This is a genomic window from Fructobacillus sp. CRL 2054, assembly GCF_028764065.1.
GTDB lineage: Bacteria > Bacillota > Bacilli > Lactobacillales > Lactobacillaceae > Fructobacillus.
Genome location: NZ_JACOFN010000007.1, coordinates 1 through 57,671, shown reverse-complemented (window position 1 = coordinate 57,671; position 57,671 = coordinate 1). Strand labels below are relative to the sequence as shown.

The 57,671-nt window shown below is 45.5% G+C and carries 58 protein-coding genes and 1 pseudogene (1 of these 59 running past the window's edge); 4 read left to right on the top strand and 55 right to left on the bottom strand.

Features of this window, described 5'->3' with window-relative positions; translation table 11 throughout:
• From spxB to H7198_RS04280, 14 genes are all read right to left on the bottom strand, one after another.
• On the bottom strand, positions 1–1,342 hold the 5' portion of the coding sequence (gene spxB, locus H7198_RS04345; protein ID WP_274458560.1) for a pyruvate oxidase. 476 nt of this gene lie to the left of the window's left edge; 1,342 of the gene's 1,818 nt are visible here — the first part of the coding sequence; the start codon lies at positions 1,340–1,342; the stop codon falls past the left edge of the window.
• 98 nt (positions 1,343–1,440) lie between these two features.
• Positions 1,441–1,701, bottom strand: a complete 261-nt coding sequence (locus H7198_RS04340; RefSeq protein ID WP_274458559.1) for a hypothetical protein — start codon at positions 1,699–1,701, stop codon at positions 1,441–1,443.
• Entirely contained in the window at positions 1,676–2,086 is a 411-nt protein-coding gene (locus H7198_RS04335) for a hypothetical protein (RefSeq protein ID WP_274458558.1), read from the bottom strand. Before H7198_RS04335 ends, H7198_RS04340 begins: the two co-directional genes overlap by 26 nt.
• Positions 2,079–3,413: a Y-family DNA polymerase gene (locus H7198_RS04330; protein WP_274458557.1), complete on the bottom strand. Its 1,335-nt coding sequence runs from the start codon at positions 3,411–3,413 to the stop codon at positions 2,079–2,081. The genes H7198_RS04335 and H7198_RS04330 overlap by 8 nt, the downstream gene beginning before the upstream one ends.
• Positions 3,414–3,518: 105 nt before the next feature.
• Entirely contained in the window at positions 3,519–4,067 is a 549-nt protein-coding gene (locus H7198_RS04325) for a 5-formyltetrahydrofolate cyclo-ligase (RefSeq protein ID WP_274458556.1), read from the bottom strand.
• A 33-nt stretch (positions 4,068–4,100) separates the two neighbouring features.
• Positions 4,101–5,333, bottom strand: a complete 1,233-nt coding sequence (gene glyA / locus H7198_RS04320; protein ID WP_274458555.1) for a serine hydroxymethyltransferase — start codon at positions 5,331–5,333, stop codon at positions 4,101–4,103.
• Positions 5,334–5,430: 97 nt separating this feature from the next.
• Complete coding sequence (locus tag H7198_RS04315) at positions 5,431–6,396, bottom strand: asparaginase (protein ID WP_274458554.1); 966 nt, start codon at positions 6,394–6,396, stop codon at positions 5,431–5,433.
• Positions 6,393–7,184 carry a DNA repair protein RecO gene (recO, locus tag H7198_RS04310; protein WP_274458553.1) on the bottom strand — a complete coding sequence of 264 codons (792 nt, stop codon included), beginning with the start codon at positions 7,182–7,184 and terminating at the stop codon, positions 6,393–6,395. Before recO ends, H7198_RS04315 begins: the two co-directional genes overlap by 4 nt.
• Positions 7,185–7,264: 80 nt before the next feature.
• A complete protein-coding gene (gene era / locus H7198_RS04305; protein ID WP_274458552.1) occupies positions 7,265–8,176 on the bottom strand; it encodes a GTPase Era in 912 nt (303 codons plus the stop codon).
• A gap of 3 nt (positions 8,177–8,179) precedes the next feature.
• Positions 8,180–8,734: a diacylglycerol kinase family protein gene (locus H7198_RS04300; RefSeq protein WP_274458551.1), complete on the bottom strand. Its 555-nt coding sequence runs from the start codon at positions 8,732–8,734 to the stop codon at positions 8,180–8,182.
• A complete protein-coding gene (gene ybeY, locus H7198_RS04295; RefSeq protein WP_274458550.1) occupies positions 8,712–9,194 on the bottom strand; it encodes an rRNA maturation RNase YbeY in 483 nt (160 codons plus the stop codon). The genes H7198_RS04300 and ybeY overlap by 23 nt, the downstream gene beginning before the upstream one ends.
• Complete coding sequence (locus H7198_RS04290) at positions 9,194–10,195, bottom strand: PhoH family protein (protein WP_274458549.1); 1,002 nt, start codon at positions 10,193–10,195, stop codon at positions 9,194–9,196. The genes ybeY and H7198_RS04290 overlap by 1 nt, the downstream gene beginning before the upstream one ends.
• 92 nt (positions 10,196–10,287) lie before the next feature.
• On the bottom strand, positions 10,288–11,694 hold the full coding sequence (gene pyk / locus H7198_RS04285; RefSeq protein ID WP_274458548.1) for a pyruvate kinase: 1,407 nt from the start codon (positions 11,692–11,694) through the stop codon (positions 10,288–10,290).
• Positions 11,695–11,789: 95 nt separating this feature from the next.
• Positions 11,790–15,182 carry a DNA polymerase III subunit alpha gene (locus H7198_RS04280; protein WP_274458547.1) on the bottom strand — a complete coding sequence of 1,131 codons (3,393 nt, stop codon included), beginning with the start codon at positions 15,180–15,182 and terminating at the stop codon, positions 11,790–11,792.
• Positions 15,183–15,376: 194 nt separating this feature from the next.
• On the opposite strand from H7198_RS04280, the gene H7198_RS04275 reads away from it, so the two are divergent.
• Positions 15,377–15,559 (top strand): YjzD family protein, encoded by a 183-nt coding sequence (locus H7198_RS04275; protein WP_091501581.1) that lies wholly within the window; start codon positions 15,377–15,379, stop codon positions 15,557–15,559.
• Positions 15,560–15,626: 67 nt separating this feature from the next.
• Here H7198_RS04275 and pepT read toward each other — a convergent pair whose 3' ends face one another.
• From pepT to H7198_RS04220, 11 genes are all read right to left on the bottom strand, one after another.
• Complete coding sequence (pepT, locus tag H7198_RS04270; protein WP_274458546.1) at positions 15,627–16,862, bottom strand: peptidase T; 1,236 nt, start codon at positions 16,860–16,862, stop codon at positions 15,627–15,629.
• Positions 16,863–16,872: 10 nt separating this feature from the next.
• Positions 16,873–17,664 carry a Nif3-like dinuclear metal center hexameric protein gene (locus tag H7198_RS04265; protein WP_274458545.1) on the bottom strand — a complete coding sequence of 264 codons (792 nt, stop codon included), beginning with the start codon at positions 17,662–17,664 and terminating at the stop codon, positions 16,873–16,875.
• Positions 17,661–18,350, bottom strand: a complete 690-nt coding sequence (locus tag H7198_RS04260) for a tRNA (adenine(22)-N(1))-methyltransferase (RefSeq protein ID WP_274458544.1) — start codon at positions 18,348–18,350, stop codon at positions 17,661–17,663. The genes H7198_RS04265 and H7198_RS04260 overlap by 4 nt, the downstream gene beginning before the upstream one ends.
• A 113-nt stretch (positions 18,351–18,463) precedes the next feature.
• Positions 18,464–19,228, bottom strand: a complete 765-nt coding sequence (locus H7198_RS04255; protein WP_274458543.1) for a ribonuclease HII — start codon at positions 19,226–19,228, stop codon at positions 18,464–18,466.
• Positions 19,221–20,066, bottom strand: coding sequence for a ribosome biogenesis GTPase YlqF (ylqF, locus tag H7198_RS04250; RefSeq protein WP_274458542.1), 846 nt, complete (start codon positions 20,064–20,066; stop codon positions 19,221–19,223). Before ylqF ends, H7198_RS04255 begins: the two co-directional genes overlap by 8 nt.
• 13 nt (positions 20,067–20,079) lie before the next feature.
• On the bottom strand, positions 20,080–20,307 hold the full coding sequence (locus H7198_RS04245; protein WP_274458541.1) for a YozE family protein: 228 nt from the start codon (positions 20,305–20,307) through the stop codon (positions 20,080–20,082).
• Complete coding sequence (locus H7198_RS04240; protein WP_274458540.1) at positions 20,297–20,872, bottom strand: YpmS family protein; 576 nt, start codon at positions 20,870–20,872, stop codon at positions 20,297–20,299. Before H7198_RS04240 ends, H7198_RS04245 begins: the two co-directional genes overlap by 11 nt.
• Positions 20,873–20,894: 22 nt before the next feature.
• Complete coding sequence (locus tag H7198_RS04235) at positions 20,895–21,746, bottom strand: DegV family protein (protein ID WP_274458539.1); 852 nt, start codon at positions 21,744–21,746, stop codon at positions 20,895–20,897.
• A gap of 9 nt (positions 21,747–21,755) precedes the next feature.
• A complete protein-coding gene (locus H7198_RS04230; protein ID WP_274458538.1) occupies positions 21,756–22,256 on the bottom strand; it encodes a dihydrofolate reductase in 501 nt (166 codons plus the stop codon).
• Between the two features lies 1 nt (position 22,257).
• The gene (locus H7198_RS04225) at positions 22,258–23,460 is read right to left on the bottom strand and encodes a CCA tRNA nucleotidyltransferase (protein WP_274458537.1); all 1,203 of its coding nucleotides are present in this window, start codon (positions 23,458–23,460) and stop codon (positions 22,258–22,260) included.
• An 86-nt stretch (positions 23,461–23,546) separates the two neighbouring features.
• A complete protein-coding gene (locus H7198_RS04220; RefSeq protein ID WP_276057348.1) occupies positions 23,547–24,818 on the bottom strand; it encodes a tetratricopeptide repeat protein in 1,272 nt (423 codons plus the stop codon).
• 252 nt (positions 24,819–25,070) lie between these two features.
• Between H7198_RS04220 and H7198_RS04215 the strand changes: the two genes are divergently transcribed.
• On the top strand, positions 25,071–25,622 hold the full coding sequence (locus H7198_RS04215) for a helix-turn-helix domain-containing protein (RefSeq protein WP_274458536.1): 552 nt from the start codon (positions 25,071–25,073) through the stop codon (positions 25,620–25,622).
• A 54-nt stretch (positions 25,623–25,676) separates the two neighbouring features.
• Here H7198_RS04215 and H7198_RS04210 read toward each other — a convergent pair whose 3' ends face one another.
• The 7 genes from H7198_RS04210 to H7198_RS04180 all read right to left on the bottom strand — a co-directional run bounded on the left by H7198_RS04210 (position 25,677) and on the right by H7198_RS04180 (position 35,131).
• A complete protein-coding gene (locus H7198_RS04210) occupies positions 25,677–26,486 on the bottom strand; it encodes a hydroxymethylpyrimidine/phosphomethylpyrimidine kinase (protein WP_274458535.1) in 810 nt (269 codons plus the stop codon).
• 70 nt (positions 26,487–26,556) lie between these two features.
• Complete coding sequence (topA, locus tag H7198_RS04205; RefSeq protein ID WP_274458534.1) at positions 26,557–28,653, bottom strand: type I DNA topoisomerase; 2,097 nt, start codon at positions 28,651–28,653, stop codon at positions 26,557–26,559.
• Between the two features lie 126 nt (positions 28,654–28,779).
• On the bottom strand, positions 28,780–29,400 hold the full coding sequence (locus tag H7198_RS04200; protein WP_274458533.1) for a pyridoxamine 5'-phosphate oxidase family protein: 621 nt from the start codon (positions 29,398–29,400) through the stop codon (positions 28,780–28,782).
• A gap of 78 nt (positions 29,401–29,478) precedes the next feature.
• Positions 29,479–30,723, bottom strand: a complete 1,245-nt coding sequence (codA, locus tag H7198_RS04195) for a cytosine deaminase (protein WP_274458532.1) — start codon at positions 30,721–30,723, stop codon at positions 29,479–29,481.
• Positions 30,720–32,090, bottom strand: coding sequence for a cytosine permease (locus tag H7198_RS04190; RefSeq protein ID WP_274458531.1), 1,371 nt, complete (start codon positions 32,088–32,090; stop codon positions 30,720–30,722). The genes codA and H7198_RS04190 overlap by 4 nt, the downstream gene beginning before the upstream one ends.
• 123 nt (positions 32,091–32,213) lie before the next feature.
• Positions 32,214–33,155 carry a DNA-processing protein DprA gene (gene dprA / locus H7198_RS04185; protein ID WP_274458530.1) on the bottom strand — a complete coding sequence of 314 codons (942 nt, stop codon included), beginning with the start codon at positions 33,153–33,155 and terminating at the stop codon, positions 32,214–32,216.
• A 65-nt stretch (positions 33,156–33,220) separates the two neighbouring features.
• The gene (locus H7198_RS04180) at positions 33,221–35,131 is read right to left on the bottom strand and encodes an ABC-F family ATP-binding cassette domain-containing protein (protein WP_274458529.1); all 1,911 of its coding nucleotides are present in this window, start codon (positions 35,129–35,131) and stop codon (positions 33,221–33,223) included.
• Between the two features lie 87 nt (positions 35,132–35,218).
• Here H7198_RS04180 and H7198_RS04175 point away from each other — a divergent pair, with 87 nt between their 5' ends.
• Positions 35,219–36,067 (top strand): N-acetylmuramoyl-L-alanine amidase, encoded by an 849-nt coding sequence (locus H7198_RS04175; RefSeq protein WP_274458528.1) that lies wholly within the window; start codon positions 35,219–35,221, stop codon positions 36,065–36,067.
• Between the two features lie 46 nt (positions 36,068–36,113).
• Here H7198_RS04175 and H7198_RS04170 read toward each other — a convergent pair whose 3' ends face one another.
• The 4 genes from H7198_RS04170 to xerC form a co-directional block, all read right to left on the bottom strand.
• The gene (locus H7198_RS04170; RefSeq protein WP_274458527.1) at positions 36,114–38,123 is read right to left on the bottom strand and encodes a KUP/HAK/KT family potassium transporter; all 2,010 of its coding nucleotides are present in this window, start codon (positions 38,121–38,123) and stop codon (positions 36,114–36,116) included.
• Between the two features lie 242 nt (positions 38,124–38,365).
• Positions 38,366–39,271, bottom strand: a complete 906-nt coding sequence (locus tag H7198_RS04165; protein WP_274458526.1) for a hypothetical protein — start codon at positions 39,269–39,271, stop codon at positions 38,366–38,368.
• Positions 39,272–39,316: 45 nt separating this feature from the next.
• A complete protein-coding gene (locus tag H7198_RS04160; RefSeq protein WP_274458525.1) occupies positions 39,317–40,192 on the bottom strand; it encodes an aldose 1-epimerase family protein in 876 nt (291 codons plus the stop codon).
• Between the two features lie 71 nt (positions 40,193–40,263).
• Positions 40,264–41,187 carry a tyrosine recombinase XerC gene (gene xerC / locus H7198_RS04155; RefSeq protein ID WP_274458524.1) on the bottom strand — a complete coding sequence of 308 codons (924 nt, stop codon included), beginning with the start codon at positions 41,185–41,187 and terminating at the stop codon, positions 40,264–40,266.
• Positions 41,188–41,317: 130 nt separating this feature from the next.
• On the opposite strand from xerC, the gene H7198_RS04150 reads away from it, so the two are divergent.
• On the top strand, positions 41,318–41,566 hold the full coding sequence (locus H7198_RS04150) for a hypothetical protein (RefSeq protein WP_091501532.1): 249 nt from the start codon (positions 41,318–41,320) through the stop codon (positions 41,564–41,566).
• Between the two features lie 403 nt (positions 41,567–41,969).
• Here the strand turns inward: H7198_RS04150 and H7198_RS04145 are convergent, their stop codons facing one another.
• The 19 genes and pseudogenes from H7198_RS04145 to H7198_RS04065 form a co-directional block, all read right to left on the bottom strand.
• On the bottom strand, positions 41,970–42,299 hold the full coding sequence (locus H7198_RS04145; protein ID WP_274458523.1) for a type II toxin-antitoxin system YafQ family toxin: 330 nt from the start codon (positions 42,297–42,299) through the stop codon (positions 41,970–41,972).
• Complete coding sequence (locus H7198_RS04140) at positions 42,296–42,574, bottom strand: hypothetical protein (protein ID WP_274458522.1); 279 nt, start codon at positions 42,572–42,574, stop codon at positions 42,296–42,298. The genes H7198_RS04145 and H7198_RS04140 overlap by 4 nt, the downstream gene beginning before the upstream one ends.
• Before the next feature lie 129 nt (positions 42,575–42,703).
• Positions 42,704–44,047 (bottom strand): PFL family protein, encoded by a 1,344-nt coding sequence (locus tag H7198_RS04135; protein WP_274458521.1) that lies wholly within the window; start codon positions 44,045–44,047, stop codon positions 42,704–42,706.
• 26 nt (positions 44,048–44,073) lie between these two features.
• Complete coding sequence (locus H7198_RS04130; RefSeq protein ID WP_091501529.1) at positions 44,074–44,343, bottom strand: ACT domain-containing protein; 270 nt, start codon at positions 44,341–44,343, stop codon at positions 44,074–44,076.
• 83 nt (positions 44,344–44,426) lie between these two features.
• Positions 44,427–44,870, bottom strand: a complete 444-nt coding sequence (locus H7198_RS04125; protein WP_274458520.1) for a nucleoside 2-deoxyribosyltransferase — start codon at positions 44,868–44,870, stop codon at positions 44,427–44,429.
• Positions 44,871–44,991: 121 nt separating this feature from the next.
• The gene (locus H7198_RS04120; protein ID WP_274458519.1) at positions 44,992–46,161 is read right to left on the bottom strand and encodes a hydroxymethylglutaryl-CoA synthase; all 1,170 of its coding nucleotides are present in this window, start codon (positions 46,159–46,161) and stop codon (positions 44,992–44,994) included.
• Between the two features lie 61 nt (positions 46,162–46,222).
• On the bottom strand, positions 46,223–47,848 hold the full coding sequence (locus tag H7198_RS04115; RefSeq protein WP_274458583.1) for an ABC-F family ATP-binding cassette domain-containing protein: 1,626 nt from the start codon (positions 47,846–47,848) through the stop codon (positions 46,223–46,225).
• Between the two features lie 96 nt (positions 47,849–47,944).
• Positions 47,945–48,328, bottom strand: coding sequence for a hypothetical protein (locus tag H7198_RS04110; protein ID WP_274458518.1), 384 nt, complete (start codon positions 48,326–48,328; stop codon positions 47,945–47,947).
• 108 nt (positions 48,329–48,436) lie between these two features.
• On the bottom strand, positions 48,437–49,183 hold the full coding sequence (locus tag H7198_RS04105) for an RsmE family RNA methyltransferase (protein WP_274458517.1): 747 nt from the start codon (positions 49,181–49,183) through the stop codon (positions 48,437–48,439).
• A gap of 9 nt (positions 49,184–49,192) precedes the next feature.
• The gene (prmA, locus tag H7198_RS04100; protein ID WP_274458516.1) at positions 49,193–50,083 is read right to left on the bottom strand and encodes a 50S ribosomal protein L11 methyltransferase; all 891 of its coding nucleotides are present in this window, start codon (positions 50,081–50,083) and stop codon (positions 49,193–49,195) included.
• A 55-nt stretch (positions 50,084–50,138) separates the two neighbouring features.
• The gene (locus H7198_RS04095) at positions 50,139–51,359 is read right to left on the bottom strand and encodes a zinc-binding alcohol dehydrogenase family protein (RefSeq protein ID WP_274458515.1); all 1,221 of its coding nucleotides are present in this window, start codon (positions 51,357–51,359) and stop codon (positions 50,139–50,141) included.
• Positions 51,360–51,502: 143 nt separating this feature from the next.
• Complete coding sequence (gene lepA / locus H7198_RS04090; RefSeq protein WP_091501517.1) at positions 51,503–53,356, bottom strand: translation elongation factor 4; 1,854 nt, start codon at positions 53,354–53,356, stop codon at positions 51,503–51,505.
• 216 nt (positions 53,357–53,572) lie between these two features.
• Positions 53,573–53,662, bottom strand: a pseudogene (locus H7198_RS06975) (putative holin-like toxin); the annotation flags it as partial.
• A gap of 677 nt (positions 53,663–54,339) precedes the next feature.
• Entirely contained in the window at positions 54,340–54,447 is a 108-nt protein-coding gene (locus H7198_RS06970) for a putative holin-like toxin (RefSeq protein WP_441316743.1), read from the bottom strand.
• Positions 54,448–54,637: 190 nt separating this feature from the next.
• Complete coding sequence (locus H7198_RS04085; RefSeq protein WP_274458514.1) at positions 54,638–54,889, bottom strand: hypothetical protein; 252 nt, start codon at positions 54,887–54,889, stop codon at positions 54,638–54,640.
• A gap of 47 nt (positions 54,890–54,936) precedes the next feature.
• Positions 54,937–55,134 (bottom strand): hypothetical protein, encoded by a 198-nt coding sequence (locus H7198_RS04080; RefSeq protein WP_274458513.1) that lies wholly within the window; start codon positions 55,132–55,134, stop codon positions 54,937–54,939.
• 442 nt (positions 55,135–55,576) lie between these two features.
• Positions 55,577–56,044, bottom strand: coding sequence for a hypothetical protein (locus tag H7198_RS04075; RefSeq protein ID WP_274458512.1), 468 nt, complete (start codon positions 56,042–56,044; stop codon positions 55,577–55,579).
• On the bottom strand, positions 56,045–56,608 hold the full coding sequence (locus H7198_RS04070; protein ID WP_274458511.1) for an ImmA/IrrE family metallo-endopeptidase: 564 nt from the start codon (positions 56,606–56,608) through the stop codon (positions 56,045–56,047).
• Positions 56,609–56,757: 149 nt separating this feature from the next.
• A complete protein-coding gene (locus H7198_RS04065; RefSeq protein WP_274458510.1) occupies positions 56,758–57,489 on the bottom strand; it encodes an HNH endonuclease family protein in 732 nt (243 codons plus the stop codon).
• Positions 57,490–57,671 lie beyond the last annotated feature (182 nt).

Genomic DNA, 57,671 nt, shown 5'->3' with positions numbered 1-57,671 from the left:
TCATGGAGAAGGCACCATCCCCCGCCACTTGGATAGCTTGACGGTTTGGGAAGGACAGCTTAGCAGCTAGAGCACCAGGCAATCCGGTTCCCATAGAAGCAAAGAGTGCTGAAATAACCATCTTTTGGCGCTTACCAACATGCAAGTGTCGGAAGGCGTTAATGATATTATCCCCGACATCAATTGAGAAGATGGCATCGTCTTCAGCGATTCGGTTGACCTGCTGGTAGACGAAGGCGGGCTTGATTGGGTTCACAGCCCCATCTTCCTGCTTCTTCATGTAGTCACGCCAGTTCAAATTATCGGCAATCGCTGCTTTCATGAATGGACGCTCTTCGACTTGATCCGCTTTGGTCAAGACAGCCTTTACAAACTCGGTTGCATCCGACCAAATACCCAAGTCAAGATTGTGGTGACGGCCTAATTCAACACGGTCGTTATCAATCTGAATAAACTTCATTGGGTGCGTTTGATAAATGACGTCAGCGAATGGGAAGTCCGCACCGACGGCAATCAACAAATCCGCTGAAGCCATGATTTCATCGGCTGCCTTATGGGCGGCACGGTTCGACATGCCGAGGTTACCTTCGTAACTCTCATCGACATAACCCTTGGCCAATCCAGTCATAACAATTGGAATTTGTAATTTCTTAGAGAGGTCGATGATGGCATCCCCACCATCCTTAATACCACGTCCAACGTGTAGGACAGGACGCTTTGCCTGAGAGACAAGGCGTAAGAACTCTTTGACCTCTTGGTCCGTTGGCTGCACCTTAGGGGCGACTTTATCGTCACTGGCACTGTGTGAACCGTATGGAAGGTCTGGAATTTGTTCGAAACCTAAGTCATTTGGGATAATAACAACGGCCACGCCCTTATTCTTATAGGCCTGGCGAATAGCCTGGTCCACAACGTGTGGCAAACTCTCTGCCGTCATGATGGTACGGCAGTAGACAGACACATCTTCAAAAATTGGATCTTCATTGAACTCTTGGAAGAAGTTCGTATTCATTACCGAGGTACCGGCCTGCCCAACCAAGGCCAAAACTGGCGCGTGGTCCTCACGGGCATCGTACAAACCAGTCAATAAGTTGGTAGCACCTGGGCCAGCTGAGGCAAAGGCCACACCAATCTTACCCGTCAATTTCGCATCGGCGGCTGCCGCAAAGGCACCGACCTGCTCGTGACGAATCTGAATGTACTTCAATCGATCTTTTTCCTCGGTTAGAGCGGACAAAGTGGAGTTGAATGATCCACCGGGATAACCATATACGTGGTCAACACCCCATCCTTCAATAACCTTTAACATTGCGACGCTTGCTGCTACAGTATTCTCTGACATAAGACATCTCCTGTTCTTTGCTTACCCCCAGTATAGTCTTATTATTTCATATATGTAAACTATTTAGAAAAAGTTCAACAGATGTCAGATTTTGTTCCTTAGTCAACACGGATGGTGATTGGCAGGCGCTTTTCTAATTCCCTTTGAAAAGTCATGACCTGGGCCAACCCAACGTGATGAACCGCCTTAATCTGCCGGGATATAGTGGCATGACCAATTCTTCCCCACTCAAAGAAAATATTCATTTGATCCGCAAAGGGCTGGTTAACGATGTGAATTTCGTAAATGACATTGGCCTTCTTTTTAAAGAGCGGTTCAATACTTTTGATTACTTCAGTAATTAATTCTTGATTTTCCATTTTTTACCTCCGCATACCGTACTTCGCCCCAATCAATGGCTTCACCCTCTAAGTAAAAGCCATCCGCATAAAAGTCCGAAACCTTTCCTAAAAGCGGTAAAGGAATTCGGTTATCACAATCGACCTGGTTCTTTTGGACCGTGAGCACAAGTGAGTGCTCGTAAGCCGAATAAACCTGCTGCTGGATATGCTCCAGCGAGCTGGCTTCTAACCAAACCGCCTGGTTAGCCGCTTGCTCCTTTTGATTCTTCCCCTTTAGCTTGGCTGTATGATCAGACAAAAAGAAGCCGTTCCACTTTACCTTACCTCGCTCCCGATAGTCCTTTTCAAAGTACTGCTGGACCATGGCCAACCAGTCTTCCCCTTCTAAGAAATCCTTACTCATAGGTGTTCCCTCCGTTGTGCCCGCCAACTAAGCCGGCGCGTTCAATCGCCCGGGCACCGTGCTCCAAGGAGTGGGAACGAACAATGGCAGCAGAACCAAAACGCTTTCGCAGTTGATCGACCACTTGGTCAACCGGGTCCTGTTTTTCCTCTGCTGCTTCTGGTGCTGGTTCAAAAAGCGAAAGGGTCTGTACCTTATCTGTCCCTAAGTCTGCCATCGTCACCCCCACGTGACGAACCGGCTCCCCGTTCCAGTACTGGTTAAAGAGCTTTTCTAAGACCGCCATCATGGTAGCACTTCGATTACTAGGCTCAATTCGAACGGTCTGATGGAGGCCCGTTCGACGACTATGCCGCTCGTCAAAGTCAATCTTCTCCTCAGCGTAACCGAGATACAGGCTAACCAGGCTGGCCCGGACCCCATGTGAACGCAAACGGGAGGCCACTTGGTCGGCCATTTCTAATATCACGACCCGGATTGATTCCCGGTCGCGGTAATTATAAGGCAGCACCTGGGAGTTACCGTAGGACTTATTCTTCGTTTGAACTTCTTCTGCTAGGTCGGACCGGTCAATTCCCCAGGCCAAGGCAAAGAGTTGCTCCCCCATGAGGCCCAGTTTCTTCTTCAAGACATAGGGATTGTAGTGGGCCAAGTCCCCAACCGTATTAATTCCCCATGCCTGCAACTTCTTAGCAGTCTTACGACCAATCGACCAGACTTTTCCGAAGTCACTAACCGGCCATAGCACTTGAGGCAGATTCTCATAGTGCCATTCGGCTAATAAATGGGGGTCGGACTTAGCAGCTAAATCCAAGGCTAATTTTGCCATCACTGGACTATCACCAATCCCGACCGACAGGTAAATCCCCGTTTCTTTTAGGACCTCTTTTTGAATGCGTTGAGCCACTTCCTTGGGGCTCTTTCCGAAAAGTTTCCAAAAGTCGGTGACGTCCAATATTGATTCATCAATGGAATATGCCAGCAAGTGCTTTTCATCAACGTAGCGCTGGTAGATACTGTTAATTTCAAGGTTCTTTTGTATGTATAAGTTCATGCGTGGTTCGGCTTTAACCAGGTTCGGTATGTCCGGTACGTCCTTTTGCCGGGTCACGTTCGAAATGCCCAGGCGTTTCTTTGCCATCGGTGAGGAAGCTAAGACCAAGCCACCCTTGAGGTTCTCCTGGTGGGACATCACCACCAGCATCGCTTTTAAAGGATTCAACCCCCGCTCCACGCATTCCACGCTGGCATAGAAGCTTTTTGAGTCAATTAAAAAGACAACCCGCCGCTTTTCATTCGCATAAATATCTTGAATTGTTCTTGCCATCGTTCTTACCTCATACAAAATACCGTGCTTTTTTATTATACGAACAGATGTTCGCTTTAGCAAGAAAAAAAGAAGATGGATTTTCACCATCTTCTTTGAAAAGTTTTAATTGATTATTTCTTGGACAGGTTGATCGAAATCGTCTATCATCCAGTCAGCGCGGGCCTGTTCAGCTAGACATAAGGCGACGCTATGTCCTGTAAAAACCTTTAAGATTCGGTCATAATAGCCCCCACCAAAGCCCAAACGTTGACCGCTTGCACAGTCAAAGGCCAGACCAGGTACGAGCATTAAATTGATTATCTCGAGTGACAGTACCTGGCCGTCTAGCGGTTCAGTCAAACCCATTCGATTAGGTTTCGACCAAGTCGTTTCTGGACTAATTTGGACAAAGTCCAACTGCCCCGCTTCAGCCACTCGCGCCACCGCCACCGTCTTGTTTTCCCGCCAGGCCTGTTCAATAATCACTGCCGTATTCAACTCGTATGGGAGCGATTTAGTCACGGCTACTACATCAGCCGACCGCCAACCGGCCGAAGAAAAGAGCTTACGATAAAGCTTTGCTTCCTGGACGACTTTATCAGCTGGATGATGATCCGCTAACTCTTTCAAGCAAGCCTTTTGCTGCACTCGACAGTCTTTTTTACTAAACAATTCAGTCATTTTAGTATAAAAACATAAGTTGACTTATGGCATTGGGTGCTGCATAGCAAGATGTTCAGCATCACGCTTAATTTGCTTCAAAACTTTCTCGTCATTTGGATTTTCAAGGGCGCCAACGATCAAACGGGCCACCTTACGGCTGGCGGCTTCGTCAAAGCCACGGGTTGTGATAGATGGTGTTCCAATTCGGATACCCGATGTCACGAATGGTGAACGCTGTTCGTTAGGAAGTGCTTCCTTATTCGTTGTAATGGATACAGCATCCAAAAGTTCCTGGGCTTCCTTACCAGTCAAACCAGTGGCTGTTAAGTCCAAGTTGAAGAGATGGTTGTCAGTACCACCGGCAACGACGCGAATGGTGTCCGCTTCGTTGAAGACTTCGACCATCGCCTTGGCGTTGGCGATAATCTGCTTAGCATAGTCCTTAAAAGCTGGCTGCAAAGCTTCTCCAAAGGCCACGGCCTTGGCAGCAATCACGTGCTCCAAAGGACCACCCTGTGATCCAGGGAAGATGGCTGAGTTAATCTTCTTGGCATACTTCTCTTGCGACAAGATAACCCCACCACGTGGGCCACGCAAAGTCTTGTGCGTCGTTGACGTTACAACGTCGGCGATACCCACTGGGTTCTGGTGCAAGCCAGCGGCAACCAATCCAGCGATGTGAGCCATGTCGACCATCAAGAAGGCGCCAACTTCGTCAGCGATTTCACGGAACTTCTTAAAGTCAATGAAACGTGAGTAAGCAGAGGCACCAGCGACAATCATCTGTGGTTGAACGGCCTTCGCCTTTTCCAAGATGGCATCGTAGTCCAATTCTTCTGTTTCTGGGTCCAAGCCGTAAGATTCAGAATGGTAAACCTTACCAGAGAAGGAAACCTTGGCACCGTGAGTCAAGTGGCCCCCGGCTTCCAAGTCCATCCCCAAAATCGTGTCGCCTGGCTTTAAGAAGGCCATGTAGGCAGCCGCGTTGGCCTGTGAACCTGAGTGTGGCTGCACATTGGCATATTCAGCACCGAAAAGTGCCTTCAAACGGTCAATGGCCGCTTGTTCAATGATATCGACGTATTCAGTTCCACCGTAGTAACGCTTGTATGGGTAACCCTCGGCGTACTTGTTCGTCAAAACTGAGCCCTGGGCCGCGCGAACGGCTGGTGAGGCAAAGTTTTCAGAGGCAATCAATTCAATGGTGCGGTTCTGACGAGCCGCTTCCTGTTCGATTCCTGAGAAGACCAATGGGTCTTGTTGCATAAATGTCATGTGCTTTTCTCCTACGTGTATGTGATCCGGACTATTAACTACGCACAATTGCCATAGTTATGTAAAAAGCTTTACCAAACTATTATAGCGCGCTTCCTTAGAATTCGTTCAAAAAGTCTTTCAAGGCCTTCTTTGAAAGGCCGTTTTCGAGTCCAATTAACAGCTTCAAACGGGCCTTTTGCCCATTTACTGCCCGGGCAAAAATTGCCCCTTCGCGTTCCAATTGAATTCCCCCGCCGAGGTAATCATAAACAGGTTCAGCCAATCCGTTAAAGGAACGGGAAACAATAACAACGGGGATGTCGGCGTCCAAGAGTTCCTGTACCCCACGGGCGGCGTCTTCACCCAAGTTTCCGGCTCCCAGCGCTTCAATGATAATCCCGTCGATGTGCTCGGTTTCAGCAAAGAGCGAAAGAATCTGTCCGTCCATTCCAGCGTAGGCCTTCATAACGGGAATCTTCTTAGTAACCGAGGCAATTGGGTAGGTCATGGTCTTTGGCAAATCGTAGAAGAAGATAATCTGCCGCTTGGTGATCATACCCATTGGTCCAGAGATTGGGGATGCAAAAGTCGCCACGTTCGTGGCGTGGGTCTTGGTGACAAAGCGAGCAGCGTGAATTTCATCGTTTAGAACGACCATCACCCCACGATTATCCGCCTCTTCATCCATGGCCACGCGCAAGGCTGACTGGAAGTTATAGAGACCGTCAGAACCCAGTTCGTTAGAAGAACGCATGGCCCCGGTCATGACAACTGGAATGGTCAAATCAAGGGTCTTATCCAAGAAAAAGGATGTTTCTTCGAGTGTGTCCGTTCCATGCGTAATCACAACGCCGTCATAGTCCTTCTCAGCGTCTTTTAAACGATTGTAGAGTGTGAGCATGTGTTCTGGTGTAATGTGCTCAGAGGGGATGTTAAAGGGGTTCTCAATCTCTAAATCAACGGCAGGAAAATCAAACTGTGCTTGATTCAGTGGATTGATTGAGCCAACCTCTACGTCACCATCTTCTGCAGCATGCATGGCGATGGTTCCACCGGTATGTAAAACTAAAATTTTCTTCATGAGTCACTCTCCTTCTTACGTGGCTTAATCTGTAATTGTCCCTCAAAGGCTGCCATTTTTTGAATAAAACGTTTTTCTTTTGGTTGAAAGCCGACCTGCTGGTCGTATAAATAATCGACAACGCGCTGAATACCTCGTTTGGTCATCGGCGATAGCGTCACCGAACCTAACTTGCTAATATCAATGGTCGAAAAGAGTCGTAAATAGTAGACCGTCTTCTGGTCCAAGTGCAGCCGGTGGTCATCCATATCAAAGTGGGATTTCTCGATAATCCCGTTGTACTTATCGGAGTAATCAAAGTCCCCTGTCTCGGCACCGGATAAGGGGTCACGAACCCAGTTCGGTGAAACCCCAAAAACCGGTAGTAACTGCAATTCCATAATGTTAGCCACCACCTGTGGGTCCTTTTTCGCATTTAACTGCTTAAAGGCTGCCAGGGTCTTCTCATACCATTCAGGCTGGGGAACGTTCTCGTCAAATGCCACGGTTAAATCCTTGGCAATCAGTGCCGCGTAAGCCGCAGCCGTTAAGTCCGTCACCACGTTCTTATAAATTCGACTCTCTTGAATGGAATTGATAAAGCCCAGCCCCTGCTGGTTCTTCGGATAGATACCGTCAAACACCACCCAGGTGAAGGCCTGTCCAACAGGTGCTAACTTGGACTTTTGCTTCTTAGCACCCCGGGCCATGGCCGTGATAATGCCGGCGTCTTTGGTAAAGACTTTGACCAGTAAATCATTGTCCCGGTAGGCGGTTGTATGTAATATTAAGCCTTCAATCAGTGCCATGACCCTCTCTTCTTCCTTTTAGCATGTTTATGTACGAAAAAGCGGCCAGTTGTGCGACCAGCCGCAAAATCTTATATCTTTTAAAAGTCGTCCTTACGGTAACCCAATGATTGCAAAGCTTGAGGGCGGTCACGCCAGCGCTCTTCAACCTTGACCCAGGTCTCCAAGAAAACACGTGAACCAAGCAAACGCTCGATGTCCTTACGGGCACGAGTTCCGATTTGCTTGATCATCTTTCCTTGCTTTCCAATCACGATGTTCTTCTGTGTTGGACGTTCAACGATGATGGAAGCTTGAATATGAACAATGCCATCGTCGGCCGTTTCAATCTTATCAATAACGACAGCCACCGAATGAGGCACTTCCTGCTGTGTTAACTGCAAGACTTTTTCACGAATCAATTCTGAAATAACGAAACGCTCAGGGTGATCCGTTAACTGGTCAGCATCGAAGTACTGAGGCCCTTCGTCCAAGTCCGCGATAACCGTGTCCAACAATTCAGGCACGTTGTCACCTTCTGTCGCAGAAATTGGGAAAATTTCCGTCCATTCGGGCGCATCTTCCTGATAAGTCTTGATAACTTCAAAGAGTTCTTCCTTTTTAAGTAAGTCCACTTTGTTAATCAACAAGAAGATGGGCGTATTCGTAACATCCTTCAAACGGTTAATGATGAAGTTGTCACCAGCGCCACGTTTCTTAGAAGCATCCACCACAAACCAGATAGCATCGGCTTCGTGCAAGGCAGAGAAAGCTGACTTAACCATGTAGTCACCCAATGAGTTCTGGGGCTTGTGAACACCCGGTGTATCAATGAAGACCACCTGTGCGTCATCGGTCGTATAAATTCCCTGAATCTTGTTACGAGTTGTCTGGGCCTTGTTCGACATGATGGCAATCTTTTCACCAACAATACGGTTTAACAAAGTCGACTTCCCGACGTTTGGTCGTCCAATAATAGCAACGAAACCTGATTTAAATCCTTCTTTAGTCATGAATTATCCTTTCAAACGGTGAATGAAGCGTGAGAAATCTGTTTCGATACCGAAGAAGTGCCAGAGGTGTGGCTGGAAGATTAAGAATAAAATAACCATTTCAGCAGCCACAGAAACTAGCACCATACCGGCTGACACATCTTTAACAAGACCTGCCAAGGGGTGGTAGCGTTTATCCACCATCAAATCAATCACCGCTTCGACAACGGTGTTAACAAATTCGCCATAAATGGCTAAGAACACGCCAATCACGACCCAGAGCCATTCCGAACGGTTCAACCCCAAGTAGAGCCCACCGGCTAGCACAATCAAGGCAAAGCCAACGTGGAAACGCATGTTTCGTTCACGGACAAGGACTAATAAAATCCCCTTAATCGCGTTAAAGAGCGATTTAAAGAAGTTTCGGTTTCGTCCCGTTTCCCGTCCGTGTTCATCAGAAATTTCTTTCTGCTGACTTTGCTGTTGAACCTTCTCCGATTGATCTAACTCATCTTGAAAGCGAGCCAGTTCGTCACGTTGTAGGTTTTCGCTGCGTTTAGCGTCGGAGTCCATAGTCATCTAAAATATTCCTCTGCAAATCAAACATTTCTTTTTCTTCTTTTTCGCCAAGCATGTGGTCGTAGCCATTCAGATGCAAGAAGCCATGAACAACCAAAAAACCTAGTTCACGTTCAAAGGAGTGTCCAAGGTACTCTGCTTGGCTCTGAATAATATCAACTGAAACCAAGATATCACCAATGTTCTTCGCAATCTCAGCATCCATTTCTTCATCAGCTAAGACAGGACTATCATCACCGTCTTCTTCGATGGCAAATGAGATAACATCCGTTGGCTTATCTAAACCACGGTAGTCACGGTTATAGGTCTGAATGGCATCGTTATTCATAAAAGTCACAGACATTTCCGTGTTGTCTGGCAGTTCTAGATACTTACCAGCATAATCTAAAACGTAGGTAACCAGGTCCTTGTGGAACTGTGTCACCCCGTCCTTGGTTTGATCAATAATCGCTAAATCCATTATGATTTTCCTTCTTCACGTGCTTTTTTCAATGCTTTTAATTTTTCGTCTGCTTCTTCGTAGGCCGTCACGATTTGACCGACCACTGGGTGACGAACAACGTCTTGGCTGTCGAAGTAAACAAATTCAACTCGGTTCAATCCCTTGAGAATCTTTTTCGCGGCTAATAAGCCGGACTTCACACCCTTTGGTAAATCAATTTGAGATGGGTCGCCGTTGACGACCATCTTCGACTGGAAGCCCAAACGGGTTAGCACCATTTTCATCTGCGAGTTCGTCGTGTTCTGCGCTTCATCGACGATAATAAAGGCATCATCTAGTGTACGCCCACGCATGTAGGCTAAAGGCGCAATTTCCAATACGCCACGTTCAATTAAACGCTCCACGTGATCCGCACCGATTAAGGTGTTCATGGCATCGTAAATAGGTCGCATGTAGGGGTCGACTTTTTCTTTCAAATCACCAGGCAAGAAACCAAGTGACTCCCCCGCTTCAACGGCTGGACGGGCAATAATAATCCGTTCAACCTCACCCTTTTTCAAAGCAGCTACGGCCATGGCCACTGCTAAGAAGGTCTTACCAGTACCGGCAGCACCAATTCCAAAGGTTAAATCATTATGCTTAATCGCCGAAACATACTGACGTTGTCCGTAATTTTTAACACGAACCGCACGGCCCTTATTATCTCGAATAATCGATTCCTGGTAGAAATCTAAGAAGTACTCCAAAGTTCCCTTCTTAGCCATGGTTGTCGCTGAAACCACGTCAGCTGGACTAATCGAAACCTGCTTCTTAACAAGCTTAGACAAGACATCCAAAACGGCATAGGCCTTCGTTAGGTCGGCCTCTTCTCCGGCAATGACTACCTGTGAACCACGAACATGGAGAGAAACGTTCAGTGCTTCTTCAATTAAGACGAGCAGCTGATCGTTAGCGCCGGTTAAAACGCTTTGCTGCTCAATATTCTGAAAGGTAAAAATCTTTTCACTCTGTTTTGTCAAAAATCATATCCCTCATTTGCTTGGAACTTTCTTAATTTTAACACAAAAAAAGCCCGACAGAGTCGGACTTTTGAGTGAAACAGCTTTAAAAATTAAAGAGTTTCAACTGAAACGTTGTTTGCTGACTTAGCAACAGACATAACAACAATCTTGTCACCTGAAACGGCAACGCCTTGTTCCTTAGCAACGTTCTTAGATTCAGCAACCAATTCGTCAGCTGACTTGATAGCGTTCTTTTCCAAGATTGGGAATACGCCGTTGTTCAAAGTCAAACCACGTTGTACACGTTCTTCGTTAGTCAAAGCGAAGATAGGTGCCATTGGGCGGTGCTTTGAAAGCATACGTGCTTCGTAACCTGATTCAGTCAAGACAACAACGGCCTTGGCATCAACAGAGTCAGCCAAACGTGCAGCTGAGTAAGCAGCAGCTTCGATGTCGTCGTTTGGATAGAAAGTATCCTTGTGACGGTTGTACTTAGGCAAAACAGTTTCTGCCTTTTCGTCCAACTTAGCCATCATTGTAACGGCTTCAACTGGGTATTCACCGTTAGCTGATTCACCTGACAACATAGTAGCATCAGTTCCGTTCCATACGGCGTTGGCAACGTCAGTTGCTTCGGCACGTGTAGGACGTGGGTTATCTTCCATTGAGTCAAGCATTTGAGTGGCAGTAATAACTGGCAATCCACGCTTGTTCATGTTTGCTGTCATTTCGTTTTGCACAAGAGGAACATCTTCTGCAGGAATTTCAACACCCATGTCACCACGAGGAATCATCAAACCATCAGATACGTCCAAGACAGCATCCAAGTTATCGATACCTTCTTGTGATTCAATCTTAGGAATGATTTGAACATGTTCCATGTTCTTTTCCTTCAACAAGGCACGGATATCCAAAACATCTTCAGGCTTACGAACGAATGAAGCCGCGATGTAGTTGATTTCGTGATCCAAACCGAAGCGGATGTCATCGGCATCCTTTTCAGTAATACCTGGCAAGTTGATTGAAACACCAGGTGCGTTAACACCCTTACGTGATCCAAGCAATCCGTGGTTGTCAGCCTTTACGACCAATTCACGGTTTGCGTCATCCTTTTCCATGATAGTTGTTCCAAGCAAACCATCATCAAAGAGAACCTTTCCGCCAACCTTAACGTCATCATACAAACCTGGGTATGTAACAGCAATCTTGTCGTGTGTACCTTCCAAGTTAGCATCCATAGAGATACGGAATACGTCACCAGTGGTGAATTGAATCTTACCATCAGCTTGCTTAGTTGTACGGATTTCGGCACCCTTAGTGTCAAGCAAAAGTCCAACTGTCTTGCCAGTAATCTTTTCAGCTTCTGCAACCTTTTGCATACGGCCCAAGTGTTCTTCGTGATCACCGTGGGAGAAGTTGAAACGGAATACGTTAGCACCAGCTTCAATTAACTTCACAATGGTATCTACATCGTTTGATGAGGGACCAAGTGTTGAGACGATTTTCGTCTTTTTCATGGGTAAATCTGCTCCTTTGATATCTTGGTGAGTTGCTTCAAACAACTTCCTAAAGACATTGTAATACACAAGGCAGCAAATTCACAAGCTAGAATCTAAGCTTTTTGTTTAAAAACGACATTTTTTTCGCCCAAAAGCGCTTTCAAAGCCGCCATAACAGTACTTTTACCAGCTAATCCAAATTGGATTGGCAAATTTTGCCTTTTTTTCGTAGCCGACCAATAAAGGGTCACTAGGTTCGGACCGGGATGTTTTTTCATCAGCTCCCAAATGGCCGCCTTCTGCTCAACCTCGGACTTTTCATCGGTCAAACGAAGGAACCAAGTTCCCTCTGAAGGCTCTTGATCAGCCTTTGCTTGTGTTAACTGTTCCTGCTGCCTTTGGTCGTTGCCGTCGTTTGAGTTTACTTCTACCAAACGGTTTGCGATTAAGGACAGTCCCTGTCGCACTTCGGTCTTACCAGAAATCTGGAAGACACGGCCAATCTTTAATTGATCAGCCAGTCGCTCATAGGTCTTTGGAAAAACAGTAACATCGACAGAGCCTGTCATATCGGATACCGAAAGGAAGGCCATCTGGTCCCCCTTCTTGGTCTTAATGACTTTGACTTGCTTAATCAAACCATAAATCGACACCTGCTGGTTTTCAGACAGCTCCGCAATGCTTTTGACTTTACCAGCATCGTAAACTTCTTGGAAAGCTTCTGTCGGATGACCCGACAAATTAAAGCCAAGCACTTCCTTTTCCTTTTGCAAGCGTTCGACCAGCCCAAAGTCTGGCACCTGGCGCATCTTCGTTTCTTTCAGCACCTGTTCACCAAAGGCTGCCGCCGTCAGCAAGTCATCCATGTTCTCAATCAATTCGGCACGGTTGTAGCCAAATCGGTCCAGTGCCCCTGCAAAAGTCAGTAAGGACAGAACCTTTTGCTTCCGCCACTTATCCGGCAAAGCCAAAACAAAGGATTGAATGGTCTTGAATTCACCGACCTGCTCACGAATAGCCAGCAAATCTTGGATGAATGGCGTTGGCAATCCTGAAATATTGCCGAGTCCCATCCGTAAGGCACCGCCTTCAATTGACCAATCGGCTTCTGATTGATTGACGTCGGGTCCTAAGACTTTGACGCCGCGACGCTTAGCTTCCTGCAAATAGCCCTGTGCTTTCGCTGCCCCACCTTGGTGAGCATTCAACAAAGCTGTGTAAAAGGCCAAAGGTGCGTGGGCCTTCAAGTAGGCCAAGGAAAACGACAGTTCTGAATAGGCCACTGCGTGTGACTTATTGAAACCGTAATTGGCAAATTGATCAATGTAATCAAAGAGCTGCTCCGCTTCCTGTTGACTATGACCCTTTTCAAGAGCCCCTTTTAAAAAGGCCTCTTTTGCCTGCTTCATCTGCTGGACTTTTTTCTTCGACATGGCTGAGCGCAGATAGTCCGCTTGAGCTAGTGTAAAGCCAGCGTAAACTTCCGCCACCTGCATCACCTGTTCCTGATAAACCAGGATGCCATAGGTTTCAGCTAGAATTCGGTCGACAACTGGGTCCGTTACCGGCACCTTCTCCTGTCCCAATCGACGCTTAATAAAGGTTTCAATGTGCTGACTGGGTCCTGGACGGTACAAAGCCGTCGAGGCTGTAATCAAAGCAAAGCGGTCAATCTTTAACCGTCGTAACATCCGCTGCATACCGGCTGATTCAAACTGGAAAACGCCGTTGGTTTGCCCAGCCGCAAAGAGCGCTAGGGTGTCTTTATCCTCAAAGGAAATTTTCTTGATGTCAAAGTCGTCGCCCAGAACCGGACGAGCTAAATCAATCCCCTTTGCCAGAATCTTCAAGGTCGTTAGACCCAAGACATCAATCTTCAACAGTCCCAGTTCTTCAACCGGTCCCTTTGGAAGTTGCGTCATCAAATAACCATCGTTTCCACGCTGAACGGGTAGCGTCTCCGTTAGTGGGCTGTCAGACAAAACAACTCCTGCCGCGTGGGTTGAATAATTACGAGGCAAGTTCTCCATTTTGCGCGCGGTTTGAAGCAGTAGCTTCCCAAACTCATGCTTTGACACAGCTGGTTCTAAGCGATTCTTAGGGTCAGCCAGGGTTTCATCCAAACTAACCTTGCGGCCGTTCTTCCCGGCTGGAATAGTATCTGTCAGCTTCTTTTGTTCCTTAGCATCCAAGCCAAAGACACGGCCGACATCGCGAAGAACCTGCTTCGCCGCTAACGTACCAAAGGTAATAATCTGGGCAAAGTCGGCGTGGCCATATTTGTCATGCAAGTAAGCCAGCAGTTCATCCCGTCGGTCATCGGGCCAATCGATATCGATATCGGGCATCTGCGCACGTTCAGGATTCAAGAAACGCTCAAAGAGCAAACCAGCCTGTAATGGATCAACATTTGTAATGCCTAGGCAGTAAGCGACCAAAGAGCCGGCAGCGGAGCCACGACCAGCCCCTGTTTGCACTTGATGGTCACGGGCAAATTTCAAGATATCCCAAACAATTAAGAAATAATCAGCAAAGCCTAAGTCGATAATAACGGACAATTCACCCTCTAAACGTTCAACATAGGGCTGCACGTTTTGAACACCAGCCAAAGTTAAGCGGCGTTTTAAGCCTGCCTGGGCTAACTGCTTTAAGAAGTCCGCTGAAGATAGGCCAGTATCTTGCTGATAAACGGGTAATGCCGGCTTTTTAAAAGTCAACGACACATCAACGGCGTCAATCAGAGCTTCGTTATTTTCATAAGCCTTCTTCAATTCAAGGGTTTGCTGGTAAGATTGAGCGAGTTCCGCCTGCTCCTTCAAGTAGAAAGCACCCTTTTCATGGGAAAGAGGTCCTAGGTTTTCTAAGACCGTTCCAGCGTTCACCGCACGCAGAACCTGAGTCGTAAAGGTGTCCTCTGGATTTAGGTAGTCAACCCGGTCCCAGGCAATCAACGCAAGATTGTTTTCACTGGCATAGGCCGTCAGCGACTTTTGCTGTACAAAGGACAGGCTAGGAGAAATTCCAAGGTAAAGCCTACCTGGTTGCCCAGTTAACTTGAGTAAGTTCTCCAGGTAGTTCTTGGTGGATGGATCACTCATCGAAATCAACTGACCCAACTCAGATTCAGGCGTTAAAGTGACTGCCAGTCCGTCCAAATGCTCCGCTAACATGGCAAGCGTCATCGGCTCGTCATCCTCTAAGGTCATCTTCTTAGAAGAAAGCTCAATCAGGTTCTGATAGCCCTGCTGGTTGTAGGCCGTCAGCAAAATTGGGAAAGTCGTTGCCAGGTTCACTAAGCCATTCACCATCAATTGCAGTGAGAAGACCGGCTTTAAGTTCTTTTCCTGTGCTTCCTTGTAAAAGTCAACGAAGGAGTACATCACGTTTTGTTCCGCTATTGAGACCGCTTGGTAGCCGCGGGCCTTTGCTGTATCCACAATCTGTTGGATGCTGCTTGGACTCTGCAAGAGTGAATAAGCACTTTTCACTTGTAATGGTGCGTACATGGCAACCTCCCAAAGCGTGTCAAATCTTGCTTTTATTATACCGAAAATTTGTTCTCATATCTTTAAAAAACCGTGAAGTTTCCTATTGTCCGAACCGGTCACCCGACTTTTCCTAGACGAAAATTCATTTCTGTTGCTTGACCAATTCTAAAATAGGCGTAAGATTGGCATTAAATAAAAAAGGTGGTGAAAAAATGCGCTATATCGTTACCGCAATCTGGTCAGCATTCTTCGGATTAATCCTCGGCTACCTCGTTGGTCAAATGACGAGTGTCACTTTTAACCCTGCAATGTCAGCACTAGTAACTGTTATTATCGGAGAACTTGCTGTTGTCGTTGTCCCTGCCCTTTCAAAGGACAGCCAGACCGCTCAGTAAAATTTAAAAGATTTAAAAAGGACTTTTTGAGGCATCTCGCTTCAAAAAGTCCTTTTTCTATTCTTATTTACTTGGCTGCTTCTTGAACAATTTCAAGCAAGACATCCGTCGCCTGTTCCATGACCTGCTTTGATACATATTCAAAGCGACCGTGCATGTTCTCACCACCGGCAAAGAGGTTTGGTGTTGGCAATCCAAGGAAGGTAATCTTTGAACCATCCGTTCCACCACGAACGGCTTCAATCTTTGGTTCGATATTCAAGGCCTTCATGGCAGATTCAGCTAAGACAACTGATTCCTGCTTGTCCTTCAAAACGTCACCCATGTTGTAGTACTGGTCTTGTACGTCCACTTTGATTCGTGGGTTTTCGAATTGGGCATTCAATTCATCAGCTGCCACAATCAGAAGGTTCTTCTTCGCTTCAAAGGCTTCTCGATCGTGGTCACGAATAATGTAGCCCATTGATGCTTCGTCTGGTGTTCCGTTCAAAGCGTACAAGTGGAAGAATCCTTCACGGCCTTCCGTCTTTTCTGGACGTTCATCTGCTGGCAAAGCGTTGTGCAAATCAATGGCCAACTGCAAGGCGTTGACCATCGTATCCTTGGCCGTTCCAGGGTGAACATTACGTCCCGTAATTGAAATTTTTGCACCAGCGGCGTTGAAAGTTTCCCATTCCAATTCACCAAGTGGTCCACCATCAACGGTGTAGGCGAAGTCCGCACCAAATGCCTTCACTTCAAAGTTGTTAGCACCACGCCCGATTTCTTCATCAGGTCCAAAGGCAAATGACAAGGCGCCGTGCTTGACTTCAGGGTGTGCATTCAAGTAGTCAATCAAAGCAAAGATTTCAGCAACCCCCGCCTTATCATCGGCACCAAGCAAAGTACGACCATCGGTCGTAATCAAATCATGGCCCTTATAATTTTTCAAATTTGGAAAGTCTTTTGGGTCCAAAGTGAAGCCAGAGTCCCCCAACTTGATAACGGATTGACCATCATAGTTGTGAACTTCCTGTGGTTGAATGTTTTCAGAGTTGAAGTCGGCTGTATCAACGTGTGAAATAAAGCCAATCGTTGGCACATCAGCATTATCAATGTTAGCAGGCATCTTCGCAAAAACGTAACCATCAGGCATTGTTTGAACATCGGACAAACCAAGTGAACGGAGTTCCTCTGAAAGTTCCTTCAAGAAAGCGACTTCCTTTGGATCAGATGGCGTTGTTTCGGACTCTTCATTTGAACGTGTGTTGACTTTTACAAAACGCAAAAAGCGGTTAATTAATTCTGGGTATTTCGTTGACATGATAAACCTCCTATAAATAACAATATGGGTCTGTATTTACTTCACTAATAAATGATTCTAGCTCGGCACCAAACCACTCCTGGACTTTTCCGACCATCGGCTCCTTAGCCAAGGCTTCCATGTGGTGGTCTGGGTCGAGTACGGCAAAGTCTTCGGCTAAGACATCGTGACCGACGTGGTAATACAAGTCCGCCGTGATGTACAGGTCGGCGCCAGCGGCTTGCGCCATCGACCAGAACTTACCGCCGTCGCCACCAAGAACGGCGACTTTTTGAATTTCTTGGTCCGGGTCATTCGCAATCAACCGAACTGCCGCAACACCACAGGCTGCTTTTACCTGCTTCGCATAGTCCGACATCTTAACCGGCTTTGGCAGTGAACCAACACGCCCAAGTCCGGTTTTGCCATTGCCTTCTTCGGCAACCAATGGGTGGGCATCTTGAATATCAAAGGCTTGGCAAAGCCAGTCGTTCAAACCACCTTCGGCAGCATCCAAGTTTGTATGGGATGAATAGACGACAATGTTGTGCTTAATCAAATCGGCATACATCTTATTTTGTGGATTGGATAAGTCCAAATTCTTCGCTGGGAAGAAAAGTGGTTCGTGGTGGGCCCAAATGAAGTCCACCTTCTTTTCAATAGCTTCTGCCACTGTTTCAGGACGAACATCCAAGGTCGTCATCACACGGTGAGTTTCCTGTTTAGGGTCGCCAATTTGCAAACCGGTCGGGTCACCCTTTTCGGCTAGCTCTTTTGGTGCAAAAGCTTCGATTTTTTCAATTAAATCAGCAGCTAAAATCATGCTGAAAGCACCTCCTGAATCTTTTCAACCTTTTTCAATACCTCTTGGTATTTCGGATTGTCTACCTGTCCCGCTTCCTTCAAGCGGTCAAGAACAAGCTGCAAGCGGCTTTGTTCATGCTGCCATTTTTGCTGGAAAACAGGTCCCTGTTCCTGACGTAAGAAAGGCCCGAAGGTAAGGTCATCAGCTGACAAAGTCTGTTGACCTGGTTCGGCGACAATGATTTCGTAGCGGTGCTCACCCTCTTCGACCATTTGCTCTTTGACGATGGCGTAACCATTATCCACTAACCAGGCGCGCACCGCGTCCTGATCGGTATTTGGCTGCAAGACCAACTGTTGAAACGGCCCTAAATCCTTTTGATCATTCAGAATTTTCTTAATGAGCAAGCCACCCATTCCGGCAATGACAACGGTCTCAACACTATCTTCCTTGGAAACAGCGGCCAAGCCATCAGCTAAGCGACAGTCAATTTTTTTACCCAGTCCCTGTGTTGCGACCGTATGTTTGGCGTTATCTAGCGGTCCAACTGCTACTTCACCAACGATGGCTTCAGCAACCTTCCCCTGTTCAACCAAGTAGGTAGCCAGGTAGGCGTGATCGGAGCCAATATCGGCGACTTTGGCTTTTGTATCCACTAAATTCGCAACCGCCTCTAAGCGGGGGCTCAATTTTACTTGGGGCATGAAGATTCTCCTTCAAAATCATTTGACTGAACTTTTCTTTATTATACTGTTCAGTATCTTTTACAACAAGACTAAATTAGAAACAAATTAAAAAACCGCCTAAGCGGTTTTATTTACGAAAGTAACTTTTTAACGGGTGCAAAGGACCGACGGTGAATTGGACAAGGACCAAGCTTAGCTAATCCTTCCAAATGCGCCTTCGTTCCATAGCCATCGTTATGCGCAAAGTCATAACCCGGGTATTCCTTATCATAGGCTACCATAATGGCATCACGGGTCACCTTAGCCAGGATTGATGCCGCCCCAATCGAGTTCGACCGGGCATCGCCCTTAATCAACTTCGTTTGCGGAACTGGTAGATCAACTACCATCGCATCAATTAAGAGGTAATCTGCTGGCATCTTCATGCCCAAAACAGCTTCCTTCATGGCCTCACGACTGGCTTCATAGATGTTAATTTCATCTATTCGTTCAGCCGGAACGATGCCGATACCATAAGCAATGGCTTCATCCTTAATGTACTGAACCAATTCATCACGAACCTTTTCTGACAACTGTTTGGAATCAATAACGCCATAGGCGTCAAAGTCAGCTGGTAGAATCACGGAAGCCGCGACAACCGGACCAGCTAAAGGCCCACGTCCTACTTCATCAATACCAGCAATAGCTTGATAGCCCTGTTCCCAGAGTTCGGATTCAAAAGCAAAACGGGTCATGAAGTCCGCCTTCTGCTTCGCTTCCTTTTCAATCCGGCGGTCAAAGGACTTCAAGGCTGCTTTGACACCAGCCCGTTCGTCCGTCCGCCATTCCGCTAAACGGACATCGTCAAAGGCCGCCTCTTTTAAGGCCGCTTTAATTATCGCAATCGTCTCAGTCATATTCTCGGTCCAACGTGTATCGACCCAACTTGCCAGAACGAAGGTCGTTTAGCATACGGATGGCTGCCTTTTCGTAGTCATCCTTAAAGCCAAGCTTAGCAGTAATAGCCAAGAGCAAATCAACGTCTGATAGATCAAAAGCATCATCGTTCAAGTGGTAGCGGTCAATAATGGCTTTTTGATTATAATCACGGAAGAATGCCAGCAAGTTCAATGCCGCATCATCCTTCGCAAAGATGGTGTCCTTAACGGCACCAGTCAAAGCCAGGCGCTGACCAATCTTTTGGTCTTCGAACTTTGGCCAGAGAACTCCGGGCGAATCCAAAATTTGCAAGCCAGTTGAGGTCTTTAACCAGGCAACTTTCTTGGTCACACCGGGTTTGTTAGCTGTAATGGCAACGTTCTTTTGAACTAAATGGTTGAGCAAAGTCGACTTCCCGACGTTTGGAATACCGGCCAACATCACGCGAATTGGTCGGTCCTTAATCCCCTTGGCTTCTTGCGCTTCCAGCTTATCAGCCAAAACGTCCTTTGCCGCCTTCGTTATATACTGGGCAGTCTTTGGACCACGCGTATCCAAGACAGCAACAGCCAAGCCCTGCTTTTCGAAGTGCGCCTTCCAGGCCGCCGTTTCCTTTGGGTCAGCCAAATCCGCCTTGGTCATCACCAATAAACGGGGCTTCTTTTCAATTAACTTATCGACTTCAGGATTCCGTGATGACATTGGAATACGAGCATCAACCAGCTCAAAAACAATATCAACTAGTGATAAATTCTCGCGCATCAAACGGAAGGCCTTGGCCATGTGGCCAGGATACCATTGAATATTTTGTCCCATCACTTCCTCCTAACTAACGAGAAGCCTGGTACTCGGCCCAAGCTTCATCAAAAATCGTCATCGACATTAAATATGAGGTGCTCGTTTCTAAGTATTCGGAAATTTCATCAAAATCCATTGACTGCTTAGGAAAGGAAGCATCTAAAAAGGCATTATTCGCAAACTGTTGAATCTCATCTGCTGCTACGGGGTTACGGTTCGTCATTAGCCAACCATAAAAGCTTCTCGATTTACTGGGCATTCTGCATTACTCCTGTAAAGGCAAAACGATTCTCTTTCAGATCAAATTGATCAGCGCGAACTGTCCAACCGTTCTTGTTCGTCAACTTAGACAAATCGAGGGCGATTTGCTGCTGATCCGGTTGAATTGACACACCCTTAGGGCCTGAATACATAGCCTTAATGTAGCCCATCGCAACGTTAACAGGCAAATCCAAACGGCCGAGTTCGACTTTTTGAACGGCCAGAATGATGTTTCCATCATCCGTTGTCTTTGGGTCCATGGTTAATTGGGCATCCAACTTCTGACCAAAGATCGTCACCGTTGTGTTCGCTACCACGTTATCAGAGTTCACCTTAACCTGGTACTTACCATTTGAATCATCGGTTAAGTAGGTCTTAGCCAAGGCGTTCAATTGGTCGCGATTTAAAGTCAAATCAATCTTCGTATTCTGACTAGGTGTTGTCGTACTAAAGTTTGTCCGGGTAGGCATCATCGCTAAGTAAGCCGTATAGGCCCCAAAGGACAAAATTGCAATTATTAATAACCAAAAGAACCAAAACCAAACGGAACGGTGCTTCTTCATGACAAACCCCTTTTACTACTCTTTACTCTGCTTCAAACAAGATGGCCAAAGCGCCCAATCCAGTGTGTGTTGAAATCAAAGGTGATGTGGTTGATACCAAGATATCAATATCAGGCCAGATTTCATTCAAACGGTCAGCCAAAGCCTGTGCTTCTTCAGGAATACCGGCGTGACTCACACCAATGTGCTTCATTGTCTTGAAGCCCTTCATCTTTTCAATCACATCGTCGTTAAATTTGTTCAAAGTCTTCATACCACGGCCCTTAACCGCAACATCGACTTTTCCTTCCTTATCGACAAAGGCCCCAACCTTGATATTCAACAAGTTTCCAATCAAGCCCTGTGTCTTTGAAAGGCGACCACCAGCAACCATGTTGTCTAGTGTACGGAATGACAAGTAAATATAAGTTTCATCACGAGCCTTTTCAGCTGCCGCGAGCACTTCTTCCATACTTCCGCCAGCTGCAGCAACACGTGCCGCTGCCAAAACAACAAAGGCTTCCGAACGGTCGGCTGAACGTGTGTCAAAGGCGACCACCTTGTTACGGACAAGTGCAGATGCTTGGCTAGCAGCGTTCACAGTACCAGACAACCCTGATGAAATGTGCAAAGAAAGGATTTCAACATCTTCATCACCATCCGCTGCCTTCTCGTAAGCTTCTTGAAAGGAACCAATTGATGGTTGTGAGGTATGAGGCAATTCCTTACTTTCTTTCATCAAGTCCAAGAACTTTTCAGAAGTGATGCTGACACCGTCTTGATAAATCGTGCCATCAATCTCAACTGACAAAGGAACGATTTGCATATCAAATTCCTTCAATTCTGATTCTGAAAAACGTGCACCTGAATCAGTTACAATCTTTACCTTACTCATCACTGCCTCCTAAGCCTTACGCATATACGTTAAAAATTGAATCGCTTGACCATTATCAGTCAATTCTTCTTTATTAGTTAATTCAAAAATCGATGTATCGATTGGTTCTACAAATGTATCACCGTCAAAGTCACCCGCCACCTTTGTCACGGATAACTCCGTTGCCATTGGCATCAAGGCTTTATAAAGCTGGGCACCACCAGCAACAGTGACTAGCTGATCTTGCTGCCACTCGTTTTTAATCAGTTCCTTTAATTCATCTAAAGAATGAACAACAGTAACTGAATCAAAACCAGGGTTAAAATCCTGCTGCCTAGTCAGTACGACCGACTTTCGCTTTGGTAAAGGACGTCCAATGGAATCCCATGTGGCACGTCCCATTAACATCGTACTATTTACTGTTTCCGATTTAAAGTGTGCCAAATCGGCTGGTAAAGACCAAGGTAATGTGCCATTTTTACCAATGGCATGTTGGTCGTCTTCGGCCCAAACCATTCTTAATACTGCCATATTACTTCCCCTTTGCAAAGTCGAAAAGCACTGATTTTTCATTTTCTACTTGACCGTTAACAACGGCATGTTCAATGTCTGAAAGAATCTTTCCAAGTGCTGGACCAGGTTGAGCAATTCCCGCTTGAATCAACGCACCACCACTCACAGCCAATTCTTTAGTCGAATGAATTGGTAAAGCCTTAAACTGTTCCGCAATGGATAAGCGAACTGATTCATCAACACCAATAATAGCAAGCACTGACAAGAAAGTTTCAGATAAGTCATTGATTTGATAAAGGTCCCAAACGGATAAATCATCGACCTTCTCAATCGTCGGTGCCAAACGGTTAACCGTCGACATGATTTCACGAGATAACTTCCAAGTCCTTAATTCTTGCTGCAATTCATCTGCACCTAATCCAGCGGTTGCTAGATAAAGCGTCCAAACCTCAGCAAAATTTTGAGGTTGTTTTTTCTCTAGGTAGTTCGCTAAGGCCAACAAATGGCTAGCCTTAATCCGGCCCGTCTTACCTGGGAAGTATGGCAGCAAGCCAACTTCAACCATGGTCATCAGTGATCGACCGGCCGCCTGCCCCATTAGCATTTTCTCAAACTCAACTTGAATTCGCTCAACAGCAATTTTTTCAAGGTTAGGAGCTAATTCTGCTAATGCTTCCAAAGTTGCTTCTTCGATTGAGAAGTCCAATTTAGCCGCAAAGCGCAGCGCCCGCATCATTCGCAGAGCGTCTTCTGTAAAACGTTCCTTGGCTTTTCCAACGGCTCGAATTTGCTTCTTCTCAAGGTCGTCTAAGCCATTAAAAAGATCAATAACCGTGCCATCAGCATCCAGAGCAAAAGCGTTAATCGTGAAGTCACGACGCTTCAAATCCTCTGACAGCGAACGTACAAAAGTCACTGAATCAGGGCGACGGAAGTCGGTGTAGGTTGACTCCGTCCGGAAAGTCGTAATTTCATACCCTTCCCCGTGGTCTAAGACCATGACCGTTCCGTGTTGAATACCGGTATCAACGGTTTTTTCAAAAATCTCTTTAATTTCTTCTGGGTAAGCAGATGATGCAATATCGACGTCGTGGAGCTCTTCTCCAAGAATCATATCGCGAACACAGCCACCAACAAAGTAGGCTTCAAAGCCAGCTTCGTTTATTTTTTCTAATATCGGTTTGGCCGCCACTAACTGGGCGGGCAGTTCTTTAAATTGCATGGGGCCACCTCAACTATTCCTTATAGTTTTATCTTAGCAATAATTCTAGATAAATGCACGAACCAGCGGGTATTTAAGGAGTTAAATTAGAAAAAAGTGTCTTCTAATTCTGTCAAACGTTCAGCCAATTCAAAGTTATCGGGATTAATTGCCAGCGCCTTCTTCAAAGTTGCTGCCTCTTCTTCCCGCTGTCCCGTTTCATGGTACCAGTCTGCTAGATCATGCAAGAAGTCCGTATCCTCTGGGTAGTCTGAAGCGGCCTGTTGCCAATAGGAAGCCGCTTTATCGTCTTCTTCTTTGGCATGGTAGGCCCGGGCCAAATCCCATTTGAATTTTGGATCAAAGAGGTCACGCTTGTTCGCATCCGTAATCACTTCAATGGTTTGGTCATAATCATGCTTTGCCAAGTAAAAGTCAGCCAAGGCTGCAATCGTGACAACATCCCCATCATCCAGTGCCAAGGCCTTCTTATATGAATCCTCCGCCAACTTATCATCTCCCATCTGGAAGGCCAAATTAGCCGTCAAACGGAAGAGCACCACGTTCGTTTGGTCGTAAGACAAGCCAGCCTGATAAGTCTTTAAGGCAGCCTCTTTTTCGTTAGCCTTTTCCTGAGCCTGACCAAGAATTGGATAAACCGACGTATAGTGTGGGTCTAGGTCCAACACTTCTTCCAAGAGCTCCACCGCTTCGGCCGTTTCACCCTTCTGGTAGTAGAGAAAACCAAGTTGGAACTTATTATCAACAGACATATCAATTGGCTTAATCTGCTCAAAGTAAGCAATGGCATTATCGATATTACCAACAGCCGCATAGGCCGTTCCAATTCGAGCAGCGATATCGACTTTGGCAATCCGACGCTGGCCCATTAAGAGCAAAGAACGGTAGAGGGCGATTGCTTTGTTATACTCCCCTGTTGAAAAGTAAAACTCAGCGAGAGCAAAAGCGACCACCGGCTCATCTGGGGCAATTTGGCGAGCCTGCTTCAAAGCGTACTCAGCGGACTCCTGCAGTCCTTCTTGCTGGTAGAGGTCAGCCTTCACTAGCAATGCCTGCAAGTAAGCGTCTGATTCAGGCGAAATCTGAGCCAAGTAATCCTGGGCTTCTTCTAAGTTGTCCTCTTCAATGGCTAACTCCGCCAAAGCAGATTTTAGCTGGTCCTCATCTGGATGTTTTGCTAGCAACTGCAGATATGCCTGCTTAGATTCATCCACAAAGCCCATGGCGTAAAGGTCTTCAGCTAGTGAGAAAACCAAATCATCGCTATCTTCCTTAAGAGACAGGTCAAATGCCTTCTGTGCATCCGCCACTTGTCCTAAGTTTAGTGCACTCATCATTTCTTCTGCGTGATTTGTCATGATTACCGCCCCTTTGTTCATCGTTAAAAAACTCTACAAACTATTATATCCTGCTCAGTTCTAAGTATAAAGAAGGAGTTTTAGAAAATAAAAGCTTTCAATATTTTTCGAATCTATTTTTTTAAAGACAGAATGGTCAAGTCTCCCTCCTAAAAGTTCAGGTTCAACACCCCAAAGACTGATTTCATGCTAAAATTAATAATATTATGTTTTTTCAAAAAACAACATTCACTTTTATGAAAGGAGTCAGTCATGTATTCATTAACAAAAAAACGCTGGCAAGCCATTAATGATAACGACGCTAACTTTGATGGCCAATTCATCTATGGCGTGATGGCTGACCACCGTGTTTGCTGTCCATCCTGTCATCGTGAAGATGACTGCGTTCAAAAGAACATCCGTATTTTCAAAACCTGTGATGAAGCGCTTTTCGAGGGCTTTGTCCCCTGTCCAGACTGTCAGCCCTTCGGCGTTCTTTCAGATAAAGCAAAGCTTGTCTATCAAATTAAAACTTACTTAGCCCACAACTATCAAAAGCGGCTAACATTGGAATCACTGGCCGATGAATTTAACGTATCAACCGGGGTCATTCACCGGGCCTTCATGACCACCACCAATGAAAGCCCTCAGGCCTACCTCGTTCGCTTACGAATGTACCAGGCCAAAAAGATGCTCCACGACAGTAACGATTCTGTTGCGGTCATTGGGTTAAAAGTCGGCATCCCGAACCTTTCCTACTTCAACACCGTTTTCAAACAACACGTCGGCATGACCGCGGTCCAATACCGTAAACAAGCAAAATAAAACGACTCATTGATTTGCTTCCCTTACAGGAGCTTCAACCAACGAGTCGTTTTTTTATTTATTCTTTGCTAAGTACCAGTTTGGCCAAACGTTTCCGTCTGAACGCTTATCCGATAAAGTATAGGCATGCAGAATTCCCTGACGTGTGAATTCTGCCGCACGTTGTGCTGCCTCATATAACTCATCCCCAAAGGCAAGACGTGCTGTTAAAGCTGCAGCTAGCGTACAACCGGCCCCATTATTGCCATCGGAATGAATTGTTTCATGACGAATCACTGATAGATGATCATCTTCATCAATCAATACATCAATTTGATGGTCAACCAAAATCTGCTGCCCCGCCTTCAAATAGATAGCACAGCGAGCACGAGCACTTAATTGCTTAGCTAAAGCAACAGCTGCTGACTTAGTCCGTGGCAAATAATTCTGCTCAGCCAAAGCAATGGCTTCATTCAGATTTGGAGTAGCCACAGTGGCCAATGGCAAAAGTCGGTCCAGATAGGCCTTTAAAACTTCTGGTTCAACAGCAAGCTCTCCTTCTTTAAAGGACAGAACGGGATCTACAACAATTGGCCCAAGGTAGCCCTTTAAGAAGTGATAGGTTTGGTCAATTTGTTCAACCGAACAGAGCAGACCCACCTTGATTGCATCAAAGTGATCAACCTGCTCCAACGACTCAAATTGCGCCGCAAAAGTCTGATCATCAACGGCTTGAATGCGCACCCCATCCCCTTGAATAATGGCAATCGAAGAGATTACCGAAAAAGCTGCTAGCCCCTTTGTGGAAAAGGTCGCCAAGTCAGCTTGCAGTCCACCGCCAGAAAGCGAGTCAGAACCTGCAATTGTTAGTACTTTTTTGACCATTTTCATCTCTTTTCTAAAAAAGGCGAGCCAAGCGGCTCGTCTTTTACTTTAACTAGTTTCTTAAGCAAAATTACTTAGCCCCAGTTTTCTTCTTTTTCGTATCTTTCTTATCGTCAGCCTGTTCTTCACCGGGTGCCTTTGGCTTATCCCATGAAACAAAGTCACAGTCTGGATAACGGGAACAACCGTAGAACTTTCGACCGCGCTTGGTCTTTCGCTCAACAACCTGACCCTTATGACACTTTGGACATTCAATACCGATTTCTTGCACGATTGCCTTCGTATTACGGCAGTCAGGGAAACGAGAACAGGCGTAGAACTTACCATAGCGTCCCATCTTCACGACCATTGGTGCTCCACAGACTTCACAGTCCATACCAGCCAGCTCGTCGTGCATGGTAATCTTTTCCAAAGTCTTTTCAGCGGATTCGACTTCCTTAGCAAATGGCTTGTAGAACTCGTCAACAACCGGTACCCACTTCTTTTCACCAACTTCGATTTCATCCAGCGAATGCTCGACTTTGGCAGTGAACTTGGTGTTGGTAATATCGGGGAACTTATCGTCCACGATGTTTTGAACCACTTCACCTAGTTCGGTTGGCACAAACTTACGAGCATCCACACGAACGTAGTTACGACGCTGGATTGTATCCAAAGTTGGCGCATAGGTTGATGGACGTCCCACACCGTTTTCTTCCAAGGCCTTAATCAAGGCCGCTTCAGAATAACGGGCTGGTGGCATTGTGAAGTGCTGTTCTGGATTCGTCTTTGCCAAATCAACGGTATCCCCTTCCGCCAAATCAGGCAGGAGGTTATCCCTTTCCTTGGCGGAAGGATAGGCCTTCGTAAATCCAGGGAACTTTGTCTTTGAACCGTTAGCATGGAAGAGCACACCGTTCTGTTCCACCGTGACAGCCATCGTATCCAAGATTTCTGGCGTCATCAAGGAAGCCACAAAGCGTGACCAAATCAATGAGTAAAGCTTGAACTGATCAGGTGTCAACTTATCCTTAATGGAAGCTGGCGTCTTAAAGACATCCGTTGGACGGATAGCTTCGTGGGCGTCTTGTGCTCCTTCTTGAGGAACACCGGCCACTGGCTTGTGACTGGAGTATTCCTCACCCCATTCGTTATGAATGTATTGGGCCGCTGCGTTCTTAGCAACGGCTGACAAACGGGTTGAATCGGTACGCATGTAGGTAATCAACCCGACCTGGCCGAGACCACGTCCCAAGTTAATTCCTTCATACAGCTGCTGCGCTGTCATCATCGTCTTACGAGTACGGAACTTCAACTGCGTGTTGGCTGCCTGCTGCATGGTTGAGGTTGTAAATGGAGGCTGTGGGGAACGCTTACGTTCCTTAGCCTTCACAGAAGAAACCGTAAATGGCTGCTTCGTGTCGAGTTGCCCCATTACACCCTGAACAGCTGCGTTGTCAGGCAGTGGCTGCTTCTTTCCGTCAAAGCCGTAGAAGTTCGCCTTGAACTTGGAACGGCCCTTCTTAAATTCAGAATCCAATGTCCAGTATTCTTCTGGCTGGAAGGCCTGAATCTCTTTTTCACGGGCAATGATTAAGCCCAAAGCAACAGACTGCACACGTCCGGCTGACAAACCACGCTTAACCGTCTTCCACAAGACGGGTGAAATGGAATATCCCACGAGTCGGTCGATAATACGGCGTGCCTGTTGTGCATCAACCAAATCTTGGTTAATGGTACGAGGCTCTTTGAATGCGTTCTTAACGGTGTCTTTCGTAATTTCATTAAAGACAACACGGTTGGATTTTTCGGGGTCCAACCCTAAAATATACTGCAAGTGCCAGGCAATGGCTTCCCCTTCGCGATCCGGATCGGATGCGAGATAAACTTGCTTGGCGTTTTTAGCAGCCTTCTTCAGGTCCTTGATAACAGGACCCTTTCCACGAATGTTAATGTACTTTGGTTGATAATTATCCTCAACATCAACGCCCAAGGTAGACTTTGGCAAATCACGAACGTGACCAATTGATGCCACCACTTGGTAGGTTGAGCCAAGGTACTTTTCGATTGTCTTTGCCTTTGAAGGAGACTCGACAATCACCAGTTTTTTATTCTTAGAAGAGCGTGTCGTCTTCTTAGTAGTTGTTTTCTTACGAGTTGTCGTTTTGCTCGTTTTCTTCTCTGCCACGACAGATCCTCTCAGTTCTTCAAATTATCTGCATTATAGCATACAGAATATTAAAACAGATATTTTTTCAAAAGTCATCTCAAATGACCAAATAAAAAACGAGTATATTTCATACTCGTTTGTCTATTAAAAGGTTAGCACTTGGGCAGCCTTTTGGAAAGATTCAATTACAATAGAAGAAAAAGTCAACTTAATGACTGCTTGGTTCGCTGCATTCTCAGAAAGCTTCAAAATTTCAGGATGTTCAGCAATTTCACTTTCAGCTAATTCATCTTCCAACACAACGGCCGTTGCTTGATTTGAGTGCAAACGTAAACCTGACTTCGCGTACCAAGTTGTAAAGGCACATTCAGGGTGGCAACGCAAATCACAAGCCTTTGTTGAGTCCCTGTCCGTTACCATGTACAAAACGTTTTCTTCGCGTGTTGAAGGCTTAAACGTAATCAAAGTGTTTGAAACTAAGCAACCTTCATCCTTTGTTGCCAAAGCAATCAAGTTTGGTAATTCGGCATAGGCTTCGTTCAATGCAGCATTTTTACTCGTTGCATCGACCTTACCAAACTTCTTACGGTTCTTCATAATCGTCAAGATTGTCAAAGGTGTGACCAATACTAGGTAACCAATGACCGTGACAAAGAAGATGTGTGGCCAGAGGGCTTCCATCCCCGAAACATCGGCCAATAATTCAGCGATAATGACCGTTACAAAAAAGATAACAAATAATTGAATAAAGCGTTTTGGATACATGCTACTCTCCCTAATTCATCACATTAAATTAAATATAGCACGGTGATTTACACTAGGCAAGAATGACTCTAAAAACCTTTACTTCATTTTCAGATGGCTGATGGTCTGTACAGGATGATTTTGGATAATGGCTTCTCCTTTGTGGAAGGAATAAAGCATGGTCCGGCGTTCATTCAAAACATCGTAAAAGTTGTCCTCATCGAAGACTAAGAAATTGGCTTCTTTGCCGACTTTAACACCGTATCCCTCTTCTCGATGCAAAGTCTTGGCCCCGTTCTCACCAATCAACTTGTAAGCATTTTGAATCTGGGTGTAGCCCATCAAGCCAGAGGCTAAGATACCGACATAAAGAGAGTCCAGCATGTTGCCATCCCCCATTGGGTACCAGGGGTCCTTCACGTCGTCTTCACCAAAGGAAACGTTGACATCATTTTCTAACAACTCTTTTACCCGCGTCAAGCCACGACGCTTAGGATAAGTATCAAAGCGACCACCAAGATGCATGTTAACCAATGGGTTGGCCACCATGTTAATACCCGACATGTTCAAAACACGCATGAGCTTGTAGGCGTAAGCATCGGGCACGGAGGCAAAGGAAACCGTGTGACTGGCCGTCACCTTATTCTTCAAACCACTCTCATAAGCCAAAGTCGCCAGGACTTCGAGATTTCGTGAATTCGGATCATCGATTTCATCACAGTGAACATCAACCAAACGGTCATAACGCTTTGCCAAATCAACTAAGAACTCCAAAGAGTCCTTTCCATAGAATTGATTGAACTCATAATGTGGAATACCACCAACGGCATCCACTCCCATCTGAACCGCTTTTTCCATCAACTCTTTTCCATTTGGAAAGGATAGAATGCCATCTTGTGGGAAGGCCACCAGCTGCAAATCCATGAAGGGCTTCACCTCTTCACGGACCTCTAACAAAGCCTTCAGAGCCGTTAAGTTAGGGTCTGTCACATCAACGTGACTACGGACATACTGCACACCATGGCTGGCCTGCTTCTTCAAGGTGGCAATGGCTCGTTTCTTCACATCGGCTTCAGTCAACGTCTTCTTTCGTTCCGCCCAAATTCTTATGCCATCAAAAAGCGTCCCCGTTTCGTTCCACTCCGGCTGCCCGGCAGTGAGCGTTGAATCCAAATGAACGTGGGAATCGACAAAGGGTGGCAAGACGAGCTTTCCTTTGAGGTCCAACACCTCTTCGGCAGCAGTCACTTCAATCGATGGTGCAATTTCAGTAATCACACCCTTTTCAATCCGAATATCACTTGTTTCTGCTGCGTTTTCAATCCGTGCGTTTTTAATAATCATTGTGCTTCACCTGAACGATTCGTCAACTTTACTAAGGCGTAGTAGACAACCCCAATCACAACCATGACTAGGAAAGTCGCCCCGGTAGTATCCTTCAAAAATTCTACGTTTGAGAGGTAGAGATACATCAAAACCCCAACAACCCAGAGAGCAATCACCATGAAGTTATAGCCACCTTTGAACCAGAAACGCCCCTGACTTTTCTCAAAGTTTTGGCGCTGGTAATCAGCCTTGTGGAGTAAGAAGTAATCAACAATCATGATGGCAATGATTGGGCCAAGGAACATCCCGATGTAGTCCAGGAAGGCGGTAAAGTCCGCTAGGAAATCCCCGTTAATAACTGGAATAAAGGTAAAGATAGTGGCGATAATCGTTGAAATCAAGAGTGCGTTTCGAAGAGAAATTTTGCTGAAGATGTTATTCAAAGCAGAACCCGCGGCCTGCAAGTTGACCGCGTTGGCCGTCATACTCGTCAAAACGATAACAATCATGGCAATCGTTCCCAATCCCAGTTCATTAGCAACCGTTGATGGATCAGAGTTGTCAGGCTTGTAAATGCCCGTCGTCAAAGCAATCGAAATGGCCGTACTCAAACCCATGGCCGCAAAGGCAACGACACCAACCAAGGCACCCCAGAAGGAAGATACCGTTGAAACCGTCTTGGTCTTTGCAAAACGCGAGAAGTCTGCTGCTGAAGTGACCCAGGCCAGGTTAAAGGCCGCTAAGATATCGATGGCTGCTCCGAACTGCATCCGGTCCTTAGCGGGTACCACCCAGTTCACCAATTCGTTAAAGGAAACGTGACGAAAAACCACGATGCCCTCCCAGAGAACGAAGAAGATAACCAAAAGAATCCCAATTCGTTCAATAATTCGGACCGACTTTTGTCCAGAAATAATACTCATGATGTGCAAGGCCGACATAATCAGAATGCCGACAATCAAGCCCTTGTTTCCACCAGCTTGACCGTAGACAGGCCAACCAAAGAAACTGTGAAAGATGAAAGAAAGCGATGTGGCCGCAATGAATGTGTTCACCGCCGTCCAACCCATAAACATAATGAAGTTAATCATGGATGGAATGATACTGCCACGAATTCCAAAGGTTGCACGGCTCAGCGTGGTAGTCGAAAGACCGGTCTTGTAACCCATAAAGGAAATAAAACTTAAGAAGATATAAGACAAAATCGAGGCAATGAGCAATGCCCATAGTCCACCAATCATGCCACAGGCCGCGATGATTCCACCAATGTACCAAGTTCCGTTGTTCGCATTGGCCCCAAACCAAGTGGCAAACATGTCCCACTTACCTAGGTTTCGTTCTTCGGCCGGAATTGGCCGAACACGATAGTGTTTTTGATTATCCATCAGACTCCCCCATTCATTGCAAAGAAAAAAGCGCTTCGAACCATCGGTGATTCAGAGCGCTGCAAAAAGGGTCTAAAAACCCCAGGTAAAATTTAATATTTTGCAACTTCTGATTTCTCTGAATCACTTAAAGTTGTATAAATCATAGCACAGTTCTTCCCGATTCGGTATGAATTTTAAAGGAAATGACATCAATTTGTAAAATTTGCATTTTTTTAGAATATCTTCAACTGATTGGACAGGCACTGCTCCCGCCTGAATAATTTCATGGCAACCACGGGATTCTGCGGAAAAAATAGAACCGGGTACTGCAAAAACCTCCCGGTTATTCTGTAAGGCTAAATTAGCCGTAATTAGAGAGCCTGACCGTTTCTTAGCTTCCACAACCAGGGTTGCTCGGGTTAAGCCCGCAATGATTCGATTCCTTTCTGGAAAGTGTCCCCGACTGGGGCCGACGTTTCGTGGATACTCGGATAATAAGAGTCCCTGTTCCGCTACCTGCTCCTGCAAACGTCTGTTTTGTACCGGATAGGCCCGTCCAATCCCTGATCCGATCACCGCAATCGGAACACCCCCATGTGCAAAAGTCACCTGATGCGCCATCACATCAATCCCCTTCGCTAAACCAGATACAATGGCAATTCCCCTTTCAAGCAAGGGTGGCAGCAAATCTCTCAACACTTCCTGGCCGTAGGCCGTTGCCGTTCGGGTCCCTACCACTGCCAAAGCAGGCAACTGCAATGCCCGCAAGTCCCCCTTATAAAAGAGAATCAGCGGTGTCTGATAACTCTCCTTTAGCAATGGCGGATACTCGTCATCAAAGTACGAAAGGTAGGCATCCGGGTAATTCCTCGCCAGCAAAAGGCCCTCCTGATAAGCAGTCGCTAGCTGATTAACCAATCGCTCTTGCCCTCTTAATTCTAAAACAGCGATTAGTTCCGCAAAGGACCAGGGGTATTTCGTTTCCACCTGTTCTGCTTCAATTGCTCGAATAATTTTTTCCTTACGAACAAGGCCAATTCCTTTCGTTAAATGAATGGCCAACAAGAACTCTTTCTGATTCATCTGTATTTCCCCTTTTAGGATTGATACGAATGAACGGTAAAAAAATTCAATAAAAAAACAGGACCTTAGTCCTGTCCTTCAACAATTTCAGAAAGATATTCCCAGCGGCTCATCTTTTCATCCAAAGCGGCCTGCTTTTCATCTAATTCTGATTGAATTGTCACGATTTTACCATAGTCTGATCCACATTCAGCAATATCAGTATTCAAAGAATCAACTTGCTCTTCCAAAGCAGCAATATCATCTTCAATCGTTTCCCATTCTTGCTTTTCTTTATAAGTTAGCTTACGTTTTTTCTCTTGCTTCTTTGGTTTAGGACTGTCTTCAGCAGCCTTTTCTTCCTTAACAGAAGCCTGACCATTCCCGCTTTCCTGTGGAAGGATAACTTCATCCAAATAGTCTGAGAAGGCACCGTTATAACGGTCGACTTCACCACCACCTGATAGGTAGTAACCGTAATCGGCAACCGAATCCAAGAAGTAACGATCGTGGGAAACCGTCACAATGGTTCCGGCAAAACGAGCTAAGAAATTCTCCAAAACCGTCAAAGTGCCAATGTCCAAATCATTGGTTGGCTCATCTAAGAGCAAAACGTTTGGTGCTTGCATCAGAATCTTCAACAGGTAGAGACGACGCCGTTCCCCACCAGACAACTTACGGACAAGTGTTCCGTGCATAAATGGTGGAAAGAGGAACTGTTCCAGCAAATCCTTGGCTGACAAAGACTGACCGTTCTCATCCTTGATAGTGGAGGCCACGTCCGTCAAGTACTCGATGACACGCTTATCGTCAGGAATCTCTTCCGTCACCTGCGTGTAGTAACCAAGCTTGACCGTCTGGCCCACTTCAAAGATACCGTCAGTTAAAGGCAAGCGACCGGCCAAAACGTTTAGTAGTGAAGACTTTCCAACTCCGTTTGGGCCCGTAATTCCAATTCGATCTCGCTGTCCAAGCAACATGGACAAGTCTTTGAAAATCAACTTATCGCCAAATGCCAAAGTCGCGTGTTCCAGCTTCATGACTTTCTTACCCAAGCGCGACTGGCCCAAAGACAACTCGATGTCTTCGTCTTGCTTAACCTGTCCCATGGACTCTTCCAACTGGGCAAAGGTCTTCTCACGGCCCTTTTGCTTGGTTGTACGAGCACGGGCGGATTTATTCATCCAAATTTTTTCCTGCTCGTACTTCTTTTCACGCTTGTGTTCAGCAAGCGCTTCATCCTCTTGACGTTGCGCCTTACCTTCCAAGTAATCTTGGTAGTTCCCCTCGTATTCGTAGAGCTTTCCAAAGGAAAGTTCAAAAATACGGTTGGTAACACGGTCCAGGAAGTAACGGTCGTGGGTAACGGTTAGCAAGGCACCCTTGTACTTGGCCAGGTACTGCTCCAACCAGGCGATGGAATCAAAATCCAAGTGGTTGGTTGGCTCGTCAAGAATCAACAAGTCCGGCTCTTGAATCAAAACCTGAGCCATCCCCACACGCTTCTTCTGACCACCGGAAAGATTCTTTACCTCGGCTTTTAAGTCCGTTAAATGTAGCTGGGTTAAAATTGTTTTGATTTGCGATTCAATGGTCCAGGCATCATCGCGGTCCATAGCAGCTTGTGCCTTCTCGAAACGGTCGGCCGCTTTGGTATCCTCGGGATTCAAAGAAAAGGCCTCTAAGGCTTCCTGATAGGCACGTACCGTCTTAAAAACAGGCTGGTCACCAGCATAAACGGCATCCAAGACCGTTAGGTGCCCATCCAAATCAGGGTCCTGTTCCAGGTAACCAATGCGAAAGTCGTTCTGGGTCGTAATCGTACCACTGTCGGCTGGATGCTTACCAGAGAGGGCGTTCAACAAGGTTGTCTTCCCCGACCCGTTCACACCAACCAGACCCACACGGTCGCCAGAAGAGATTAAGAAGGAAAGGTCCTCAAAAAGGACTTTTTCGCCATATACGGAAGTTAAATTTTCTACTCGGAATTGTTTCATGCTTTCTATTATACTTAATTTAACCGGTTTTGTCGGCCGTCGTGGTAAACTATTTAAGAAAGTTTGTGAAAGAAAAAGAGTCATTTTATGATTGATTGGATTAAAAATAATAAAATTGGCCTGTCGGTCCTCGGATTAATTACCCTGACCACCTTCCTACTGGTCCTCTCGCTTTCTCAGCAGAACCAGCTAACCACCCGACCAGATGATGTTCCCTTGCGCAAGGGACCCAGCCGAACCTCTAAAAAGATTCTGGCTTTGAAGTCCGGTACAAAGTTGACCGTTTTGAAACGACAAAACGGCTGGTGGTACGTAAAAGACTCGAAGGACGACCAAGAGGGCTGGGTCGCTTCCTGGGTTGCCAACAACACCTTCTTAAAGAAGCCAACGGCACTATCCGAAGCAACCATCGTCTTGGATCCTGGCCACGGTGGTTCCGATACCGGTGCCATGTCTTACAACAATAAGTACTACGAAAAGACCTACACCTTGAAAACAGCCCTTGCAACAAGGAAGGAATTGGAAAAGACCGGTGCTCGTGTCTTGATGACTCGTTCCACTGATGTGATTGTGCCCCTGCTCTATATTCCACGCACCGCGGAAAAGTACCAAGCAGACGCACAAATCTCCTTCCACTTTGATGCATCAGGAACCCATAACTCAGCTTCAGGTATTTCCCAGTACTACTACAACAGTAATTCACTCGGATTGGTTCAATCACTTTCCAAGTCCTTGAACAATTTACCTTTGCAAAACCGCGGTTATGATTCCATCCCTTACCTAGTTATAAAAGACGTCACCCGTCCAGCCGTTCTTCTCGAACTTGGCTTCATTGATTCTGATAAAGACCTGAACTATATTAAGTCCACATCTTATCAAGAGAAGATCGCAAAGGACATTACCAACGGACTTTACAATTACATTCAAACAAATTAATTACCACATAAAAAAACCAGCAGGTTCAATACCTGCTGTTTTTTCTTTATTCACTCGGTTCATTAATGACTTCGATGCGTTCAAGCTTTGACGCCTGAGGCTTTTCCATAAAGAGTGGCACAACTTCCTCCACCGTGTCAGAGAAACGCAGGCGGTAGAAGGAGCGAAGGTTAACTGAGTGTGACTGGAGCAGCACACGACCGGCAATCAAGAAGCGGTCCCAAGAAGAAATGTGGGTCACAGCTTCCAAATCCGTATAGTAATTGTTGGTCAAAATGTACTTGAAGTCCCCCATGGAACGTTTCATATCCAATCCGTAACGAACCTTCTGTGGTTCCAAATAGCCTTCACGAACCAAGGTCTTCGCAATCTGTCGGATAAAGTATTCCAACTCTGGATTGACCTTGAAGCCAAGGTACAAGACCACTCGAACGATGTTCTTCGTGCCCATCTGATCGATGGAGTAAGACTTTTCATAGGGGTTACGGCCTTCGCGAATGGTCACAAACCAGTAAACTTTCGCGCGCTTAGGACGAGCGCCAAGCAGCGAATAGATGACTGACTTTTTCAATGTATAGTCATCGTGAATGTTGACTAGGTAGACCAAATTATTGGCCATTAGCGGTTCATCGCTGTCCTGTGACAGCTTAACCAACTGATTACGGTAGTCCTTCAGTGATAGGTAATCGTTGTTGAAAGACAAAGCCTCTCGACGCTTGTTTCCGTAGTACCAGAAGACCATGACAGACAGAATCAAGATTAACAAAATGACCGTAAAGTAACCACCGTGAACAAACTTTACTAGACTGGCAACCAGGAATAAGGTCTCTAAGCTACCAAAAGTCGCGGCAAAGATAACAGCATAGGACAACTTTGACATACCGCGAATAAACTCAAAGAGCAAAAGTGTGGTCATCAGCATGGTCACCGTAATGGCCAAGCCATAGGCTGATTCCATGTGATGCGAGGTCTTAAAGAAGAGCACCACGAAAATACCGACGGCAAAGAGTAGCCAATTTACAAAGGCAATGTACATCTGTCCACGAGCCGTTGTTGGGTAGGTGATCCGTAAACGGGGCATAATCTTCAGTGAGATTGCCTCTGAAACTAAGGTAAAGGCCCCAGTGATCAAGGCCTGTGAAGCAATCACGGCAGCAATCGTACTCAAGATAACCCCGACAATACGCCACTGATTAGGCAAAATATCAAAGAAGAGGTTCAGATTCGTACCGGATGGCTGATTCATAATGACCCAAGCGCCCTGCCCCATGTAATTCAAAATGAGCATGGAATAGACAAATGGCCAGGACAAATAAATATTATGCTTTCCAACGTGCCCCATGTCCGAATACAAAGCTTCCGCACCAGTTGTCGCCAAGAAGATGCTTCCCAGAATTAGGATTCCCTGACTGTTATAGGAAGAAAAGAGCGTTTGTACCGCATAAACGGGCGAAAAGGCCGCCAGGACAGCTGGGTACTGAATAATTTGTAGCAAGCCAAACAGACCGATAAAGGTAAACCAGATAAACATCAACGGTCCAAAAAGCCGACCAATCTTCGTTGTTCCCTTTCGTTGAAGCGAGAAAACAAAGAAGAGAATGGCTAGTACCACTGGTACCACAAACTTTGTTCCAGTTGGAAAAGTCAGCGGACCAAAATCCTGGCCTGCTAATCCTTCAACAGCTGAAGTGACCGTCACTGCCGGTGTTAACGCCCCGTCGGCTAAGAGGGCCGCCCCACCAATCATGGCCGGCAGAATCAACCACTTTGTTTTCTTCGTCCGCACACGACTATAAAGGGAGAAGATACCACCCTCACCGTGATGATCGGCCTTCAAGGCAATTAAAACGTACTTAATGGTCGTAATCAGCATCAAGGTCCAAAAGACAAGGGAAATGGATCCAATCACTAAGGGCTTCTGGTTATCCGTATTGGTATTCCCAGCAATAATGGCGTTCATCGTATAAAGCGGTGAAGTTCCAATATCACCGTAGACAATTCCTAGGGTGATTAGAAAGGCCGCGTATTTTAGTTTCGACTTTTTCTTATTCGTCATCATTTCTCCAATCTTTTTACTGATGAAGAATCAGTTTTCTCTCCCATCCATTAATGAATAAACAGAGGAAAAATATCCTGTAAACATTTTGACTGTAACGCTTAATTCCAATCAATACAAGTTATTTTGAAGGAATTTATTGTAAAAAAAAACGACACCCTTACGGGTGCCGGGTAGGTAGATAGATACTACCCAGTTGGTCAAGAACTAGTATACCACGTCTACTTCAAATTGAAAACGAACTAGTTCCAACCCAACTCTTTCATTGTCGATTGAATGAGTGGTGTTTGGTAGTTTCCAGACAAGGCCAACGTGACAAGCGCGGATGGTAAAATCAACCAAGCTTCCAAGGTTTCCTTGTTCAACTGCCCTGTCAGAGTCAAAATTAAGTGAACCTTATCAGCGTACTTATTAGACAAATCCGATAAAATCGCCTCAATATCTGAAACATCATATTCGCCAAGTGCTGCCGCCGAAATCTCCAAGTTCAAGAAATCATCCCCTGCTGCTTCCGCTTTTTCAAAGGCCGTTGTCAAAGTCGCCTCCGTCAAATCAGCTAATACCTGCGTCTGAATTGTCAAAACGCCAGCAGTCTTGGCAGCTTCACGGACCTTTCCCTGCAAGTTTTCATCCAATTGACTTGGAATGTAGACACCGGCAAAGTCAGAGCCACCAGCCTTCAAAGTCGATACCAGGAAGAAGGCTTGGTCAGCAGCAGCCATTTCACCAGAACCACCTTCGGCCTTCGTTGCATAGGACAAGAAGAGATAGCGGCCGTTCGCCGTCTGTTTCGCATTTTGTAGTAGTTCCTGGATGATCTGCTGCTGGATGCTTGGCCAGTTTGATAGAAATTCTTCATGAGCCTTATCGAGTTCAGCCTTCATGGCAGCCTTCTTCATAGCTGACATGTCACCTTCATCAACAGCCTGTGCGCCCCCTTGCTTCACCTGATCCCAAATCACTTCCTTTGAGAAGTCATCGGCGATGGCGTCCGCCTGCCAAATCACGGCATCGGGGTTTTCCGTATCGAGCAAGCCACGAAACGGCGTGAACTTATCGTTTGGTCCCAAAGCCATTGGTACTGCAATCGCAGCCTGGTTAATGGCCTTTTTTTCTTTAATTAGTGTCAAAAAATCCATATTATTCACACAAAAGCCAGGTGCTTTGCGCCTGGCTTTTCCTTTTTATTAATCTTAGAAGAAGTTCATTGAGTAAGTACCGTTGAAGGTATCACCCGCTGCCAAAACGTTGCAGCCAAACTTCTCTTTGAAGTTTCCAGTAGCATCAACTGTGTCGGCAATTCCCCACCATGGTTCGATACAGATGAATGGTGCATCCTTACCGGCTGGCGTCCAGATACCAAGGTATTGGGCGTTATCAACGGTCATTTCCATTCCGTGCTGGTTGGCCAAACGAGCCAAGAGGAAGGTTGCCTTTTGGCGGTCCAACTTCAAGATGATGGCATCGTCATGGTAATCTTCTTGGCGCAAACGCAAAGGAATGTCCGCGTTAAATGGCGTTGACATGTTGGGATTCGAGTATGGCCCAACCAAGCGAATGCGGTCGTAAACTTTTTCAGGCTTTACTGACAAATAGTAATCTGAGAACTTACCACCATCCAATGGCAGGTTGAAGCCAGGGTGTCCACCAACTGAGAAGAAGAGTGACTTCTGCTTGTCGGGATTATGCACTTCATAATCCACAAAGAGTTCGGAACCCTTCAAACGGAAAATGACATCAAACTTGAAAGCAAATGGGTAGATACGCCAAGTGGCCTCTGAATCAGACAGTGAAAAACGCACGTAATCTGCATCACGTTCCACGACGGCAAAGTCCATGTTACGCGCAAATCCGTGTTGGTTCATGTAGTAAGTCTGCCCGGCCAAGTTAAATTGGTCACCTTGCAAACGCCCAACAATTGGGAAGAGGTTTGGCGCATGACGACCCCAATACATTGGATCACCGTACCAAATGTATTCCAAGCCGTCTGCCTTATTCCAGACAGAAGTTAATTCTGCACCGTGCTCGTTAATCTTTACTGTAAGTTTGTCATTTTCTAGGGTTATCATGCTTTTATTTTACTACCTCTTTTTTATTATGACAATAGGTAAAAATGCCTTTATAAGGCATTTGAAAGCGGTTACTCATTTTCACGCTTAGCGCGTGGAAAGTAGTTCTGATAAGAGGACTGTAGCATAGCTTTGGAAACGTGGGTATAAATCTGAGTTGTCGATAGATTAGCATGTCCCAGCAGCTCTTGTACTGTTCGCATATCGGCACCCCGGTTTAACAGAGCCGTCGCAAAGGTATGGCGAAGCATGTGGGGATGTATCTTACCAGTCAAAGACGTTTTGTTCATTAACTGCTGCAAGATGTAGGTCACACCAGCCGAGGTCAACGCCCCACCGTGCTGGTTCAAAAAGACCTCTTCCGGCTTGTCCACCTTCTTATTCTTAGCCAACAACTCAGGTCGATCATTTTCCAAATAATCCTGCAAGGCCTTCTTGGCATAGGAACCGAATGGCACGTAACGGTCCTTATTTCCCTTTCCGTGCACGAGAACCAACTGGTTATTCAAATCCAATTGATCAAGGTGCATCCCCGATAACTCGGAAACACGAACCCCAGTAGCGAAGAGAAACTCCAAAAGTGCGGCATCCCGTCGGTACTGTGGATGGTCGACTTTGTCATAGGCCACCTTAAAGAGAGCTTGCAGCTCGTTATCATACAAGAACTCCGGCAAGTGGGCCTGATGCTTTCGCAAGGCCACCCCTTCAAAGGGATTATCTTCCGCCAAGCCTTCCTTGACCAGATAAGCATAAAAGTTCTTCAAGCTCGACACCTTGCGGGCGATGGTCGTTCGGGCCAGCACCTCATCGTATAAGGAAGCCAAGTAGACACGGACGTCTAAGGGCTGAACACTCTGAAAAGTCGTAAAGCCACCGTTGTCCCTTAAATAGTCCACAAAGGCCTGAATATCCTTACTGTAAGCCTGAACGGTTAGCGCAGAGTAGCCACGCTCCGCATTCAAATATGATTGGTATTGTGCCAGTTCCTTTTCCATACCCCCATTATACGCTAAAGCCAGTTCTTAAGAAAAAGTAAAGACCCTTACGATTCGGCAAAAGCCATATCACGAAGGGCCTTCAGGCAGTATAGTAGACATAGTTAAACAAGTGCTAGGAGGCAATTTAATGAACTTACCAATTAATTCAAATACTGATTACTTGCGTCACAACTTGGAAATGAAGCGAGTTAAGTTCTCAGCCTTCTTCCTACGATTCCGCGATAACATTTTAAACAATCGTGATAAGCGTGTCGCCCTGGAAGAAGGTCGCCACTATGAAGAACAACATCACCAAGCTTCCGACCTACTGACGAAGCGCGTCATTGCTGCAAATGATCGTTACGACTATGGTGCACGCGCCAGTCGCCGTCATTAATAAAGTCGAAAAGACCCGTTCGGGTCTTTTTTTGTTCTTACTTTTATTCCCCCCCTTCGCCATTAATATTTATGCCAGTAAAGAATATATTCTTAAGTGCAATTGGGAGCCCTATTACACTGTGATAAGATTAAAGTAAATTATTGATGAAACTATTTTTATTATGAATATTCATACTGTGATAGTTAATAACCAATTTGACCGTGATATAATCAAAGCACAGTATCGGAAATCAATTTTTTATTTCCTCTCAAAACCATCGCCGGCTAGCGGTGGTTTTATTATAAATACTCAGATCAGAATCGTTTACAACCCATTTTATCGTGCTATAATCATGATAGAATACTTAAAGACAGAGCTCTTGTTCTTCTTTCAAAACCACCGCCGGCCAGCGGTGGTTTTTTTATAAACCCTTTTGATCAGAACCTGAAAACAGTTCCTTGTGAGACCCTAACCGGATAGCAACACAAACTAAATCCTTTTTACGAATTTGATAAATTAACAAAACATCATTTCTTTCATTCGCTTTCTGACCTTTCAGTGGTGTACGAATATGACATTCATAAAAATCTGATAATTGCTCCCTTAAACGATGTTGTCTAAATTCTTTCGGTAGTGGCGTTCCTTCAACAATCATTTCAATCACTTCAGTAACTTCTTTAACAATGTGCCTATCAAACCGTTGCAAAAATTTTAAATCACGATTGAATTGTTTTGACGCCATCCATTTCATCGAATCATTTCCCAATAGGATTCCCAACTAGTGACTGGCTCATTACCAGGTAAAATACCCCGTTGCTCCAACAACGAAATAAGTACTGAGAATTCAATCGACTTTTCATCGTAAAACAATGCTAGTTGAATCAATTCAATTGTGTCCCTATAGATAAAAGGCGTTTTTTCTGTTGGATCTACAACGGCTAAATCCTTTCCTCCGTTTTCTTCCATTGCTTTTAGGTACTCTCGTAAATCATCTTTTAAATTATTCCGCTTTAACTCAATCGTCATCATTCCATCTCCTTTCTCTACTAAAGTTCATCCACAGAATAACAAGCTTTTCTCCCCCTGCATATAGCAAAAAACGCCCCTTTGTCTCATATCGACAAAGGAGCGTTTTTCTTATACAAATCAATTAAATTAGTTCTTAAATGAGTGAATTGGTGCTGGTACATGTCCACCACGGTTAATGAATTCTGCTGAAGACTTGTCCACAACAGGCATAACCGGTGCAGTACCCAAAAGGCCACCGTAATCAATCATGTCACCGACCTTGGCACCGTTCGTAGGCAAGATACGAACGGCAGTCGTCTTGTTGTTCTGGATTCCAATGGCCGCTTCATCAGCAATCATTCCAGAAATCGTTGTGGCTGGTGTTTCACCAGGGATGGCGATCATGTCCAAACCAACGGAACAAACAGAAGTCATGGCTTCCAGCTTGGCCAATGACAAAGTCCCGGCCTTCACAGCGTCAATCATACCAGCATCTTCCGAAACGGGGATGAAGGCACCAGACAAACCACCGACACCTTCAGCGGCCATGACGCCACCCTTCTTAACGGCATCGTTTAGCATCATCAAGCAAGCAGTCGTCCCGTGGGCACCCACTTGTTCCAAACCGATGGCTTCCAAAACTTCCGCAACTGAATCACCACGAGCAGGTGTTGGTGCCAATGAAAGGTCAACGATTCCGAATTGAACGCCCAAGCGTTCGGCAGCCAATGAACCAACCAACTGGCCAACACGGGTGATCTTGAAGGCCGTCTTCTTGATGGTTTCTGCAACCGTCGTGATGGATTCGCCTTTGACTTTATCAAGGGCACGCTTAACCACACCAGGTCCTGAAACACCAACGTTAATGACAACGTCTGGTTCTGTTACACCGTAGAAAGCACCGGCCATGAATGGGTTGTCTTCAACCGCGTTGGCAAAAATCACCATCTTAGCGTTAGCGGTGTCAGACAAGTCCGTAATCTTCTTGACGGTTTCACCCATCAACTTAACAGCATCCAAGTTCATGCCGGCCTTGGATGAACCGATGTTAACAGAAGACATAACCAAGTCCGTCTCCGTCAAGGCGCGTGGCAATGAGTGAATCAAGGCCAAGTCACCGTGTGAGAAGCCCTTTTGCACGAGGGCTGAGTATCCACCGATGAAGTCCACGCCAACTTCCTTGGCAGCGTCGTCCATGGCATGTGCCAAAAGCAAGATTTCTTCTTCGTTGGCTGATCCAGCAACCAATGAGATTGGCGTTACGGAAATACGCTTGTTGGTGATAGGCACACCGTATTCACGTTCGATTTGTTCGGCAACGGCCACCAAATCCTTGGCGTAAGTGGTAATCTTCTTGTAGATGTTCTTGGCAGTCTCTTCAGGCGTACTTGCCACTGTGTCCAAAAGGGAAATTCCCATTGTCACAGTACGGATATCGAAGTTATCCTCTTCGAACATCTTAATGGTTTCAATAATCTGACTAGTTTCCATGTTTAAATCCTTAATCGAGCTTTTGCTTAGATGCGTGACATAGCTTCAAAGATTTCTTCACGTTGTACGTGAACGGCAACGCCCATCTTTGTTCCCTTTTCCTTCAAAGCGGCGTGCAATTCGTTGAATGAATCTTCTCCACCCAATTCCACAAGCATTGACATGGTGAAAGTCTTCGACATGATTGTCTGTGACAAATCCAAAATGTTGACGCCATAGGCTGCTAATTCGTTGGCAATTCCTGCCACGATTCCTGTCTTATCCTGTCCTACTACGGTTACAACTGCTTTCATCATTACTCCTTTGCCATTCCGGCGTTTTTTATTACTACTGATTATACGCGAAAGGACAGGTTTTCGCCTGTCCTTTTTTGTACTTTTTATACGACAGCACCGTCGTAAGGGATTTTTGGCATTTTTTCAAAGTCGTAATCCGCCACATCTTCGACCTTGTGCAAGTATGCCGTTAAGGATTGGGCCAGCATCAAGTTCAATGTGATTTCATCTTCTTTGACGATAACCACTGGAATTTGCTTTGCAAAGGCATAGCCAAGTTCCCAAGCAGTTCCTGAATCAGCATCTGCTCCGTCAAAATCGGATAGTGCCACAATCAAGTCACAATCATCAATTGCCTGTACGTCAGAGGCATAAGTCACCTTCTGCCATTCAGGAGAGAATAACTCGTACTCTTCGTGCTGATGCTTGCGTGGTGAAAAAACATCGCCGATTTGGGGATGGTCAGCTAGAACCTTTTCCAACCGTTCGACCTGTGCAACCTGCGTTTCTGAGAAAAACGGACCTGCTAGATAAACTCGTTTTGCCATGGTAAACTCCCTCTTTTTGTCTTAAAACTAGTGTATCAAAATTCTGTGACTATTAGATGACTTTCTAGAAATTGTATAGTAAAAAACCGCCCAGAAATTTCTTCCCAAGCGGTTCATATTCTTATTTAGCAATTCGATACTGACGGTAACGTTCCTTCCAACCAGTAAACTGGCAGAGTCCCGTTCCCGCTGGCGCATCCGAGGCAACATCCTTGCTTGAATCAAAGAGCTGACTCGTAAAGACCTGTTCGTATTCAGCCAAGGACAAGCGCTTACGGTTATCCAACATTTGCTGAATTTGGTTTTCAGCCAAAACATCCTTGTAGCCGTCCACCAGCGTCAGTGAAAAGAGCTCGGCTTCAGCACCCGAACCAAAGGAGAACATTCCGATTCGGTCCCCCGCCTTCAACTGCTTACTCTGATCAAGGAGTGAGATAAAGGACAGGTACAACGACCCCGTATACAAATTTCCCACATGCCGGTTATAAAACTGCGCGTCACAAAGTCGCTCCCGCAAGACCTCGGCCTTGGCCTCATCGACCTCGGGCAAAATTTGTTCCAAGGCCTTCTTACCCATCTTCGTATAAGGCATGTGGAAGCCCCAGCCGGCCAAATCGCCGAGCTCAAGGCCGTTTTCTGCCTTGTAGCGGCCCCACAAATCTAAGAACATTTCCTTGTAAACGTCCGTTGACTGATGGCCGTCCACCAGAGCAATGTCGGAATCAATGGGCCGCCAGAAGTCTGGCTCATCCCGAACCATGTAGACAGTATCGTCATTGATAACAGCGACCTTCGGCTCCGCCGAGATAACCATGGCCACAGCCCCCGCCCCCTGGGTTACTTCGCCCGGCGTTTTCAAACCGTAACGAGCGATGTCAGAAGCAATGACCAAGACTTTCTTTTCTGGGTGCAACGTGACGAAGTCCTTGGCTTGCATCAAAGCAAAGGTTCCCGCATAGCAGGCCTGCTTCATTTCGATGGCACGGATGCCCTCTTTCAAGCCCAAGAAGTTCTTCGCGAAGATGGCCCCCGACTTAGAATTGTCGATACCTGATTCCGTTGCAAAGAGCAACATGTCAATGGCTTCCAGGTCGACTTTATCAATGAATGTACGAGCGGCATTCACGCCCATCGTCACCACGTCTTCGTAGTTGGGCACAATCGACTGCGTGCTCTGGCCAATCCCAATCGTATACTTGTCTGGCTCCTCACCACGGGCGTTGGCCAGGTCAATCATGTCCAAGGACAAGTCCGGCGTATAAAAAGCAATCTGTTCAATTCCAACTGTCATCTACAAACTCCTTATCGATAGCAAAAAAAGCGCTCAAGAGCGCTCCTGCCAAAATTCATGTTTAGTCGTAAAGTGCCTTAACCTTGGCTTGAATTGCATCTGAAGAGATGAATTCATCGTAGGTCGTATCCAAACGGTCCACAACACCCTTGCTTGAAACTTCAACAACGTGGTTAGCTGTGGTTTCCAAGAACTCGTGATCGTGGGAAGTCATGATAACAGAACCCTTAAAGGCTGTCACGGCTTCGTTTAGTGATTGAATTGATTCCAAATCCAAGTGGTTAGTTGGGTCATCCAAAAGCAAGACGTTGGCCTTCAAAAGCATCATCTTTGCCAAGACGATACGGACCTTTTCACCACCGGACAACACCTTGATTTCCTTCAAAGCGTCGTCACCCTTAAAGAGCATCTGTCCAAGCATACCACGCAATGACGTGTTATCCTTTTGCTCTTCTTCGGCAAAGTCACGCAACCAGTCCAAAATCACCTTGTCTTGGTCGTCGAAGTTGTCGTTCAAATCCTTCGCCAAGTATGACTGTGAAGTTGTCACACCCCAGGTAACAGAACCAGTGTCTGGTTCCATCGTTCCGGCCAAAATTTGCATCAAAGTCGTTGTCGCCAAATCAGAGCGAGACAGGATGGCAATCTTGTCACCAGGACGGCCAGTGAAGGTGATATTGTCCAAGACCTTTTCGCCATCGATAGACTTGGAAATACCTTCTACCTTAACCAAATCATTTCCCATTTCACGGTTAATTGGGAATGAGATGTAAGGGTACTTACGTGATGAAGGCTTGATATCATCCAAAGTAATCTTGTCCAACTGCTTCTTACGGGCAGTGGCCTGCTTTGACTTCGAAGCGTTGGCAGAGAAGCGGGCAACGAATTCTTGCAACTGCTTAATCTGCTCTTCCTTCTTAGCGTTTTGCTGTGAAGCCAAACGCTGTGCCAATTCGGCTGATTCACGCCAGAAGTCGTAGTTACCAACGAATGGTGTAATCTTACCGTAGTCGACATCCAAGATGTTTGTTGAGACCACGTTCAAGAAGTGACGGTCGTGGGAAACAACAATGACAAGGTTTTCGAAATCAGCTAGGAAGTTTTCCAACCATGAAATGGTTTGAACGTCCAAACCGTTGGTTGGCTCATCCAAAACCAAGATATCAGGGTTACCGAACAAAGCTTGGGCCAAAAGGACCTTCACCTTATCGTTTTCAGTCAATTCACCCATCAACGTGTAGTGCATGGATTCGTTGATACCCAACTTCGTTAGCAACTGTGCCGCTTCGGCTTCAGCGTTCCATCCGTCGAGTTCTTCGAATTCAGCTGACAAATCACCAACACGCACACCGTCTTCGTCTGAGAAGTCTGGCTTAGCGTAAATGGCATCCATCTCCGTCTTCACTTCGTACAAGCGCTTGTGCCCCTGAACAACAGTGTCCAAAACGGTGAATTCATCGTAAGCAAAGTGGTCCTGCTCCAATGAAGACATACGTGCCCCGGCGGTAATGTTGATTGAACCTTCCGTTGGTTCCAACTTACCTTGCAAGAGCTTCAAGAAAGTAGACTTTCCGGCTCCGTTGGCCCCGATAATACCATATGTATGTCCCGGTACCAGTTTTAAGTTAACATCCTGATAAAGCTTCTTACCAGAAAATGAAAAAGTCATATCTGAAACAGTAATCACGGTGTTTCCCTCCGTTTTCATAAAATGCGAGATTTACCTTATAACAGTCTAACAGAAAAGCGCCCCTATTTGGGCGCTTTTCCTTAAATCATTTAATTATAGGTCCTGATAACCGCCATCGACTGGAAATTCATTTTCATCCGGATCATCGTCCGTATTGGCAAAGAAAGTGAAACAAGTCAAGATGAGGTATAGGAAGGCTAAGTAATAGCCATAAGATTCGTTTACCAGACTAAAGAGATAGTTTGATAAAAGCGCGAAAACCAAGAACTGGGCAAAAATCCAGTAGAAGCGGAAGCCCCGACGGCGAATGGCGTACCCAAAGCCCAAAGCAAAGCCGCCGTTCACGATGAAGTACATGAAGACAACCTTAAAGATTGTGGACCAATCGCGAACTGACCCGATGTATGGCAAAACGATGGCCACGACAAACAAAGCAATCAACCAGCTTCCAAGGCCCCTTTTATATGCGTCTTTCATTGAATACACGATGGTTTTCCCCGTTTTTTTCTTGTTTTAATACTCATTCTATTATAAATATTTTCAACTACCGGGGCAAGCATAGAAAGTGAGATTCTGTTTAAGATTTTATAACTTTTCCTGCAATTCCCAAATCGTTGATAAGGCAGACAGAGCATAAAGCGGCGCTGTTTCAGCCCGTAAGATACGGGGTCCCAATCCAGCTGGTGCAAAGCCTGCTGCCTGCAATCCGTCCACTTCTTCAGTAGACAAACCGCCCTCCGGTCCAAAGAGCACCGCAAAGCGCTGGCCAGCTTCAGCTTCTTCAGCTACTTTTAGCAAAGTCGCCTTCTCGCCTTCCTTGGCAGACTCTTCCCAGGCGACCAAACCATGGTCCTTGGGCTCATTGATTGCATCCTGATAGTTCATGAAATCAATCTCAGGCACCTTCAAACGGTGGGACTGCTCGGCAGCGTTCAAAGCAATCTTTTCCAAACGAGCCAGCTTTTTCTCTTGCTGCTTGCCCCAGTCGACAACCGTTCGCTCCATCTTCGTCAAGATGATGCGGTCAACGCCCAACTCCGTCGCCTTTTGAACAAACCAGTCCGTCCGGTCGTTCTTCACCGGCGAAACAATCAGTGTCACCTTGACCGGCAACTCGACTTTTTGCGTCAATTCTTCAATGACTTTCACAGTGGCCGTATCCGAACCAGCTTCCACCAGTTCCCCAACGACTAACTTTTGGTCAACATCAACGAATTCCGCCTTCGTTCCCAGCTTTGCACGACGCACACGCAACATGTGGTGGAAGACGTCCTGGTCCTTATTCAATTCAATCACTGCGCCAATTTTTTCATTCAAAAAATAACGGTGCATGGTAATCTCCTATTCTACATCCTCTGGCAAGCGGCAAATAAAGGCGTGCCAAGTCCCTGACTGCATCTTCTGCTCGATAACAAATTCATGGGCGACCAAGGCCTTTTCAATTGACTCGGCCACATCATCATAAATTCCTGATACCAAGAAGTAGCCCCCTGGCTTCACAACCGGGCGCACCTGTGGAATCAAAGGTTCAATGACATCAGCCAAGATGTTAGCCAAGACCAAGTCGACACCACCGTCCACGAAGTCCGCTGGTACATCCTTCATCAAATCCGAGGCAATGACTTTGACGTCCTTTGCGACCGGATTCAAAGCAAGGTTCTCTTCGGCTGTCTTCACGGCGTCTTCATCAATATCAGTCGCCAAGACTTCACCAACGCCCAAGTGCTTGGCACCGACAGCCAAGACGCCAGAACCAGTCCCAACGTCAATGGTCTTTTCACCACCTCGAACAACGGTTTCCAATGCTTGCAGCATCAAAGACGTCGTTGGATGTGTTCCCGTTCCAAAGGCCTGGTCCGGATCCATCACAATCAACTTTTCGCTTTCTTGTTCCTTCTGGTAATCTTCCCAGGCAGGCACAACCGTAAAGCGGTTGGTAACACGGGTAGCGTGGTAATAGTTCTTCCACTCGTTTTCAAAAGTATCAGAAGACAAAGACTCGTTCGCGATTGGTTCAACCATCAAATCCAAACCCTGGTCCTTTAGCAAGTTCAAGCCAACTTCATAGGCCTGCAAGCGGTCCTGCCAGCCGTCCTTTGCCTGGTCTTCATAAATTGTCAGGGTTTCCGTTCCCTGCTCAACGCCATCGGCGCCAAGTTCGATTAAAACGGATACAACAAAATCCTGCAAATCCGCAGGCACTGTCCAAGTTACCTTTTGATATGTTGTCATCTTTTATCCTTTACAAAGAAAAAGCGGGAACCAACCGGTCCCCGGCTTTTACTATTTAATATTGTGTTGGTGCATCTTCATCATTGAGTTCGGACTTACCAGTCTTCTTGGCCTGGCCGTCCTCTTCCTTGATATCATCAGGGCCATCTGAGAAGTTGGAATCTTTATCAGAACCGTCTTCCAGTGGCATACCACCTTCAGAGGCCTTAATGTTAGGGGCAAAGTCGACAACGACTTTACCGATGGCACGGTGTCCGGCCACATCCTGGAAGGCTGAACGGATACTGTAAGCAGATAATCCGTGGTAAACCTTGGTAACCGTTGAATGCAAGACACCTTCGTCCAATAGTTCGGTCATCTTCTGCAAAATCTCACCCTGCTCGGCCAAACGAACCCCGAAGTTTCCACGGGCTAGCATGAAAATCCAAGCAAATGACGCTGACTTAGACTTCAATTCGCCTAAGTCCACTGGCAAAGTCGTGTCGACGACTGAGGCAATCTGACCGTAAGGCTTAATGACCTTTACCATCAAGTCCCAGTATGCCGTCGTGTCTTGCAAGTTAGCAATGTAATCAACTTCGGGGTAACCCCAGTCAGCTAATTGACGGGTCAAACCAGAGTGATAGTCCACCACGTGGTCAGCCCCCATCTTTTCAACCCACTTCTTAGAGTCGGCTCGGCCAGCGGTTGCAATCACCGTCAATCCGAGGTACTTCGCAAGTTGAATCAAAATGGATCCAACACCACCAGCACCGTTAATGATGAAGAGGGACTGACCCTTTCCAGCATCCTTCTCCAATGGTAAATGGAAGCCATGAACGAGAATATCGTAAGCCGTAATCGATGTCAGTGGCATCGCCGCTGCCGAAACATCGTCTAGTTTTTCTGGTGCTTTTGCAACCATGGGAGCGTCCACTACCTGGTAAGCGGCATCGGCGCCATCGTGGTGTTGCTTTCCCGCGTAGTAAACACGGTCACCGATGGTGAAGTCCGTAACGTCCTTACCAACAGCAGCAACACGTCCAACAACATCGAGTCCGAAAATACGGAAGACACCCTTGTCTTGATAACCAGAGCGCATCTTAACATCGACGGGGTTAACCGAAGAAGCCAGAACCTGAACTAACAGTTCATCGTCTCCCGGTTGAGGCTGGTTAACGGAACGCTCGATGAAAGCGTCGTCCGCTGTCAAAGGTCCGTTATGTGTCACTCCGACCGCGTCCATCTTTGGCCGGAAGTGATCTGCAATAGAAGAAATCACTGTTTTAAAAGCCATAATTTACACTCCTTGAGGGGGATGCCTATCACCCCTGTTTGGTTTCATTCTAACCCAGAGTGCTGGTATTTTCAATGATTCTAAACAAATTAGTATTCTCTAAAAATACAAAGGGCGTCAAACCAGTCTATAATCAAGAAAAATTAGTTCCCTTTTGCGTACTGTTCGTCGTCTTCGGTCTTTAGAACGGCCATGAAGGCTTCCTGTGGCACTGAAACAGTTCCCACATCCTTCATACGGGCCTTACCACGCTTCTGCTTGTTCAACAGCTTAGCACGACGGTCCGGATCACCCGTGTGAATCTTGGCCGTAACATCCTTACGGTAGGCCTTGATGTTAGTACGGGCCAAAATCTTGTTACCGATGGCGGCCTGAACTGGAATTTCAAAGTTCTGTCGAGGAATGATTTCCTTCAACTTGGCCGTAATGATACGGCCACGTTCAACCGCGAAGTCGCGGTGAACGATGAATGACAAGGCATCGACTTTATCACCATTCAAAAGGATATCAATCTTAACCAAGTCGGATGGACGGTACTCGTCTAGCTCATAATCCAATGAAGCATAACCACGGGTTGAAGACTTCAACTTATCAAAGAAGTTAAAGATGATTTCAGACAGCGGCATGTAGTACTTCACGTTGACACGACTCTCGTCCAAGTATTCCATCGTGTCGAATTCCCCACGCTTGCGCTGGGCCAATTCCATAACAGCTCCAACGTAGTCGTTTGGCACCATGATTTGGGCGTGCACGTAAGGCTCTTCAATGGTCTTGATGTCTTGTGAAGCTGGCAATTCTGATGGGTTTTCAATCATCAAAACTTCGCCATCGGTTGTCGTGACCTTGTAGGTAACGGATGGCGCGGTCGTGACCAAATCAAGGTCGAACTCACGTTCCAAACGCTCCTGAATCACATCCATGTGCAAGAGGCCCAAGAATCCAACACGGAATCCAAAGCCCAAGGCCTGTGATGTTTCAGGTTCAAAAGTCAAAGCCGCATCATTTAGTTGCAACTTCTCCAAGGCGTCACGGAGATCACCATACTTGGCGTTATCAGAAGGATAAAGTCCTGAATACACCATTGGCGTCATCTTCTTATAACCAGGTAATGGTTCGTCCGCTGGGTTGTTGACTAGCGTAATCGTATCACCAGACTGAGTCGTTGAAATGTCCTTGATTGAGGCTGTCAAATAACCGACATCCCCCGCCATCAAGTAATCACGCTTCTGAGCGTTTGGTGACATCACACCAACTTCGTTGACTTCGTATTCAGCCCCAGTGTTCATGATTCGAATCTTGTCACCAGGCTTTACAACTCCCTGACGAACTCGAATGTTGACCACAACACCACGGTAGGCATCGTACTGGGAATCGAAGATCAAGGCCTGCAAAGGCGCTTCCAAATCACCATCAGGTGCTGGGAAATCCGAAACGATTCGCTCTAACAACTCTGGGATTCCGATTCCCTTCTTGGCTGAAACCAAAACGGCGTCATCAGCATCCAAGCCAATCACGTCTTCGATTTCCTGCTTCACCTTATCTGGGTCAGCGGATGGCAAATCAATCTTGTTAATGACTGGCAAGATTTCCAAATCATTGTCCAAGGCCAAGAAGACGTTTGCCAAAGTCTGCGCTTCGACACCCTGTGCCGCATCGACAACCAAGATGGCTCCTTCGGCAGCCGCCAAAGAACGTGACACTTCATAAGAGAAGTCGACGTGTCCCGGTGTGTCAATCAAGTGGAAGATGTAGGTCTGTCCATCGTTGGCTTCGTAATGAACTTCAACGGCGTTCAACTTAATCGTAATGCCTCGTTCACGCTCCAAGTCCATGGAGTCCAACAACTGGTTCTGCATATCACGTTCAGCAACCGTCTTCGTTTGTTCCAAAATACGGTCCGCAATCGTGGACTTCCCGTGGTCAATGTGGGCCACGATTGAAAAGTTACGAATCCGCTTCTGTCGTTCCTTCAATTGGTCAATTGTAAAATCAGCCATGTTTACCTGCTTTTTAAAAGTTTTTCTTAGTACTTAGTTTACACGAAAAAGGCCGTCAAACCAATAGCGGCATTGCTTTACAACAGGCTTATGAACCATTGTGGTATTTGCTTGTGCTGAAAGTCAGGCCTGGTTAAACTGTGGGTGTAAAGAAAGTGATAAGCGGCCCTAATGGATTATGAAATAATCATCTCAGACCGTTCAAAGCAGAGATGGTTATTTTCTTTTGCTTAAATTAATAAGCGCAACAACTAGTAATAAGATCATTACGATAAGAATCGCAAAACTTATCATTAACTGTAGTGCTTCCTTTCCAGAGTAGTGTGTAAATTCATAAACACCACCTTCTTTCTAAAAAAGGAGGACAACTTTCTTTACGTCCCTGCTAGCTTCCTCAAGTTTGCAGAAGAAAGCACCTACAAAATTTTGTAGGTGCTTTTCCTTTACATTAATATCATCATCCCCCTAGTTTTTTTCTAAATAACTAGGTAGAATATTAGTATTAAATTCATGAGTGGAAGTTAATTTTTGAGGTATAAATGATTCATTCTTTAAACATCTTACTATCGGTTTTACTAATAGCAGGAATTATTGGAATAGTTACTAGTCTAATACTTTCCATCATTTTTAGGAAGCGATTCAGTACGAGAAAAAAGCGCCTAGTATTGACTTTACTGTTTCTATCACTATTCTTTGTAAATTCATGTGCCTACCTAATCTATTCAGGAAGCGCACAAAAAATGGTGAACCGGAGCAACGATTATCACCCACACTTTGGAATATCACACATGCCATCTTGATACATACCTTATTCTTGATAGTGATATTATTTGCCAAACATTATTTAGACAGTTAAAATGAAGACATAAAGAAAGAGCAATCCGCTTGCAACAGATTGCCCTTCCAAGCAGACTCACGAAAGTGATAAGCGACCCTTATAGTTTAATGATTATAACCATCAAGGCCGGTCAAAGCAGAGATGGTTATTTTCTTTTGCTTAAATTAATAAGCGCAACAACTAGTGATAAGATCATTACGATAAGAATCGCAAAGCTAATCACTAGCTGTAGTGCTTCCGCAATCGGAACCACCGGCGTCTCCTCCTTTTCTAGAGTTAGTGTATACGTTCATATGCACCACCTCCTTTGTAAAAAAAGGGCCGCCACCATCTTCACTTGTCTACTATGCCGCCATTATAACAAAATACAGAAATAAAAAAACACCTATAAAACGCATGATAGCAGCGTTATAGGTGCTTTTTTATTGCTTTTGTATCGCTAATTATTCTTCGTATAGATTAAATTCTCGACCATAGTTCACCCCATCATCAAATGAACCAATTTCTTGGTTAAATGCAGCAATATCCTTTGGGTCATCATTCCAAATATCTGGGAACGAACTATCTTTCGGAATAAATTTAATTGTTCCATCTGGTAAAATTTCTGCTTGATAATCTCGATTTTCTTTTACCTTAAATTCAGATGGGATTGTAATTACTAAGTCATTTCCTTGCTTATAAGTATGAACAGTCATTTATTTTCCTTTTTTATATTCTACTCGAGCATTTTTCTACTGAGGGATTAACCTTGGTGCTTTCTTTTGTAAAAATGATGAAAGCAATAATCATAAATCACCGTTACGGGAATATAAATCACAACGTAAACCGCAATACCGAGTAACAAATGATGATTTAAGTCCCAGACAAAATCATTAATTATTAAGTATAAAACAATCGTAATCAAACCGGACCAGTAAAAACGCCAATTAAAGTTCTTCATGTTATTCTCCTTATGTATTTTAAAGTATTCCTCTTTTGCTCCCTACTAAAAGAGGTGTTACAATTAAGGTACAAAAATTGAGAAGGACATATCACCTTCTTTCTAGTCCGTCGCCTGCCAGCGATGGACTTTTTATTTTCAAAAGGAAGCCCCGGCCTGCCAGCCGAGGCTAATGTATTTATCTCTTTCGGTCAAAATACTTTAGCAGCCAAGTTAATATTTGGGTAGCAATTACTTGCCCTAATACGGCAATAAGCAGCTGCATTACAAAAATTGAGAAAGTCATACATATCACCTCCTTTCCCGGCGTCTAACTTCAACGCCTCAAAATCATTTTATTGGAAATGATAATCACTTATTCTCTTTGTCCTAACCCGAAACAAAATAGGTTATTTTTCTATCCAACATAAATTTCAAACGATTGAAACCATTAGCTACCCCATCATCCCCTCTCACTCTCATTCCCAATCAAATCAAACAACTCAAGCATCTGCTTTTCAGCTGTAAAACCGTACTTAAGCATCACCATAAAAGCAGTGAACAAGGTTCCAAAGAACGTCCCCACAAGAAATATCTTCAAAGCATCCGAATAGAAGCTAGGTCGACCCAATAGCATACTAATTGGATCAAGAATGACATAAAAGGTGAGAGTCATCACGACTGATAGAAACCTAATATAAAAAGTCGAAAACCGTTTCCGAATCGCTACCTTACTTTTAATGTCTTCATTAATTGCCAGGATAATTTGCTCTCGAAATGAAATACTCTGCTCATCACGCAAAGCATGAAAATCCATCTTATTGGAATAATCCACTTGCCGCCTACGCTTGTCCTTCTTCTCAAAAACACGTAAATCCTCAACCAAATTTTCCAAATGCTTTCTGAAAGCTGGATCAGTAAAATCTGCCACTCAAGTACCTCCATTCTTTACAAAAGCCAACTGCTTACGCGCTGTCAGCTCCGTTACGTAATACCTTTCCACCAGCTGGCCAATCGTCCTCTCCGCGTGAAAGCCATTGTCGGCAAGTAGCTTCTTCACGTCTTCATAGGGCATCAAGAAGTTTCTGGCAAAGTCGTCCATCATCGCTTCCTGTTCTAGCACGCTTTCATCCTGAGCGTTATCTGGCCGACGATAATGAGTGATGCTTAAAACCCCTTCTAAGTCGTTAAAGTCATTTTGGTTCTTATAGGGTTCTGGCAGCCAACCATAATCGATGAACAAGTGTCCGATTTCATGAGCCAGTGAAAAGATTTGCTTCTTCTCCGAATCACGGTCATTCACCGCAATTATCGGATGTTGATAAACGTTGTCCCACTTCAGTAAAGCTGAGATTTCCTCGTCGAAGAAACCTAACAGCTCTACCCCCATCCCTTCCAATTTTTCGAACAGTGCGCGATTGTCTTCCAAGCAGAATATCTTTTGCCGAACCTCTTCTGCCAGTGCCACAAGGGCAATCGTTTTATTGTTATTCATTTATTTCCTCCTTCGCTAAAGTCATACGAAAACTATACTAAAAACTCACTTCTAATTCATAAATTAGCATGGTTAAGAAGATGGGGTTATGAAGGGTGGGAATAAAAAAAGCCGACACAAAGTGTCGGCAATTAAATACTATTTCAATATTATGAATAATTATGGGTTAATTGAACCATGTCCATCAACTTTTGTTGCAAAATCTGTTCTCTTTCGTCAATAGATTCCACATCAAACTTATCTGCATTAGTATCAATTGAATCATTAAGATAGATCGGCAAATTAAATCCAACTGGTGATTCACCATCTTGGTAATTAACTTTTTCCTTAAACGTTCTTTGACCCAGACCAGAATTATAGGGAGTCAATGTCAAATTACCTAAACGATGCACGTTCTTTTCTTGTAATTCCTTAGCTAAATCAGCATTTCCATCAGCAATATCATCTACCCATGCTTGTGGTAAATTACCTTGAGGAAGAATATGTTCAATAGTCCAAAGTAGTTTCTTACCCTCGTAATCATCTAATGTATCCCGGTTAGCACGGTTAAAGAATTTGCTATCATTTTGTCGCTGCAACATAATCAAAATGAATCGGGTTGTCTGTTTGTTAACATCATATATTCCATTCTTCAATGCTCGAATGAACTCTTCATCAGCTGGAGCAACCTTATTAATCTTACGCTCCAAAAAGGCTAATAACTCATCGCCCTTCAGATTTTCTTCTTCAATTTCTTTACGCCACCCATTAAAGTAACTACGTAAGTTCGAAGACTTAGGAATCAAAACAAAATTACGACGAATGAATAAGTTAATAATCATCGCAATCATGTTTTGAATATGCTCTTCTGATAACTCATATTTTTCACGATTGACTAACATATTCAAAAGAAAAGGATAAGTCGTAGTCGCATTCAATTTTGCTAAACCACTAAGATTGCTCGTATGCTGATAAAATGGACAGATTTTATGCATCGTCCACTGTATAATTATCCCAAGACTAAAAAGGAAATCAGCACATGACTAAAAGGCCACGTTACTCACAGGAATTCAAAGATGCCATT

Excerpts from the sequence above, each read along its gene's own strand:
- H7198_RS04225 (WP_274458537.1), bottom strand. The coding sequence starts at position 23,460 with ATGCAATTTAAAGAACTGCCCGCCCAGTTAGTGGCGGCCAAACCGATA.
- H7198_RS04180 (WP_274458529.1), bottom strand. The coding sequence starts at position 35,131 with ATGAAACAATTCCGAGTAGAAAATTTAACTTCCGTATATGGCGAAAAA.
- recO (WP_274458553.1), bottom strand. The coding sequence starts at position 7,184 with ATGGCACTGATTGAAGGCTTAATATTACATACAACCGCCTACCGGGAC.
- H7198_RS04220 (WP_276057348.1), bottom strand. The coding sequence starts at position 24,818 with ATGACAAATCACGCAGAAGAAATGATGAGTGCACTAAACTTAGGACAA.
- H7198_RS04315 (WP_274458554.1), bottom strand. The coding sequence starts at position 6,396 with ATGAAGAAAATTTTAGTTTTACATACCGGTGGAACCATCGCCATGCAT.
- H7198_RS04135 (WP_274458521.1), bottom strand. The coding sequence starts at position 44,047 with ATGGAAACTAGTCAGATTATTGAAACCATTAAGATGTTCGAAGAGGAT.
- H7198_RS04125 (WP_274458520.1), bottom strand. The coding sequence starts at position 44,870 with ATGGCAAAACGAGTTTATCTAGCAGGTCCGTTTTTCTCAGAAACGCAG.
- dprA (WP_274458530.1), bottom strand. The coding sequence starts at position 33,155 with ATGAATCAGAAAGAGTTCTTGTTGGCCATTCATTTAACGAAAGGAATT.
- H7198_RS04335 (WP_274458558.1), bottom strand. The coding sequence starts at position 2,086 with ATGAGTAAGGATTTCTTAGAAGGGGAAGACTGGTTGGCCATGGTCCAG.
- H7198_RS04255 (WP_274458543.1), bottom strand. The coding sequence starts at position 19,228 with ATGACTGAGACGATTGCGATAATTAAAGCGGCCTTAAAAGAGGCGGCC.
- H7198_RS04275 (WP_091501581.1), top strand. The coding sequence starts at position 15,377 with ATGCGCTATATCGTTACCGCAATCTGGTCAGCATTCTTCGGATTAATC.
- H7198_RS04260 (WP_274458544.1), bottom strand. The coding sequence starts at position 18,350 with ATGCCCCAAGTAAAATTGAGCCCCCGCTTAGAGGCGGTTGCGAATTTA.
- ybeY (WP_274458550.1), bottom strand. The coding sequence starts at position 9,194 with ATGGATTTAGCGATTATTGATCAAACCAAGGACGGGGTGACACAGTTC.
- H7198_RS04235 (WP_274458539.1), bottom strand. The coding sequence starts at position 21,746 with ATGAGTAAGGTAAAGATTGTAACTGATTCAGGTGCACGTTTTTCAGAA.
- H7198_RS04230 (WP_274458538.1), bottom strand. The coding sequence starts at position 22,256 with ATGGCAGTATTAAGAATGGTTTGGGCCGAAGACGACCAACATGCCATT.
- ylqF (WP_274458542.1), bottom strand. The coding sequence starts at position 20,066 with ATGGGACAAAATATTCAATGGTATCCTGGCCACATGGCCAAGGCCTTC.
- H7198_RS04130 (WP_091501529.1), bottom strand. The coding sequence starts at position 44,343 with ATGATGAAAGCAGTTGTAACCGTAGTAGGACAGGATAAGACAGGAATC.
- H7198_RS04215 (WP_274458536.1), top strand. The coding sequence starts at position 25,071 with ATGTATTCATTAACAAAAAAACGCTGGCAAGCCATTAATGATAACGAC.
- H7198_RS04095 (WP_274458515.1), bottom strand. The coding sequence starts at position 51,359 with ATGGCTTTTAAAACAGTGATTTCTTCTATTGCAGATCACTTCCGGCCA.
- H7198_RS04120 (WP_274458519.1), bottom strand. The coding sequence starts at position 46,161 with ATGACAGTTGGAATTGAACAGATTGCTTTTTATACGCCGGACTTGTCC.
- H7198_RS04340 (WP_274458559.1), bottom strand. The coding sequence starts at position 1,701 with ATGGAAAATCAAGAATTAATTACTGAAGTAATCAAAAGTATTGAACCG.
- H7198_RS04085 (WP_274458514.1), bottom strand. The coding sequence starts at position 54,889 with ATGACTGTTCATACTTATAAGCAAGGAAATGACTTAGTAATTACAATC.
- H7198_RS04330 (WP_274458557.1), bottom strand. The coding sequence starts at position 3,413 with ATGGCAAGAACAATTCAAGATATTTATGCGAATGAAAAGCGGCGGGTT.
- H7198_RS04200 (WP_274458533.1), bottom strand. The coding sequence starts at position 29,400 with ATGTATCCAAAACGCTTTATTCAATTATTTGTTATCTTTTTTGTAACG.
- H7198_RS04265 (WP_274458545.1), bottom strand. The coding sequence starts at position 17,664 with ATGATTTTAGCTGCTGATTTAATTGAAAAAATCGAAGCTTTTGCACCA.
- pepT (WP_274458546.1), bottom strand. The coding sequence starts at position 16,862 with ATGTCAACGAAATACCCAGAATTAATTAACCGCTTTTTGCGTTTTGTA.
- H7198_RS04175 (WP_274458528.1), top strand. The coding sequence starts at position 35,219 with ATGATTGATTGGATTAAAAATAATAAAATTGGCCTGTCGGTCCTCGGA.
- H7198_RS04210 (WP_274458535.1), bottom strand. The coding sequence starts at position 26,486 with ATGGTCAAAAAAGTACTAACAATTGCAGGTTCTGACTCGCTTTCTGGC.
- H7198_RS04150 (WP_091501532.1), top strand. The coding sequence starts at position 41,318 with ATGAACTTACCAATTAATTCAAATACTGATTACTTGCGTCACAACTTG.
- H7198_RS04170 (WP_274458527.1), bottom strand. The coding sequence starts at position 38,123 with ATGACGAATAAGAAAAAGTCGAAACTAAAATACGCGGCCTTTCTAATC.
- H7198_RS04190 (WP_274458531.1), bottom strand. The coding sequence starts at position 32,090 with ATGGATAATCAAAAACACTATCGTGTTCGGCCAATTCCGGCCGAAGAA.
- pyk (WP_274458548.1), bottom strand. The coding sequence starts at position 11,694 with ATGAAAAAGACGAAAATCGTCTCAACACTTGGTCCCTCATCAAACGAT.
- H7198_RS04300 (WP_274458551.1), bottom strand. The coding sequence starts at position 8,734 with ATGACTATGGACTCCGACGCTAAACGCAGCGAAAACCTACAACGTGAC.
- H7198_RS04240 (WP_274458540.1), bottom strand. The coding sequence starts at position 20,872 with ATGAAGAAGCACCGTTCCGTTTGGTTTTGGTTCTTTTGGTTATTAATA.
- H7198_RS04140 (WP_274458522.1), bottom strand. The coding sequence starts at position 42,574 with ATGACGATTGAGTTAAAGCGGAATAATTTAAAAGATGATTTACGAGAG.
- lepA (WP_091501517.1), bottom strand. The coding sequence starts at position 53,356 with ATGGCTGATTTTACAATTGACCAATTGAAGGAACGACAGAAGCGGATT.
- xerC (WP_274458524.1), bottom strand. The coding sequence starts at position 41,187 with ATGGAAAAGGAACTGGCACAATACCAATCATATTTGAATGCGGAGCGT.
- H7198_RS04105 (WP_274458517.1), bottom strand. The coding sequence starts at position 49,183 with ATGCACCGTTATTTTTTGAATGAAAAAATTGGCGCAGTGATTGAATTG.
- H7198_RS04070 (WP_274458511.1), bottom strand. The coding sequence starts at position 56,608 with ATGAATAACAATAAAACGATTGCCCTTGTGGCACTGGCAGAAGAGGTT.
- H7198_RS04110 (WP_274458518.1), bottom strand. The coding sequence starts at position 48,328 with ATGAAAGACGCATATAAAAGGGGCCTTGGAAGCTGGTTGATTGCTTTG.
- prmA (WP_274458516.1), bottom strand. The coding sequence starts at position 50,083 with ATGACAACATATCAAAAGGTAACTTGGACAGTGCCTGCGGATTTGCAG.
- glyA (WP_274458555.1), bottom strand. The coding sequence starts at position 5,333 with ATGACATTTATGCAACAAGACCCATTGGTCTTCTCAGGAATCGAACAG.
- H7198_RS04160 (WP_274458525.1), bottom strand. The coding sequence starts at position 40,192 with ATGATAACCCTAGAAAATGACAAACTTACAGTAAAGATTAACGAGCAC.
- H7198_RS04245 (WP_274458541.1), bottom strand. The coding sequence starts at position 20,307 with ATGCCCAGTAAATCGAGAAGCTTTTATGGTTGGCTAATGACGAACCGT.
- H7198_RS04145 (WP_274458523.1), bottom strand. The coding sequence starts at position 42,299 with ATGAAATGGATGGCGTCAAAACAATTCAATCGTGATTTAAAATTTTTG.
- codA (WP_274458532.1), bottom strand. The coding sequence starts at position 30,723 with ATGATTATTAAAAACGCACGGATTGAAAACGCAGCAGAAACAAGTGAT.
- H7198_RS04080 (WP_274458513.1), bottom strand. The coding sequence starts at position 55,134 with ATGAAGAACTTTAATTGGCGTTTTTACTGGTCCGGTTTGATTACGATT.
- H7198_RS04280 (WP_274458547.1), bottom strand. The coding sequence starts at position 15,182 with ATGTACGCACCATTACAAGTGAAAAGTGCTTATTCACTCTTGCAGAGT.
- era (WP_274458552.1), bottom strand. The coding sequence starts at position 8,176 with ATGACTAAAGAAGGATTTAAATCAGGTTTCGTTGCTATTATTGGACGA.
- H7198_RS04065 (WP_274458510.1), bottom strand. The coding sequence starts at position 57,489 with ATGTTAGTCAATCGTGAAAAATATGAGTTATCAGAAGAGCATATTCAA.